The following is a 57,671-nucleotide window of genomic DNA, read 5'->3' as shown; positions in this document are numbered from 1 at the left end:
GCTTTTGACTCTATCTATATACTCCCAGTTCCACCCAACCATCGGTTTCCGATGTCAAAATACGAGCTGATACCCGGCCAACTACTTCATGAGGGATTGATTACAGCAGAGAACTTATTTGGGCCAAAGATAGTGAAGGAGGAAGCTATTCTTGCCACTCACGACCAGGGCTACTGGCACCAGTTACGTGACCTTACCTTATCGCCTAAAGAACAGCGCCGTATAGGCTTCGAGCTGTCCGACCGTTTGATTCAACGGGAGCGTACCATTGCGCAGGGAACTATTGATGGTTGCAGCTATGCTTTCGAATATGGGGTTGCTTTCAATGCTGCAGGTGGCACCCACCATGCCGGCACCAATTGGGGCGAGGGATTTTGTATGTTAAATGATCAGTCAATTGCAGCCAACTATTTATTAAACAATAATTTATCATCATCTGTATTGATAATAGATTTAGATGTACATCAAGGTAATGGTACCGCGCAAATATTCGAACATGAGCCGCGCGTTTTTACTTTTTCTATGCACGGGGCCAATAATTTCCCGTACCGGAAAGAGCGATCTGATCTGGATATAGCATTGCCGGACGGCACTGCTGACGACGAATATCTGGACATTCTAAAAAACACTTTACCCAAACTTATCGCGCAGCAAAAACCACAATTTATCTTTTATTTGTCGGGTGTTGACGTTTTAAAAACAGATAAACTGGGTAAAATACATTTAACCAAAAAGGGATGTAAGGAGAGAGACCGGTTTGTGTTTGAACAATGCATTGAAAACCATATACCGGTGCAGGTTAGCATGGGCGGCGGCTACTCACCGGAGATCAAAGATATCATCGAAGCACATTGTAATACTTATCGACTAGCTGCCGAAATGTATTTTTAATCTTTAGCGATGATGATGGACTGGCGAAACCGCTGGTGTTTGCTGATAATCTTAAAGCGAATGTAGAGTAACACTGCCGATACCATCAATCCTAAAACCAAGCCGTACCAAATACCGCTGGGCCCCCAGTTTAAATGGATTCCCCAGTAGTACCCGATGGGTAATCCCACTACCCAATAAGCCAGGAAGGTAATTACTGTCGGGATATTTACATCGCCCATGCCGCGTAAAATACCTAGCCCTACAACCTGCGCACCATCAAATAGCTGGAAGATAGCTGCGAGTATAAGTAACTGTGCTGCAATGCCTATAACCGCCTTATCTGATGTATATATCCAGGGTAACAGGTTATTCCCGAAGGTAAAGATCAAAGCGGTAAAAGCCATAAAGATCAACACGATATGGTAACTTGCGTTCGCAGAGAGTCGTAACCCGCCATGATCTTTTGCGCCAAAATAGTTCCCGGATTTAATAGCCGCCGCCGCAGATACGCCGCTCGACATCATATAAGTCATCGATGCCAGGTTGATGGCAATTTGATGCGCAGCCTGAGGTAACACGCCAATAGTGCCCATTAAAATTGCAGCTGCGCTAAATGCACTGATTTCAAAAGCATATTGCAAAGCTACGGGTGCGCCGATTTTTAAGATACTTAAACTACGTACCCGGTTAACGTTTCTCACCGAAAAATCTTTCAGATATTTCCTGAAGTTTTTCGATTTGAAAACATATACGCCCATAACGATCGACATCACACAACGGTCTATCAAAGTACTGTAACCTGCGCCCATGATGCCCATAGGATGAATACCGAATAGGCCTTTTACAAATGTTATCCCCAGGCATATATTTAAAATATTCCCCCAAATAGATATGAGCATAGCTTGTTTAGTGAAACCTAAGCCCTCGGCAAACTGCTTAAACGTATTAAAGATTAACATGGGGATAACCGACAATGCAAGCAGCATCAAAAAGGGTTTAGCTTTAATCAGCACTTGTTGCGATTGATGCAGATCGTCCAGTAAATATATCGAACCCAAACAGACCAAACCAAAAAGTATGACACCGGTGATGGCATTAATGAATAAACTATTGGATAACAGTTGCCCGCATTCTGCAAATTCACCGCGACCGTTATGCTGGGCGATAAGAGGGGTAGAGCCGTAGGAAATACCTATACCGATAATTAGGGGGATGGTAAATATACTGGTAGCCAGAGCCACGGCAGCTAAACTGATGGTTCCGGCAAAGTGCCCAACTATAATGGTGTCAGAGGTTTGCACCAGTGTATGACCTAATTGAGATATTACAACAGGTATAGCCAGTTTTAGGTTATCGCGATAATGCGGTTTATATTTCAGATAAAAGACGGACATGATTGCTGAGCTAAGCGGCGGTGTAATATTCCTCTTTCTCGGTGGTATGTACCCGTATAACACCCGACAGGATCATATTCACCAGGATGCGTTGGGCTGCTCTGCGGCCAACCTTAATCAAATCGCAATACTCTTTTACGGTTATGCGTGCAGATTGTTCGAGATATTCTAATAACGATTTTTCTTTGGCCGAATATTCTATTAACACGCCGGCTTCTCCGGTAGTTCTTTTAAGTACATCAACCACTATTTTGCTAGCCAGTACACTTTTGTCTTTAACGCGCACATAAACCCACCACTTGCCATCTTCTGCAAGTGCATAATGTGGTTTTAAGTCACTTTGAGGTATGTCAACAACTAGCACCGATTTATCATCCACATAAATCTCTTCAAATTTTGGCTCCAGGGCCGGGCGTGCATATAAAGTAGCTGCTTTGGTTATCATATAACGCTCTTCGTCTTCGCTTTTTACGCCTTTTATGGAACCATCGTCTGCAACGCCTATCAGCAGCCTGCCGCCTTTATTATTAGCAAAAGAAACCATCGTGCGGGCAATCTTTTCGCAGCTGGTTATCGTTTTTTTAAAGTCAAGTGTTACACCTTCGCCCTCAAATATCTGCTTCTTTAGGTTCATCGTTGTCGTTCTTAAGTACCTGATAAGGTGTATATATTTCCATCCATTTTTCAGGACCGGTTATTGTTGTAAATCCAAATTGCTTGTATAAGCCGTGTGCATCCAAAGTAGCTAATGACCATCGCCTTAAACCTTGCAGTTCGGGGTAGTTTCGAATAGTTTGTATGAGCCATTTCGACAATCCCTGTTTTTCCTAAACTCAGGCAAGATAAACACATCAGCAATATAAGCAAAAACAGCCTGATCTGTTATCGCACGGGCAAACCCAATTTGTTTTTTATCATGATAAACACCAAAGCATATAGAGTGTTCAATAGCTTTTTTTAACTTTTCAACAGGTATTCCTTTTGCCCAGTACGATTCCTTATCGAGATAGCTATAAATAACGTTAAAATCGAGCAAACTTTTGTCTGTCGAGACTAAAAAGCCTTTATCCAGAAAGGCCTGGTCATTCATTATCACTTTCATTGTTCGGTCTCTACAAAATCAAGGTTACGTAAATAAACCTCATTGTTTACTGTGGCACATACATCACCATTGGTATTGTAAATATCTATCGGATGCGATTTGATGTATTTACCGCCGGTATTAAGTACATGTTCGGCTTCGGCTACCTCATCATCACTGATATGGATCTTAAATTGAAGTTTTGTAAACCCGGCCTTTAAAAATTGAATTTCTGAGGATTTAGACCAGGCTATCACATTATAGCCTTTATGAACAAATATTTGATGAAACAATAATGGATAAAAAGGATCTGCGGCTGCGAAAATTGTGCCGCCGAATATCGAATTATTGTAATTTCTGTTAAAAAAGCTTTTGTTAATATTAACAGTAACACCGCGAAATCCCTGGTCAATATTGACAACCCAAATACGCTGAAAAAAAAGAGGAGGGTAGAAGCGCATTCCCCATTTTGATAATCTTTCTGTTACCACCATAGCGCTTAAATATCAGGATTAAAAATCTAAAATCCACTAGTGGCTTGTCAAATTTAAAGCGTCCACCATACCTTGCTGACAATCATTTTCTTAGCAGAACAAATTTTAAACAATGTATTTATAAAGCAGTTATTATTAGGTAAAGTGTTAAACTCTTATTTAAACATACCATCCTATGAAAAAACAAATTTTAGGCTTCGCACTTGTTGCGATAATGATCGGCTCGGTTACCGCCGGTTGCAGTTCTGAAAAAGCCGGCAGTTCGGCAACCGCTGTAGATAGTGCCAAAATGGACAGCGCTAAACAAGCAAAGAAAATGGCCAGAGCAGAAAGACGACAAATGCAAAAAGACACGGCCACGCCGGCTAAAACTATTGAGGATACCGTGAAATACTAAGTAATACAGCTATTAAGATTTATATAACAAAGGCTCGACAAATTGCCGGGCCTTTGTTATATAAATTTCCCATTATTTAATTCACATAATTAACATTATGTTAAGTAATGTATTCTTTTTAAAGCCCACCTACTTTGGTGGGCTTTAAAATTATTTATTGGGTAATGCGTCTATTTTAGCTTGTGTTGCCGATACATTAGCAGAATCTCTTGTGCCTTTGTAATAAATTTTTAATTGACCAAGGGCATCTCTCGATTTTGGATCAAGTTCTACAGCTTTGAGCAGATACGGTTTAGCCAGCTCAAATTGAGCAGCAGCTTTGGCCATCATTGCATTATATTCTTTCTGTTTGCTTGGCGGCAATTGGTTTGCATCGTTAAACAAGTCAATGCCGGGCGACAAATAAGCAGAACCTATGTTTAAGTTTGGTTCAAAGTAATTCGGGTCTATCTCCAATGCCTTTTTGTACATTTCAGCGGCTTTAGCAAGGGCATCATCCCTTTTAGCCTGTAATGCTGCAATTGCGGCAGCATCTTTTGAAGTTTTTCTCAGTTTTTGAAGACTCATATCTACAACACTAGCTGATGAAGTATAGGTAAGACCAGCGTAGTAATACAGCGTTTTGTTTTTAGGATCATTGGCGATGGCAGCTTGTATCTTACTCATAACCTCCTGCGATTTGCCGGTAAGCAAACTAAGCTCAATTTCCCTTCTTCTTAAATCGGTACTTGCCGGGAACTTCTCTACCCCTTCTGTAGCGTATTTTAAAGAGTTAGTCGTGTCTTTTTGAGATAGATATATGGTAGACATATCTAAATAAAGGCTTGCCTTCTTTGAAAAATCTAACGTTAATAATTTTGAATACGCGCCTAATGCATTTGGCATATTATTACCGGCATAAGCAGCAAGACCTGAGTAGTACAACGCTGTTGTGTCTTGTGGGAATAATTGATGATAGTAATCAAAATCCTTATAAGCCGCGTCATATCTTTTAGCGGAATAATCGGCCACACCCTGGTTTAATTGATATTGAGCCAGGTTCAGGCCTGCGTCATCAATCAACTTTTTATTTTCGCCGTTAACATCTGTTTCTTTTGCTTTTCTGTAAGCCGAATCCGCAGTTTTAAAAAATGGCATTGTATTCTTTTTTGAGGTGTCACGCATAGCAAAAGTGGCGTATACTGCAGCTCTTACGGCGTAAGTTGCCGGTAAAGTGGCAGATTTACTATTTGCGGCAGCTTTATCAATTGCCCTGCGCGCTTCCAAAAGGTTTTTGTCGGCCTCGTCATAAGTGGCCTTTACCTTACTTAATACAGTGTATTGTTCATAGGAGTCTTTCGCATGGCTCGTTTCGTATTTTTGAGCAAATGCAGCCGTTGTTGCAACGCCCAATAACCCTGCTAACAAAAATTTAATTCTCATGATTAATTTATTGATTAGTTAACTGTTTTAGTTTATTATTTATTTTGTCTGTTTGGTCTGTGTTTCCGGTTTTGGCATATACCATTTTTAACACTTGCAGGCAATTTACATCATTTGGCGATATTTCATTTGCCTTTTCAACCCACTGCACGGCATAGCCTAAATTTTTATTAGTCTCACCCCCTTTTGTAATTAAACTCTTTTTAAGGTAAAGTATACCCAGGTTAAATATTGGATCGTAAGCCGCGCTATTCAGATCAATCGCATGTAAATATAGGCTTTCTGCCTTATCGTATTGCTTTAAATGATCATAACAGTTGGCCGCAACAAATACAATATCGGGGTTATTTGCATTAAAATCAAGCAATTGGGGTAACAATGGTGCTAACGACTCATAGTCTTTATTGTTGTTGTATATCTGAGCTTCATCTAATAACAACGATTTATCATTGGGGTTTAGTCTGCGGCCCCGCTTCACCATCTCTAATGCTTTAGCGGTGTCTCCTACGGCTTTATATACCCCCGATGCCGCTTCTATATAATCAGATCGCGTACTATCGGTTTTAACGACGCTATCATAGTATTTTTCTGCAGTAGTAACATTGCCCAGTTTATTGTTGGTATAGGCTATATAGGCATTTAATGGCTTAAATTCTGGCGCGTATTTATGCGCCTTGATAAACATAGCGCCGGCATTGGTATAGTCAGATACCCGCATGTAGGCAAATCCTTTGCGGATGTATACATTAGCCAGGCATTCTCGCGAAAAATCCATTTCGGGCTGATATCTGAATATCTTTTTACGGGTATTTAATACATCTACCTGCTGATTGGTTTGACGAAAGAAGTTTTCTGGCTGGCCGGCCTGGTTAGTGGAATCTACGTATAGCAAAGCCGAATTGATAACCGCGCGATAAACCTGGTTTTGAAGGTTATTGGTATCGGGCGATGCCTTTATCAAACTATCGATAGATTTTTTAGCGTTGGTTAAGAACTTGAGTTCTTTTTTTTGCTTAAAAAAAGCCAAATTGTTTACTATGCCCTTTAGCATTTCCGATTGTGAAAATGCTAAAGGTGTGGTAAACAATACCAGTAGTACCGCTAATGCTATTTTACGGCTGTAATTCATAGTTTTATTCAGTTATATCACCTGATGTTGGTTCGGCAGCACCATCTGCGTCAGGAGTTGCGTTATCTTCGCCACCCTCAACCTCAGTTAGTGTAATTTCCTCATCCTCTTCATGCTCTACGTTGGCTACAGATGCAATCTCGTCGTTACCTTTTAAAGTAATCAACCTCACTCCTTGCGTTGCACGGCCCATCACTCTCAACTCGCTGATTGCAATCCGGATAATTACCCCCGATTTGTTAATAATCATCAGGTCTTCACTATCAGTAACACCTTTTATAGCTACAAGGTTTCCGGTTTTTTCAGTTATGTTCAAGGTCTTAACGCCTTTACCACCTCTGTTAGTAACGCGATAGTCATCTATATCAGTACGTTTGCCGTATCCTTTCTCTGACACTACCAATACTGTAGTTTCCGGATCGTCAATACTGATCATACCAACAACTTCGTCATTATCTTTATCTAAAGTAATACCGCGTACACCTGTTGCCGTACGGCCCATCGGCCTAACTGTAGACTCGTTAAAGCGAATAGCACGCCCCGATTGCAGAGCCATTACAATTTCGCTGTTACCGGTAGTTAATGTTGCTTCCAATAAAGAATCACCATCATTAACATTGATAGCATTGATACCATTAGCGCGTGGACGAGAATAAGCCTCTAACGAAGTTTTCTTAATCACACCTTTCTTGGTACACATGATAATGAAGTTGTTCTCCAAATAATCACGATCTTTCAGGTTAACAACCTTAATGTAGGCCTTAATGTTTTCTTCTTTAGGGATATTGATGATGTTCTGGATAGCCCGGCCTTTTGAGGTACGTGAGCCTTCCGGAATCTCGAATACTCTTAACCAGAAACATTGACCAGATTCTGTAAAGAACAACATGTAGTTGTGGTTTGAGGCCACCAACAAGTGTTCTATAAAGTCGGCGTCACGGCTGTTACTGCCAATCGATCCTTTGCCACCTCTACCCTGTCTGCGATATTCTGTAAGTGGGGTACGTTTAATGTAACCTTCGCGTGAGATAGTGATTACAACATCCTCATCCTCAATGAAATCTTCGGTCTGCATTTCGGCAGATGAGTGCACCATTTCTGTCTTACGCTCGTCGCCGTATTTGTCTTTTATTTCGGCTAGCTCGTCTTTGATGATCTGCATTCTCAAGCCCTCGTCAGCCAGAATAGATTTCAAGTATTCGATGGTTTTCATCAAGCCGTCATATTCGTCTTTGATCTTATCGCGTTCCAGTCCGGTTAACCTTCTTAAGGTCATGTCCAGAATGGCACGAGCCTGGATATCGCTCAGTCCAAAGTTACTCATCAAGCCTTCGCGGGCCTCTTCAGGCGTTTGCGAACCACGAATCAACTTAATTACTTCATCCAGGTGGTCAAGCGCAATCAGCAAACCTTCCAGAACGTGTGCACGTTTCTCAGCTTCTGCCAGTTCAAATTTGGTACGGCGGACAACTACCTCATGTCTGTGCTCAACAAAATGAAAAATCAGATCTCTCAGATTCAGCATCATTGGGCGGCCATGTACCAGCGCAATATTATTGACACTAAATGACGTCTGTAAAGACGTGTATTTGAACAGGTTATTTAATACGATAGAAGCATTAGCTTCGCGTTTTATCTCATAAACTATACGGATACCCTCGCGGTTAGATTCATCGCGGATGGCGGAGATGCCGTCCAGTTTTTTATCATTAACCAGGTCGGCAGTACGCTCAATCATCAGGCCTTTATTAACCTGGTAAGGTATTTCTGTAACAATAATACGCTCACGATCGCTGCCATAGGTTTCAATTTCGGCACGGGCACGCAATACTACACGGCCACGGCCTGTTTCCAGCGCTTCGCGCGGACCTTCAAAACCGTAGATGATACCACCTGTTGGGAAGTCAGGGCCTTTAACGTGTTTCATCAATTCGGCAACTTCAATATCGCGGTTATCAATGAAAGCTACGGTAGCATCAATGACCTCCGAAAGATTATGCGGGGCCATATTAGTAGCCATACCTACCGCAATACCAGATGCACCGTTAACCAATAAGTTAGGGAACTTTGCAGGCAATACGGTTGGCTCCTGTAAGGAGTCGTCAAAGTTTAGTTGGTAGTCAATGGTGTCTTTATTGATATCGGCCAGCATTTCTTCGGCAATCTTTTCTAATCTTGCTTCGGTATAACGCATTGCCGCCGGGTTGTCACCATCTATCGAGCCGTAGTTACCCTGGCCTTCAACCAGCGGATAACGTAAGCTCCACTCCTGCGCCATACGCACCATGGTGTCATATACCGATGAGTCGCCATGCGGGTGATACTTACCCATTACCTCACCCACAATACGGGCAGATTTTTTATAAGGCTTATTGTTATTTAAACCCAGATCAAGCATGCCGAACAGCACGCGCCTGTGAACCGGCTTTAAACCGTCGCGCACGTCAGGCAGTGCACGTGATACAATAACCGACATCGAATAATCGATGTAAGCCGATCGCATTTCCTCATCAATATTTATCGAAATTATCTTGTCTTCTTTGTGTGGATCGTTCTCTGTTCCTTCAGCCATTTTTTATTAATTGTAGATAGTTTGATTTATAATCGACCGTATTTTAATAAGTGTTAAATACGACTTGCGAAGTTAAGAATTAAGTTGATTTATCGAACGTTTTTTACCAACAAAATGCCTTATAAAGACAACAAAATACCCCTATTTCGAATGTATTTTTCAACACATTCAAAATACTCCACATTGAGCTTGTGTACACAGGCTATTGTCAAGCTGCAGATGCGTGAGGTGATCCACGTGAGTGCATGGATCAGTTGGATCAGCTAAAAAACACAAACAATTAATAATCAATTCATTAAGCTTAAACTATTTTAATAGTTGGATCACTTTGGATCACTTTTCCTGACTTTTAAGTATTTTTTGGATCACCCGGATTTTAATTTTACGGGCGTTACCTACGGCCCGTGCTGTTCGCTCATACTGCACCGGCCTTATTCACATGGCCGGTATCCGCTGCCATCACTAACGCATTTTTGTATATTTGAATAAACCCAATTATTATGAAAACCTGCATCCGACCTATAGTTACCTTTTTTCTACTGATGAGCTTTTTAATTACCAAAGCCCAAACCCCCATCCCAAAACTTACTGACCGCAGTAAAAAAGGAATTTTAGCCTACTTCAAAACCATTGTTGCAAACAAGCAGGTTATCGTGGGCCAGCAATGCAGCCAAAGCCCGGATGTTGCCTTAGAATATCAAAAGAATTTCCAGCGACTGTATGACTCCACCGGCCACTACCCTGCCTTACTGGGGCTGGATTATGGCTATTTCCCTAACATTAATTTCGCCCAAACCAATGAATACGCCATTAACCACTGGAAAAAAGGTGGCCTGGTAACCTTAAGCTGGCACGCCGACTGCCCCTTTACCGAAGGCTATAACGTGCGACTAAACACCGTGGAGAACAAAAGCATTATCGACCTGAAGAAACTATTAAAAAATGCGCCCGACTCTAAAGAAAAAGCCAGCTACCGTGCCGAGTTAGCCAATGTGGCCAAAGCCTTGAAGCAATTAAAAAATGCAGGACTAACCGTACTTTGGCGACCTTTTCACGAGATGAACGGTACCTGGTTTTGGTGGGGAACCAATGATATTAAAAACCCGACAAATCAAAAAGATTATGCGGCCCTTTGGATGGATATGTACCAAACGTTTACCAAAGACTACGGCCTGGATAACCTGATCTGGATCTATGCGCCTAATATCGCCGGAACTTACTTCCCGGCACCAGATGTTTTTTACCCCGGTGATAAATATGTGGACATTGTAGCCCTCGACAACTATCCGAAGGTGCCTGCATTTGAGGATTATCCTTCTTTGTTAAAAATGGGAAAGATTGTTAGCGACGGCGAGGTTGGCCCCGACGACTCCGCCTTTGGGCATTTTGATGAAACCGCTGTTTTAAACACTTTTAAAGGCAAAGCTCCTTACTTTTTGCAATGGCACAGCTGGCAGGGTGCTAAAGTAGCTATTGTCGATAATTTGAATGCTAAAGCGTTGATGGATGATGCATCGGCGATTACATTGGATAAGATCAGGTAGTAAACAATATTCTCCCCGCTGCGTCATTGCGAGGTACGAAGCAATCTCTACACCAGACAGTCAACAGGATAAATATCTCTGGCGATAGCCAACACAAACTTTACGGACATTGATTAGCGAGTGCAGAGATTGCTTCGTTCCTCGCAATGACGTGGTGTTTATAAAAAAGTTTTCAATTACTTCACCTTTACCCAATAATCTTGGATCAAAGCGCCGTTAGGTAAAGTACCACTTAACACCAGCGTATCTTTTCTGACCTCGTAATGGTAATGCACAGTCACACCAACCATCTTTTGGTCTTGCAAACAATAGGTTTGGGTTTCCAGGCAGGTATCGCCCTGCAGGGTGTAGGTGCCGCTTTCGTATTTCATGTCCTTCTCCCCTTTTTGATATACAAAAGCGTCGAATTTCTGGTCGGTATATTTGCGTTGCTGGGTGTAGCCTTTTGGCGCGGCAGAAAGCTTGTGGTTAAACCAGCCACCGGCGTAGTTCCATTTGCCTTTTAAAGTTGACGGATTATCGGTAGAACCTAAAGTCGCCAGAAAAACTAAAAGTATTGCCACTTTTTGCATATTATGCCCAGTTAATGCCTTTTTTTAGTAAAGATAAGGTCTTTGCTTCTTCGCTGCCAGGCTGAGGTTGGTAATTGTACAACCATTTAGCTGTGGGCGGTAAACTCATCAGGATAGATTCTATACGTCCATTAGTCTCCAAACCAAACTTGGTACCGGCATCGTACACCAGATTAAACTCGGCATAGCGGCTGCGGCGCTGGTATTGCCATTGCTGTTGTGCCTCGGTAAACGTTTCGTTTTTATGGCGATTTACCAACTCGGTGTAAATTGGGATAAACGAGCGCCCCAAAGATTTAGAAAACTCGAAGATCTCATCCCAGGAAATATGCTCGTTAGCCGTCAGTCGGTCATAAAATATGCCACCAATGCCTCGGGTCTCATCACGATGTTTGATGAAAAAATAATCGTCGGCCCATTTTTTGAATTTGCTGTAGAAATCGGCATTATATTGATCGCAGGTAGCTTTCAGGCTGCTGTGAAAGAATTTAGCATCGTCTTCAAACACATAATGCGGCGTCAGGTCAATACCGCCGCCAAACCAGCGCACAGGCTCTTTACCCTCGCCAAAAGTTGACGGCATTTCAAAATACCGGATATTCATGTGGATAATAGGCACCAGCGGGTGATTTGGATGAATAACGATAGACACGCCGGTAGCAAAGAAATCGTCGCTGTCAACTTTCAAGGCTTTTTTCATAACCTCCGGCAGTTCGCCATCGACAGCCGAAAAGTTTACACCGCCTTTTTCAAAAACATTTCCGTTTTGAATCACCCGTGTACGGCCGCCACCGCCACCGTCTCGCTGCCAAAGCTCTTCTTCAAATTTACCTTTACTATCTACTGCCTCTAATGCCCGGCATATTTCATCCTGGATAGCCTGGTAGTCGGCAACGATTTGTTCTTTATTGATCATTGGCGCAAAAATGCGATTTTATTTGATTTAGAGGGTAATGGAGTTGTCAAATGTTCCCAACGCCTTTCCATTACGTCATTGCGAGCGTAGCGTGGCAATCTCTACACGATAGGTAAACATCGGCACAGTATTTCCCGGAGATCGCCACACTCGTACCTCGTTCGCGATGACGTGGTGGAGTTGGATAACCGTTTACAACGTCTCCTCCATATAATTCAAATCCTTACCAAACGTTTCTTTCAACTGACTTAACGAAAACAGCGAGATCACCGTTAGCAGAATCATCATGATATAACCTGCGTCGATCATACCGTAATGCCCTTTAAAAATAGCGAATAAGGCGTTGATCGGGATCAATGCACCGCGCACAAAGTTAGGCACCGTAGTAGTTACCGTAGCACGCAGGTTGGTTCCAAATTGTTCGGAAGCTATGGTTACAAACGTTGCCCAATAGCCCACGCTGCAACCCATCAGGAAGCATATTTTAATAAATTTACTACTATCCATACCAGTCGAGCTAAGGTAATATACCACGCAGCCAATAGACACTAACAAAAACACCATCATAGTTAGCTTACGCGATTTGGTGATCTGCGCCAGGATACCGGCCAGTAAATCGCCTACAGAAATACCGATATAGGTGTATAAGATTCCGTCGCCGGCATTCAAGACTTCTTTGGCTTTTAAAGCCATACCAAACTCCTGCGATTGGGTAACCAATACCCCTACTACATACCAAAGCGGCGCACCAATGAGTATACAATACAGATATTTTAAAAGGCGCTTGCCATTGGTAAACAAACTCAGGAAATTGCCACGCGAAACGTCTGAGTTTTCAGCGTTCTTAAACATGCCAGATTCGAATGTTCCGACCCGAAGCAGCAACAAAACTGCCCCCAATCCGCCACCTACAAAATAAGCATTGCGCCAGCCGAAATGTTTAGCTACAATATTGGCTAATACAGCGCCAAATAAGCCCACTACAGCTACCATCATGGTGCCGTATCCTCTACGTTCCTTACTCAGCGTTTCGCTTACCAGCGTTATGCCAGCGCCTAATTCGCCGGCTAAACCTACGCCTGCAAAGAAGCGTACCAGCGCATATGTATTAACATCGTGCACAAAGCCGTTAACAAAATTAGCTGCCGAGTATAAAATGATGGACCCAAATAACACCTTGATACGACCTAGTTTATCGCCAATTACGCCCCAAAGAATACCGCCCAACAGCAAACCAAACATCTGCACGTTGATAATGAAAGTACCTTGTGCCGTGATATCTGCTTTATTGACAATGCCCAGGTCCGTCAAGCTTTTAACCCGAACTATCGAGAAGATGAGCAAATCATATATATCAACAAAATAACCCAGCGAGGCTACAAGTACTAAAAATATAACGTTACGGTTGGCTTTGGCCTGTGCGGCATCAGTCATAATGATCTATAAATTGGTTGGCCTAAAGTAAGGCAATTAAGTATAATTTTAAATTTTTAAGCAAAAAAAAACCTCTGGGTTTACAGAGGTCTCTTTTTAGTAGGCTTAGTAAAAATTTATATCTTTTTTACATTTACTGCTTGCAATCCTTTTCTACCGTCTTCCACTTCATACTCTACGCTATCGTTATCCTTGATAGCATTTACACCACCTTGTACGTCTTTAAAATGTACAAACAGGTCTTTACCTTCTTCGGTAACAATAAAGCCATAACCTTTTTGAGTGTTAAACCATTTTACTTTTCCAGTTTTCATAATGTTGTATAAATAGTATTAAAAATTGTTTTAGACATATAATCAAACCTGACTGAATACAAAATGGTGTTAATAATCAGTGGAATAGATATACCCTTATTTAATCAAATATATAAAATTATTTAATTATCCAAATAAAATTATTTGTTGGGTTGCGGGGTTAATCGTAAGTATGGTTTAACTTCGGTAAAACCTTTAGGAAATTTGCCGGGGATGTCTTCTGTTTTGATAGAAGGTACCACTACCACGTCTTCGCCATCCTTCCAGTCGGCCGGTGTAGCTACGCTATGGTAGGCGGTTAATTGCAAAGAATCCAGCACACGCAGTATCTCAACGAAGTTTCTGCCGGTTGATGCAGGGTAAGTAATAATCAGCTTAACCGCTTTATCCGGGCCTATGATGAATAAAGAGCGTACAGTAGCATTTACCGAAGCATTTGGATGGATCATATCATATGCTTCAGAAATTTTACGATCCTGATCAGCGATGATCGGGAAGTTAACTTCAACGTTCTGGGTTTCATTGATGTCTTTGATCCAGCCGGTATGCGATTCAACCGAATCCACACTTAAAGCCAATACTTTGGTATTACGTTTAGCAAATTCGTCTTTTAAAGCGGCAGTTCTGCCCAGCTCTGTGGTACAAACCGGTGTATAGTCGCCCGGGTGTGAAAATAGTACTCCCCACCCATCGCCCAGGTAGTCATAAAGATTGATCTCGCCTTGTGAAGTTTGTGCTGTGAAATTTGGGGCTTTATCGCCTAATCTTAAGCTCATAGTTGTATGTTTTAAATTGAAATTATTTTTAAAGTTACAGCGATTGTTTTAAATAACAATAGGCACCAAATAAATAATCTACTATTTACATAGATATTACATACATTATTTTAACCCCATAAAAAAAGCCCGCCCCGATAATCCGGAACGGGCTTGATTCATTTAATCAGGGTAATTATGCTCTGTCAATGTTTGTAACCTGGCCATCAACCGGTGATATGGTCAACAGGATGGTTTCTTTATCATTTTTAAGGCTGATAAAGTAAACAACAGGTTCTTCGCTATCGTTAGCTTCAAATCTGGTTACAGATTTAACATCATAACCAGCATAATCTTTCGCCAATACATTTTTCACTTCTTTAGTTACTGTAGTTGCAGCAATTTCCTGAGCTAAACCCCAGTATTCGCCATTAGCGTCGTAGTAAGCAGTATAGTTTACTTTATTTTTAGTAAAGTTTACTTTTTGGCTTCTTGAAGTTACGGTCCAAACAGTGTTGCTCACGTTTTCAAAGTCGCTTTGAAATTGAGTAAGTACAGCATATGACACGTTTTCCTCGCCAGTTGTAGTAGATGTTTTTTTACCGCCATCGGCAAATGCAGAAACGCTAATCATTGTAGCTATTACTGCGGTGAAAATTAATTTTTTCATAGTAGTTTTTTTTCTTTTTAATATTCTCAACAAAAGTACGGCCACTTTGCGATATATTAAAATTATTGACAATTATTGTGAATTCTTTATAATTTATATCATATTAAATTATAAAATTATAAATTATGCAATGTAGATAGTGTATTTAATACAATAAGTTAAATTTAAATAGTGTATTTAATACAATAAGGTCCATTGGAATAGCCCTAAAATGTGCCTTGATGGTATTGTAACGCCGTTTTTACAATAATTAAGGCAAAAAACAAAGAACGATGCTCGGAGCTTTCAGGCTACTCCAAGACTTTTTGTGGTTTTGTACAGTTATTGGGTCTGTAGTGTCCATTTTGGTACAAAGCCAACAGTATTATTGTAAGCCACCTGGTAGTACATTGCTCCTTTTTTAAGGACATATACTTTGGCATTTGCCGGTATATCTGCAATAATGTCAGCAGCATACTTATCGTCGCGACGTAACCTGACAATGCCGGTTACATTAGCGCGTACATAGGTGGTATATAGAAAACTGTTGTTGTTTTTAACGAAAGAGTTGAGACTATCGGTGAGATGCTTTACCGGCACCGGTTTAACAACCACCAGAGCTACCTTAATTGGATTAGTTTTAACTGCTACTACGCTATCTGTTTTAGCTACAGTATCAATCAAAGGAGCCTGCGCTATTGTTGGAGGCAATATATTTTTAATCCGGTGCCTGTGCTTATGTTTTTTAGGCGGACGGATTTCCGCGACGGTATCAGCTAGTATTATTTGTTTAGTGCCAGTAGTAAAAAGCTTAGCGAAGTAACCTATAGCAATTGCACCCAGCAAAACCAGGACAACCTTAAAACTCGTGCTATATTTTCGTACTTTTTTTACCATAACCTGCTTAATCTCTTTGTGTTAATCAGGGCTTGGATATAGAAGACAGGGCTTAGTTTAATCGTTCATGTTTTTGTTACAAATAAAATTTTTAACCATTACGATAGCGCACGAAGAAACACAGCGAACCTTGTAGCTTGCAATTAAATTCAGAAGAGATAAAAACTGTGGGCTTAAAGTGCCTTGATATAATCCAGGAAAAGATATAATGCCTTGCGCTTGTCGTCGTTCAAAGTAAAATCAAGCTTGTGCATCAGATAATCCTCCAGGTCGAAATCAGGGCGCACAGGAAGCGTTTTAATCAGCTCTGCGCGATGATCTAAACCAAACTTAAGTGATTGGTTAAACGCTGCGATAAAATCAGCAGGGATGGGTTTATTGGCTATCCAGGCGGCAAAGACAAATGGCAGGCCAGTGAAATTTTGCCATTCTTCGGCCAGATCGTATACATATTTAAACTGTTCCTTTTTACCAAAGGTGCGGTCGCCTATTTGAACAAAAGCAGTATCAGTATTTTTATCGACTGAATAGTCGGCTGCATTAGTAATTAATTCTGGGGTTACCTTCCAATAGTTTTTCAGCAGCACCTTAGCCAGGTTGTTTGACGATCTTGATTCAGGATCTAATTGAACACTCTTTACATCCTTGATATCACAGTTACTGAAAACAAACACTGAGTTTACCGCACCAACGGCACCAATGCAATAATCAGATACTATCTCCCAATAGGGCATATTCAAGGCAGCCGCTACGGGGATCAGGCCGATATCAACTTTATCGTCAATTAGCTTTTGCGCGCAATCTGCCGGGATGTCAAGGCTAAGATCTATTTGATTAATGATATCGGTGTTTTGAATACCGTATAAAAAAGGCTTGGTGTTAGTGTAGCTTACAGCTGATATTCTAATATTTTTCACAGAAGGATGTTAGTCGTGTTTTAAATGATCGGCATTATTGAAGCTTACGATCTCATATTTTTCGCCGTCGAAAGTAACTTTGTAAAGCACCAGGTTTTGGTGAGGGAATGAATCCATTTCGGTTAGGGGCTTGCCGGTAAGCAGGCATAATAACAAGCGCATTGCGCGGCCATGCATGCAGATGAGCACAGTGTTCTCCTCCGTATGGCTCATGATAATTTGTAACGCCTCCAGTTGACGCAACCTGACCTCGTTAGGGCTTTCGCCTTTTTCAAACTTGGCGTTAAGGTTGCCGCCTACCCACTCGCGCATCAATTGAAAAAAAGCTGCTTTAGTTTCGGGAGTACTGGGCATGCCTTCATAAATACCCCAGGCCAGCTCGTCAAGGCCAGAAAGTTTTTCAACCGGGATACCCAAATCAATAAAAAATTGAATACTTTGTTGAGTACGCTTAAGCTCTGATATGTAGATCTTATCAAAAGCAACAGATTTATAAGCCTCAAAAAACTGTTGTGCTTGTTTGCGGCCCTCCTCGTTCAGGTCGGTATCGCGGCCCCTGCCCTGCACTATGCCTTGTTTATTTAAATCTGTTTGCCCATGGCGGACAATGTATAGCGTCTTTATCATTCTTTTAGTCATTGGGTCATTGAGTCATTAGGTCATTTGCCGATCAAAACAATGACTCAATGACACGATGACCTAATTAATCACCGGCAGTTTATAGTACTGAGGTTTTGGTTCCTCGGCAAACTGATAATCGTTATAGTCGGTAACTACATTATATAAGGTGTCGCGTTCTATCGGGTAACGACCAACCTGTTTGATCAACTCCACCAATTGTTTGGTGCTCATGCCCGGGTTTTGCTCTTCGGCACCGGCCATCGAGTAGATCTTGGTAGTATCATCCAGCGTACCATCAATATCATCCACACCAAAATTTAACGACAGTTGTGCCGTGGTGCGACTTATCATTGCCCAATAGGCTTTAATGTGATCAAAATTATCCAGGTAGATACGTGAGATAGCATAATTACGCAAATCCTCAACCACGGTCGTCTCCGGCACGTTTGACATCTGATTATCTTTATTACGGAATTTCAGCGGGATAAATGTCTGGAAACCACCGGTTCTATCCTGCAACTCGCGCAGCCGATCCATATGGTCTATTCTGTGTTTATATTCTTCAATATGTCCATATAACATCGTGGCATTCGAGCGGCCACCCAGCTTGTGCCATTCTTCATGGATAGCCAGCCATTGGTCGCCGGTACACTTATCTTTTGCTATTTGCGCACGTATTTCAGGATGGAAAATTTCGGCACCACCACCCGGTATTGATTCCAGGCCGGCATCCATCATCATTTTCATGCCGGTAGCATAATCTATTTTGGCCTTCTTGAAAATGTAGTGATATTCTACCGGAGTTAATGCTTTCACGTGTAATTCGGGGCGATGAGCTTTAATACGACTGAATAGTTCTGCATAAAAAGCTACATCGTATTGTGGCAGTACACCGCCTACTATATGCACCTCTGTAACCGGCTCATTATCGTATTTTTTTACGATGTCGAACATCTCGTCCATCGTATATTCCCAACCTTCTTCTTTTTGCTTCAGCAAACGCGAATACGAGCAAAATTTACAATCGTAAACACAAAGATTAGTAGGTTCAATATGGAAATTGCGGTTAAAATAGGTTTTGTTGCCATGGCGTTTTTCGCGGATGTAATTGGCTAAGACGCCCAGGTACCCCAGTTCGCCTTTTTCAAACAACAACACGCCTTCATCAAAACTAATACGTTGATTATGAAGTACCTTTTCAGCGATATTTTTTAGTCCGGGTAATAGCTCCGGATCATTCAACAAAACCTGTAAGTTGTCTGATACCTCCATTTAGAAAATTATTTAAACAAAGGTAGTAAAATGCCGCAATTTAGCGGGGCAATTATTGGCAGTACCATGTTTAAACACATAGTATGACGCAGCGTTTACAGAGCAGCAAATAATTTAATTGGTGATAGACTTGATATTTACGCCTATAAAGCAATCGCTTACACAGCTATTGGGCGTATAGCCAGCAGCCGATATCATGCCATTATTGTTAGTCTGAAAAGTTATTACGTTTTTACTCTTGTCTGCTTTTAGCCAGATATTTTGGGCCTGGTAATAGATATCGTCCAGCGTTAACAATTGGGCGCCCTCGGTGCCATGCGTACCTAAAGTGTTGGCTGTTTCATGCCACTGGTCTGTTAGCGTTTTAGTGGTAGTATTGCTACCGGTATCGAATTCGTATTCGTAATTTAAAAAATCGCGAGCGGTTATTTCGCCTTGCTTAATAGTAATTGTAGTTTCTGAATAAGTGGCGTCCTTAACATCGTGTACAGCTATGTAAGTATACGTATTACCCGAACTTTTTTTGAAAGCTAGAAATGTGCTATAGCTTTTATCAAAATCAGACGATACGCCGCTTTTATTACAAGACAAGATTGCCGTTGCCGCCACAATGGCTACAACCAGCAGTACTTTAGGAATTTTCATAATCGGGTTTATTTAAGTAAAAATATAAAAACATTGCCTTATTATATCTAATTATTCCGGTAATTTGAATTATCATGAAAACAGAGACTATTGCCATCCACGCCGGTAATCATACCGACGAAACTACAGGAGCCGTTGTTCAACCTATAATTACGTCAACAACGTTCGAACGGTTGTCAGACGAAAGTTTTCGTGGCGATTATATTTACAGTCGTTCATCAAACCCTAATCGTACTGCTTTAGAAAACGTGTTGGCGAAGCTGGAAGGCGGCACAGCGGCAGCGGCTTTTTCATCGGGCAACGCGGCGGGCATGGCTGTATTTCAATCCCTTAAACCCGGCACGCACATTATCGCTCCTGATGATATGTATCATGGTTTACGCAATCAGTTAAAACAATTATTTGCCGGGATATTAGAGTTTGATTTTATAGACATAGACAATACAGAAATTTTAAAATCCCATATCAAATCAAATACCGGGTTGATCTGGATTGAAACGCCATCAAACCCCTTGCTTAAGGTTACCGATATTAGAAAGGTTGTCGCGTTAGCAAAAGAAAACAATACTAAAGTGGCTTGCGATAACACCTTCGCCACCCCTATCTGCCAGCAGCCGTTAAAATTGGGTGCAGATATAGTGATGCACTCCACCACAAAATATTTTGGCGGGCATAGCGATATAATGGGCGGTGCCTTAATTACTGCCGAAGACAATGAGTGGTGGCAAACCATCTGTAAAGTACAGACCATGGGTGGCGCCATTCCCTCGCCTATAGATTGTTATTACATGGTACGCAGTATCAAGACACTACCCTACCGTATGCGCGGCCACGTACACAACGCGCAATTGTTGGCCGAGTTCCTGGCAATACATCCTGCTGTGGAGCTGGTACTCTACCCCGGTTTACCATCGCACCCAAACCATGAAGTGGCTAAAGAACAGATGACCGGGTTTGGCGGCGTGCTTTCGTTCCAGGTTAAAGGCGACCGTGAGGACGCGCATCGGGTGATTAACAAAGTAAAACTGTTTACCAAAGCTACCAGTTTAGGCGGCGTGGAGAGTTTGATCGAGCATCGCGCAACCGTTGAAGGGCCAGATACCAAAACGCCTTTTAATCTATTACGTATTTCTGTTGGATTAGAACATATTGATGATTTGATTGAGGATTTGGAGCAGGCGTTGAGTTAGAGATTAATCATTTGTCATTGCGAGGAGGAACGACGAAGCAATCGCGAACTATGCTTCCTTGCGATTGCCACGCTATGCTCGCAATGACAAATTAAATTGAAGTTGCGGCCATCTCACAAAAAAATTTGGATAAATAAGATTAATCCCCTTTATTTGCAACCATAATTCAGTAGCAATACTGTGTCACGATCAATTCCCTCATACGGTTTTGATTTATAAAGAAGCGGCGAGAGATCAGGCTCAATGACCCGCTGGCAACCCTCTAAGGTTAGAGAAGGTGCCAATTCCTGGCCCGGTAAATATCCCGGGAAATATAAATTAACAACATGGAAAATTTTACAAACACCCATCTTCAAGTTATTACTGTCAAAACCACTGCACTTGCTATCAGCACAATTTGCTGCATGTGCCGCTGTTGATACTATACAGTTAATACGTTTCCTTTTCTGTTTTACTGAAAATACGTGTACTGTAACCGGTCAAGCATCGGTTTACCCAAACCTCAACAGCCAAATCAAACCAAATAGTAAAAATGAGTTACCAAACATATACTTACCAGCATGAATTCGAATTTGAGTGTGGCGTTAAATTGCCACAGCTCGAGTTAGGCTATCATACCTATGGTACCTTAAACAAAGCCAAAGACAACGTAATATGGGTTTGCCACGCTTTTACTGCCAATTCTGATGTATTAGATTGGTGGAAGGGTCTGTTTGGCAGTGGTTATTACTTTAATCCAGAAGAACATTTTATTGTTTGCGCTAACATGCTGGGTTCAACTTACGGTTCAAGCGGGCCTTTAAGTGTGAATCCGCAGACTGGCGAAAATTATTACCTGTCATTCCCACAGGCTACTGTGCGCGACATGATCAAATCGCAGCAATTGCTGGCAGCGCATTTGGGCATTGAAAGTATTCATACGCTAATCGGTGGTTCGCTAGGTGGCCAACAAGCCATGGAATGGGCCATTATTGAGCCTGATTTTATCAAGAATTTGATATTGATTGCGGCTAATGCCAAACATTCTCCATGGGGCATCGCCTTTAATGAGTCGCAACGACTAGCTATAGCCGCCGATCAAACTTTTTATGAAAATAAACCAAATGGCGGCGCCAAAGGCCTAAAAGCCGCAAGAGCGATGGCTCTACTATCCTATCGCGGCTACAAAACCTACGGCATTAAACAGCATGAGGAAAGCAATGAGGTAGTAGACAATTATAAAGCGTCAAGCTATCAAAATTACCAGGGTGACAAATTGGTGTCGCGCTTCAATGCCTACAGCTACTGGTATCTATCAAAAGCTATGGACTCGCACAACGTGGGCCGTAACCGGGTAAGTATTGAGGATGCGTTGAGCAAGATCACAGCACGTACGCTGGTTATTGGCATTAAATCAGACTTATTATTTCCTATTGAGGAACAACAATATTTGTTTCAGCATATCCCGCAATCGGCCTTTGCCGAGTTCGACTCGTACTATGGGCACGACGGTTTCCTGATTGAAACAGAAGCATTAACTAACATTATTACATCATTCTTTAAAACTGACGTAAAAGGAAAAATTATCCAATTACAGCAAACCGCATAATGAGCAAGAAACTAAATATCGGCCTTTTTGGCTTCGGCATTGTCGGCCAGGGACTTTACGATATCATCAGAACTAAAAACCTTAATATCGAAATAAAAAAGATAGCTATTAAAGACGCCAGCAAAGAGCGTTCTTTACCGGCACACTATTTTACGACTGATAAAGACGAATTACTGAATAACCCAGAGATCAATACCATCATTGAGTTGATCAACGATACAGAAGCTGCTTTTGATATTGTATCTACAGCTTTGAAAACGGGGAAAAACGTAGTATCGGCCAGTAAAAAAATGATAGCCTTACACCTGAATGAACTTATTGCTTTACAGGATGAATATGGTACTTCGTTATTATATGAAGGTGCAGTTTGCGGCAGTATCCCTATTATCCGTAATCTGGAAGAGTATTATGATAATGAGTTACTGCACTCTATCAGCGGCATTTTTAACGGTTCGTCAAATTATATTCTGTCAAAAGGATTTTTAGAAAATCTGGATTATGCTTCGGCTTTAAAAGAGGCTCAAGATTTGGGCTTTGCCGAGACTGATCCGATATCAGACGTTGGCGGTTATGACGCTAAATATAAATTGGTAATAGCTGCGGCGCATGCTTATGGCGTAGTGATTGATCCGGACAGGATCTTTAACTTTGGGATCCAAAACCTGGCTGCCGATGATATCCGTTATGCCCGTGAAAAGAATTTGAAGATAAAACTGGTGCCGGTTGCTAAAGAACTGGACGATAAACATGTAACCCTATTTGTACTGCCTAAGTTTGTTAACGAAACTGAGTTTTTATACAACGTAGAGTATGAATATAATGGTGTAACCGTACAAGCTGCATTTGCCGACCAGCAGTTTTTCTTTGGTAAAGGCGCAGGTGGCCACCCTACCGGTTCGGCAGTATTGTCGGACATTGCGGCGCTGCGTTACGATTACCAATACGAGTACAAAAAGACCAAAGAAAGCAAAGGCTTAAACTTCACCAATGATGTTGAGTTGAATATATATCTGCGTTATGAAGACGAAGAACTAGTGAAACTTCTGGAGTTTAAAACCATTAACGAGCGCTACTACTCCGGCACTTATAAATATGTCACCGGAAAAGTAAATCTTCAAAAACTTATCGATAATGAATCCCGTATATATGAGGACAAGGCGTTCATCGCCTTTGCCGATCAGCTAACGGGGGTCAGTTTAGCATCGGTTTAAATTAACATAAGTTTCAGTTTTATGTTGAAGGGTTCTGTAAAAAACGGAGCCCTTTTTTTGTGGCATATTGTCATTGCGAGCGTAGCGTGGCAATCGCGAGCTGTTCTCCTTGCGATTGCCACGCTACGCTCGCAATGACAAGTAACTATAAACAAAAAAGCCGCCCCATATGGGAGCGGCTTTTTAACTATATAGTGGATTTAATTATTTTCCGGCTGTTGTTGCGTCGTTAGCATTCAAAAACACAAAGTTGTTATCAAACATGTCCAGTTTGATCTTGCTGTCTTTATCTACTTTGCCGGCAAGTATCTGTTTCGATAATTCGTTTAGTATGCGCTTCTGAATAACACGTTTCAATGGCCTTGCACCAAACTGCGGGTCGTAACCTAACTGAGCCAACCAATCCAGCGCTTCGTCTGATGCTTCGATCTGTACACTCATTTCGGCCAGGGTTTGTTGTACCTGTGCAAACTGCAATTTAACAATGTCCCCTATCTCATTACGGCTTAACGGCGTAAACATGATAATTTCGTCTATCCGGTTCAAAAACTCGGGACGAATGGTTTGTCTTAACACATCAAACAATTGACTCTTAGTTTTAGCAATCACTTCCTCTTTATCGCTCTCTTCAAAATCCTGGAAATTTTCCTGGATAATGTTTGAACCAATATTAGAGGTCATAATGATAATAGTATTCTTAAAGTTAACTACACGGCCTTTATTATCAGTTAAACGACCATCATCCAATACCTGTAACAAAATGTTAAATACATCCGGGTGTGCTTTTTCAATCTCGTCCAACAAGATCACACTATAAGGTTTTCTGCGGACGGCCTCTGTTAACTGTCCGCCTTCATCATAACCTACATATCCCGGAGGCGCGCCTATTAATCTCGATACAGCATGACGCTCCTGGTACTCGCTCATATCTATACGTACCATCGCGTGTTCATCATTAAACAGGTATTCGGCTAAAGCCTTTGCCAGTTCGGTTTTACCAACCCCCGTAGTACCTAAGAATATGAAAGAGCCTATTGGCTTACGTTTGTCCTGCAAACCTGCACGGCTGCGGCGTATGGCATCGCTAATGGCCTCAATTGCTTCATGCTGACCGGCAACGCGTTTGTGTAACTCATCTTCCAACCCCAGCAATTTCTCGCGTTCGCTCTGGATCATTTTTGATACCGGGATGCCTGTCCAGCGTGAAACTACGCCCGCAATATCATCGGCAGTAACCTCTTCTTTCAGCATCCGGCTTTCCGACTGGTTAGTCAGTAATGCTTCTTTAAGTTTTTCAACTTCTTCCTGTGCTTCGCGGATGCGGCCGTAGCGCAGTTCAGCTACTTTACCGTAATCGCCTGCACGTTCAGCCTGGTCAGCCTCCAGTTTATAGTTTTCTATTTGCTCTACTTTTAAATTGATGCCATCAACCACATCCTTTTCTCCTTGCCATTTAGCACGTAAAGAATCACGGTCGGCAGATAAATTGGCAATCTCTTCTGATAGTTCTTTTACCCGCTTGTCATCTTTCTCGCGTTTAATAGCTTCGCGCTCAATCTCTAATTGCATGATGCGGCGTTCCAATTCATCAACAGCTTCGGGGACAGAATCCATTTCAATACGTAGTTTAGAAGCGGCTTCATCCATTAAGTCAATGGCTTTATCCGGTAAAAAACGATCAGATATATAGCGTTGCGACATTTCGACAGCGGCAATAATAGCCTCGTCTTTAATGCGCACTTTATGGTGTGCCTCGTAGCGTTCTTTCAATCCACGCAGGATGGAGATCGCGTCGGCGGTATCAGGTTCATCAACCAGCACCATCTGGAAACGACGTTCTAAGGCTTTGTCCTTCTCAACGTATTTTTGATACTCATTCAGCGTTGTTGCGCCTATGGCTCTCAATTCGCCGCGTGCCAGGGCTGGTTTTAATATATTAGCCGCATCCATAGCGCCTTCGCCGCCACCGGCGCCAACCAATGTATGGATCTCATCAATAAACAGGATAATCTCTCCATCGGCTTGCGTTACTTCTTTAATAACGGCTTTTAGTCGTTCTTCAAATTCGCCTTTATACTTGGCACCTGCTATCAGCGCACCCATATCCAACGAGTAAACAATCTTAGATTTTAAACTTTCAGGCACATCGCCTTTCAATATCCTAAAAGCAATACCTTCGGCAATAGCGGTTTTGCCCACACCTGGCTCGCCAACCAATACCGGGTTGTTTTTGGTGCGACGCGATAAGATCTGTATGGTACGACGAATCTCGTCGTCACGACCTATCACCGGGTCGAGCTTACCGGTGCCTGCATATTCATTCAGATTACGGGCATATTTACTTAAAGCTTTGTAGGTGGCTTCCGCGTTTTGATCAGTCACCTTATTATCGCCGCGCAATTCTATGATAGCTTTTTTAAGATCCTTTTCATTCACACCAAAATCTTTAAGTGCAGAACTGGTTTTATCGCTCACACTTAAAATACCTAGCAATATATGTTCTACAGATACAAAATCGTCTTTAAACTCTTTCAGGTACCCGGTGGCTTTTTGCAAAACCGAATTTGCGTTTGATGATAGGTAAACATTGCTGCCGCTAACTTTAGGGAACGATGCAATTTGTTCGTCCAAAATATCATTTAAGCGATTGATGTTTACATTCAGTTTTTTTAAAAGATAGGTTATCACATTCTCATCAACCAATAACAAACCTTTTAGCAAATGCGCAGTCTCGATAGACTGCTGCTGATTACCGGTTGTAATCTCGGAAGCTTTTTGTACAGCTTCCTGGGCTTTGATGGTAAAATTGTTAAAGTTCATAAGTCACTTTAGTCAAAACACTTGCCACAGTGCATATTATGAAATTATGGCATTGCTATTTAATTTAGTATGTCTTTTTGTCAAGTACAGGCAGATAGTTACTGCCTTTTTGTAACAAAGCACACTAAAAAAGGTGTTGAAAAACTAATCATGACCAAAATTTGATATTTTTGAGTATCCTTAATTTAAATAACATTGGATACCCATTATTTTAAAAGTATACCGGGGAAATACCGTACCTCATTCCGTAATTATTATACGTTACAGAACCTGCAGTCTATCCGTAACTGCGCCATTATTTTCTTTGTGATCAATGCAGCATTGCGCATTTTGATGTGGTCATTGCCCATTAGCATTACCAAAGCGCAAAATTTCCCGGAGTTTGATTTCACTAACTGGATCTACATTATTGTTACCCCTATATTTTATTTGATAGCGCAATTATTGCTAACGCAGATCAGGAAAACCAAGAAAGCCGATACAGTAATGCTGCTCTTTACGTTTGTATTTGCGCTATATATTATTTTGTGTGGGATGTATTCCAGTTTCATTGCCACATCCGACCCACGCAATGCATTAACTGTTTACCTTATAGCTTTATGTGTGATATCGGTAATGTGCGTGTTTGAGTATGACGAGGTGATTTTGCTGCTGATATTGACTGAAGTTAGTTATACGGCCCTGTTATTATATGCGCATGCCGACCCAACCAGCATGCTATATGACCAATTAATATCCATAGTATTACTGGCAGGTTTTTATTTGATATCCAGGTACTTCTTTTCTTACAAAGCCAGCTATTATCAGCAGATCATCGAGATCCGCAGTAAAAATATTGAGATTGAAAAGGCAGGCGAGTTTAAGAATCAGGTACTGGGTATGGTAGCGCACGACTTACGAAATCCTATTGGTGCGGTAGAATCTATTGCGATGATGATGGAATTGGAGGAACTTAATGCTGATACACAAGACAATGTAAACATGATCAAAGAATCATGCTCAAAGGCCCGCGGTATCCTGGACGATCTGCTGGAAGCCGCCAAAAATGAAAACATCAACGTTATTGAGACGCAAAAGACTGAGCTTAATCAATATCTCAAAAGTATCATAGACGCCTGGAAGGTCCAAAACAGGTTTAATGTGGTGCTCATCAGTTCAGTAAATCCACTAAGTGCGCAGCTAAACAAAGCGAAATTTACCCGCGTAATGGACAACCTGATTAGTAACGCACTGAAATTTTCGAAGGATACAGACAATGTCGAATTGCATTTGAACCAAAAAGATAGCCTGATCATTCTTGAAGTTAAAGATCATGGCCTTGGTATCCCACAGGATATGCTGCCGCATATTTTCGAGCGTTTCAGTATAGCCGGCCGTACGGGCTTAAAGGGCGAAAAATCAACCGGACTAGGATTAAGTATCGTTAAGCAGATCATTGAGAGCCATAAAGGCCAAATAAGTGTGGGGAGTATTGAAGGTAAAGGCACTACGTTTACTATTCAGCTGCCGGTGAGCGTCTAAAATGGCCTATCCACCGGGCCACCATAAAACTTGTCATTAAAATTCACCAAAAACAACTCTTTAGTAGCACGCGTACACGCCGTGTAGAACCATCGCAGAAAATCAGTATTTACCATTTCGTCGGTCAAAAATCCCTGGTCTACAAAAACAGCATCCCATTGACCACCCTGGGCTTTGTGACAGGTTATCGCGTAAGCAAATTTAACCTGTAGCGCGTTATAGTACGGATTAGTTTTAAGCTCCAGATGCTTCAAGCGCTTGTTGGGGATATGATCGTAATCTTTCATCACCTCCAAATAGAAACGTTTCTGATCATCCTGCGTTAAAGCCGGAGATTCGGTATAAAGTGTATCCAGTAAAACCTTACAATCTAATATCGGGTCCTCGGCATAATCTGTAAACTCCAGCTGCACATCGGCAAACCTAAAACCGTACATATCCTCTATCCTACGCACCTTACGTACTTTGGCAATATCGCCATTGGCAATAAACGATGTACTATTTTCCTGCTGATCCTGCAGCCAGAAGTAATTGTTTTTAACCACCATCAGTTGGTCTCCACCAGTTAATTCTTCCTCGCGCCAAAGCAATCGCGCCCGTATCTGTTTATTATAGAGATTAGCATTTTTGTTAGAGCGACAAATCACCAGCGTGTTCTCATTACCATATTTATTATAGGCGTATTCCAATCCTTCCTCCAGGCGTTCGCCGGTCATCCTGAAAACATCCTTATATCCTTTGGTAACAATTTGCGGAATAACTTCTAATTGTTGACGGATGATATCACGAACATTAGTAGCATTAAATAATATACCAGAGTCTTTCTGCTGCCTTAAAACATCAGTTAACTCAAAACTGAATACTTCCAGGCCGTAGTCGCCCTTCATCACCTGCGGATTTAAAGCCGGGCTATCATCCGAGCCAACAGGTGGTAGCTGTGCAGTATCGCCTACCAGCATGAGCTTGCAGTTTTTTTGATTGTAAACAAAGCGCACTAAATCATACAACAAAGTATGGCGGCTATGGCCACTTGGCGTGTCGGATATCATAGATGCCTCATCCACAATAAAAAGTGTGTTGGCAGCTATATTATCGGCTATCATAAATTCGCCCTCCACATCTAAAGCTGTTTTTTTTCGGTAGATACGTTTGTGGATGGTAAATGCTTTGCGGCCAGAGTAACTGGTTATTACCTTTGCGGCCCTGCCGGTTGGCGCCAGTAATACAGATTTGAAATTGTAAGTTCGTAAAGCTTTAACTAATGCGCCTACAATGGTGGTTTTACCGGTACCGGCATAGCCCCTCAAAATAAAACATTCGTCGCCTTCGTCTGTCAATAAAAAATTGTGCAGCAGGCCAAACAGTTGTTGCTGTTGTGCAGTAGGTTCGTGCGGAAAAGCTTTTCTGATTTGATCTGTATCGGACACTTTGCAAAAATGCTTATAACTACTTTAACTAATTCAAAAAATATTACTTTTGTTAACAGCATGAGCGAACAAATTTACACTTTCCGCGATCCGTCGTTTAACCTTAACCAGGCCTACTACTATACGTTGTTGATACAAGTAGACGAAAAGTCGTTCTCCTACGCTATCACCTACAAGAAAGACTTAATTGCCTGGGATACTAATTGTAACCTGGCCGAACTTGCAGAGCCACAGGAGTTAGCCGAAGAATTGACCGCTACTTATAAAAAAGTGGTGATTGGTTTACCATCAAATGGCTTTACACTGGTACCTGCCGCACTGTTTAATAAAGATCAGGTTGCTAACTATGCACGTTTGCTGGATGTTAAAGCCGACGAACGTGTGCTGGCTCAACCTATAGATAGCCAAAACTTTATTATTTATAAGATTAATGAGAAGGTTGCTGCTGCTGTACAACGTTTCGATTTTGACAACGCGGTTTATCAGAATAAAGGTTGGATCATTGCAGCCTCACAGGATAACCCTACCAGCCAGACGGTACACGTTCATGCTGAAAATAGTAAAGCCGAATTTCTATATTTAAAAAACGGCGCTATCCGTTTCTACAATAACTTTAATTACGAAACTGAAGACGACCTGGCTTATTATGTTTCGTTCGTACTAGATGAACTGGGTTTGCAATCTGCCGATATCAATCTAAAATTAAGTGGTAACCTTAAAGCCGGCGATAAGTATACTACCCGCCTGGAGCAGTTTTACCCTAATATTAGCTACTTTAACCCGCAATTGTTAAACCTGCCGACACAAATTGACGCGCAGCAAGTTTTAACTTTAACGGCTTTGTCATTATGCGGATCATCGGAGGCAGTTTAAAAGGGTTACGACTTAATCCGCCTAATAATTTACCGGTACGCCCTACTACAGATCTGGCTAAAGAGGCCCTGTTTAACATCCTGCAAAACCAAATCGAATTTGATAATATTGATGTGCTGGATCTGTTTTGCGGTACGGGTAATATTAGTTATGAGTTTGCATCGCGTGGTGCAAAGCAGGTAATCAGTGTCGACCGAAGTATCCATTGCATCAATTACATTAAAGATACCTCGCGCCAGCACGGATTTGACCAGATAAAAACCTATAAGGCCGATATTTTTAAATATCTGCAACTGGAAACAGAAAAATACGACTTGATCTTTGCTGATCCGCCTTACGATCTGAACCAGATCCCTGAGATCCCAAAGATCATATTTGATAAAGAACTGCTACAGCCCGATGGTTTATTAATTGTAGAGCATCAGTCTATGCAAAATCTAAGTAATCATCCCGCATTTACAGAGCAGCGTAAATATGGGCATTCATCATTTTCATTCTTTAAGAATTAGCTATCACCATACCATGAGAAAGAGCATTTTATACTTATTAGTTGCAGTTTGTTTTACAGTTGGATTGCAGAGCTGCACCAACAGTAAGGGCACCAAAGCCAACGATCAGATTGATAAAGATATTCGCCAACAAATAGCCGAGGTAAATAAAAAATTATTTGAGGGCATAACCACCGGCAATGTACAGGCTGTTAAAGACCTCATGTCGCCCGAGTTACTTAAAAATGCCGGCAGCCAGATAGACACTATAGTAACCCGTTGCAGCAAACGCTACCCCGCAAAAAGTTTCGAATTGCTAGATGAGTATTACACCAAAGGGATGGCGAAAAAATCGGAAGATTCAATCAAATCTGATAAAGGAAGCGTTAATGATTACAATATTGGTTTCCGTGTTAGCAATGATGAAATGTATACTTCGCTAATGGTTACAAAAGGCTTAACCATCAACGGTTTGATATTCGCAGTTTATGGAAAATATGGTAACGATTGGAAGGTAGCTATCCTTCAAATGGGCGATTACAGCATTATGGGCAAAACAGCCGAGGATTATTATAAAGAAGCTCAGGAACTGCATGCTAAAGGCAGCCTCGTTGACGCCACCAACCTGATGATCATAACCTCACAATTGGTAAGCCCGGGCGGTACTTATTTTTCTTACCGGAACGTATCGCAAATGAAGATATTCTTTTCAACCACCATTGATGTAGCCAACGCCACTTACCAATTACCTATTATAGTTAAGCAGGTAAAAACCGAGCCGCAGATATTCTCGATTAGTCCGCAGGTTATTGAAGAAGTCGGTCATGAGGGAATTTATCCTGTTATTAAGTACAGATCGACCATTAAATTAGAAGATACTGCCGCTTTGAAAGCCGAGAATGACGCCATGCAACAAGCTATAGGTACTATATTTAATGGGATTGACCAAAACAACCAGTATATTATGTATGAGGCTTACAACCAAATGCCTGACGGAAAGTCAAGCCCGCGCCATTACGGATTTATCCAAAAATTAAAATAGAGATAACCTGGTTAAACTTATCTTTACTTAAAATATCAGTAGCTCATGAAGATAGCACTTTTCCCGGGATCATTTGATCCGGTAACGAAAGCTCATGTTGACATTGTTAAAAGATCTGTCGGTTTATTTGATAAGCTATACATCGGCATTGGCCATAACAGCACTAAACCCGGATTTTTACCTGTAGATAAGCGCGAGCAGATGCTTAGAGCAGTCTTTGAAACCGAACCCAAGATCCATATTGTTGCCTACGAAGGGTTAACTGTGGATTTCAGTAAAAGCATCGGGGCCGCTTATATGGTGCGTGGTATCCGTACGGTATCTGATTTTGAGTATGAAAAAGCTATCGCACAAATGAATCACTCCCTGGCGCCGGATATTGAAAGTATATTTATAGTAAGCAAACCCGGTTATTCATCCATCAGTTCAACCATTGTACGCGAAATTTTGCGTTATGGCGGCGATGTAACGCAGTTTATTCCGAAAGAAGCGCTGGCTTATCTATAATCAGATCCATCTCGTGCAGCACATCTAAAATAGATGGAAAAGTATTGGCCAATATCGCGTCGATATCATTGGGTTTGAACCAGCGTACGTCGGTTATCCCCTCCTCTTTCTGAGGTTTTAACTTTTGCTGGCCCTTAGCTTTCATTTTATACCAATACGTTTTCTTTAATACAATCTCGTCTTTGTAGATATAAACATGGTAGGTTTTGCAGATTCTATCGCCGCGCTCGCTAATGGTTATATTGCATTCCTCTTCCACCTCACGCACAGCTGCTTCTTTAACCGTCTCTCCTTTTTCAATTTTACCTTTAGGTAAATCCCATTTATCGTTGCGGTAAATAAAAAGCAGGTCTTTGCTTTCATTCTTGACTAACCCGCCTGCAGCCTTGATAACCTTTACACTTTCCTTGATCTGTTTTAAAAAAGCTTTGGCATCCGGGCATAGAACATAAAACAAGTCGTTTTTATGAGCCAGCACCCAGGTATAAATTATTTTCAAATCAAAGCTCTGTTTATCAATGACTTGATACGCCTCAATTTGCTTTGGTGCAGATTCTGTTAATAAGATAACTTTCTGGTTAATATAAATTCTGTATTTTTGAGCCATGTTTAATACTACTGAAACCGAACAACAGGTAGCGGAATTTTTATTGCAAATAAAAGCAATTAAATTACAACCTACTAATCCTTTTACTTGGGCCTCAGGCTGGAAATCGCCTATTTACTGCGATAACCGTATTACGCTGTCACACCCCCCTATACGTACATATATACGTCAACAACTAACAAAGGCTATACAAGAAAAGTTTGGCTCTGTAGGTTGCATTGCAGGCGTTGCAACTGCAGGTATACCCCAAGGTGCATTGGTAGCACAAGAATTGGGGTTGCCTTTTATCTATGTGCGCTCAAAACCAAAAGAACACGGCCGCGGTAATATGATTGAAGGCGATATATTGACCGGCAAGCGTGTCGTAGTTATTGAAGATCTTATATCAACCGGTGGCAGTAGCTTACAAGCCGTAGCCGCACTACGCGAGGCAGGCTATGATGTAGCAGGTTTGGCAGCTATATTTAGCTATGGATTTGATCTGGCTACAGAAAATTTCAAGGCAGCTAATTGTCCGTTTATCACCCTTTCAAATTATTCAGCATTGATTAGCTATGCCGAGGAACATCAATACATCTCTCGTAAAGATGTGGAGCTGTTAAGAGAATGGCGCGAAAGCCCATCAACCTGGGGTGCAGAAGCGACCCAATAACAAATGGCAATTTTTGAAAGTAAAATATCTGTAAATCGGCCGGTAAGCGATGTTTATCAATTTCTGGCCGATTTTAACAATCATGGGCAGCTTATGCCCGATAGTGTGCAGGACTGGGCGGCTACTTATAACGACGCCAGTTTTATGGTACAAAACACCATTAAATTATCTTTGCAAATAGCCGAACGTATTGAGAACAAAGCCGTCAATATCCTGGCGGTTAACAATCCCCCATTCCCTATCCAACTTAACTGGTCGCTTGAAGTAAATGGCGACGCTACAGACGTTATTTTTACCATAGATGCAGAATTGAACATGATGATGAAAATGATGGTGTCTGGCCCGCTCCAAAAGCTGGCAAATCATGAGGCGGAGAGCCTGGCCTCCTTGTTGAGCAGCAATTAGTAATCTTTCTTAACTAATCGCTAATCTTCAACTTCTAATAACCCAAAAAACCGTACCTTTGCAGCAAATTACAGGTGCCGCATGATTAATGTATCAAATCTAACTTTACGCTACGGTAAGCGTACTTTATTCGAAGATGTTAACTTAAAATTTACCCAGGGTAATTGCTATGGCATTATTGGCGCCAATGGTGCGGGTAAATCGACATTTTTAAAAATCCTTTCGGGCGAGGTTGACCAAACCAGCGGAACTGTGAGTTTTACTCCCGGTGAGCGTATGGCCGTATTAAGCCAAAACCACTATGCTTTTGACGAATTTACAGTTCTGGAAACTGTAATGATGGGTCACAAAGAGATGTATGCGGTGATGAAAGAAAAAGACGCTATCTACCTGAAAGAAGATTTTTCGGATGCCGATGGCGAGCGTGCCGGCGAACTGGAAAACTTGTTTGCCGAAATGGATGGATGGAATGCCGAGAGTAATGCCGCTACCCTATTAAGCAACCTGGGCATTAAAGAAGAATTTCATTATCAACTGGTAAAAGACTTAGACAATACGCAAAAAGTACGTGTGTTATTAGCACAGGCACTTTTTGGTAATCCTGATATCTTGATCCTGGATGAGCCTACCAACGATTTGGACATCCACACCGTAAGCTGGTTGGAGGATTTCCTGGCGGGATACGAAGCCATTGTATTGGTAGTATCGCACGACAGGCACTTCCTGGATACCGTTTGCACGCACGTAGTAGATATTGATTTTGGTAAAATGACCATTTATACCGGTAACTATACGTTCTGGTACGAGTCAAGCCAATTAGCCTTGAAACAACGTTCTGATCAGAATAAAAAGACGGAAGACCGGGTTAAAGAGTTGCAGGAATTCATTCGCAGATTTAGCGCCAACGCGTCTAAATCAAAACAGGCAACCAGTCGTAAAAAAGCTTTGGATAAGATCAATCTGGATGAGATTCAGCCATCAAATCGTAAATACCCTGGTATTATCTTTAATAACCTGGGTCGTGAAGCCGGAGATCAAATCCTGCAAATTGAGGGCTTGAGCAAAACGTTAAATGGCGAGGTGTTATTTAAAGACATCAACCTGATGGTCAATAAAGGCGATAAAATTGCCGTTATCTCAAACAACAGTTTGGCCACTACCGCTTTCTATAACATTTTAACCGGCCGTGATAAAGATTTTAAAGGCGATTTCAAATGGGGTGTTACCATTAATTATGCTGATATCCCTAACGATAGCACCGAGTACTTTGCCGGTAAAGAAGATAACCTGATTGATTGGTTACGCGAATATTCACCGGGCGAAAAGGATGATCAGTTTATCCGTGGTTTCCTTGGTCGTATGTTATTCTCTGGCGAGGAAGTGTTGAAGAAAAGCAGTGTGCTTTCAGGCGGTGAAAAAATGCGTTGCATGTTTAGCCGGATGATGTTACAGTCGGCCAATTTATTGATGTTTGACGAGCCTACTAACCACCTTGACCTGGAATCAATCACCGCGTTGAACAACGGTATGAAAGACTTTAGAGGCACTATCTTATTCACCTCACGAGATCACGAATTAGTGCAAACTGTAGCTACCCGCATTATTGAATTAACTCCGGGCGGTATCATCGATAAACTGATGACTTACGATGAGTATATCAATAGTGATGCTATCGAAAAACTAAAAGAAGAACGCTACGCATAATAACACATATCAGGTAGATATAGTATATTGATAATTAATTATTTACTACGTCTACCTGATATAAAAATTCAGGTTCGGCGCTGTCTTTTGTCGCCCTGTCATACTCCAAACCATAACACCCTTTTGCGGTAGTCGAGCTTATGCTGATAGTATAGGTCTTCCCTGCCGTTATTTTAATATCAGGGTGCAAAACCAAATTCTTTGGCGACCAGCTCAGTTTATCTGCATTGACAGTGAATGACTTTAACGGCTGATCATTTCCATCCGCAGAAATAATAACCTGCAATTCGGCATCCGGGTAAGCAGCTTTAAAAGTGGAGATACTTAGATTGGTCAATGTACCGGTCTTTCTAGCCTTGAATGCACTGCTGCGTTTAGTGGTTGCATTGATATCACAACCCGGCGCAAAGTTTAAAGTAGCGGGCTTCGCCGTTTTTGCTGCGGACGGGATAGCAACTGTATTCTCGCATTCGATGGGCTGTATCGAACCATCGACACCAAATTTAAGTGGCGCCCAATAGTAATTAGCCAACGACTCATTCTTGGCGGCGTTATTCCACAAATCGCTACCAAACAGAAATACATCCCCAGTTTTTAATTTGATAGACGATACAAATGAAGGCTGACCGCCACAAGAATTATTGCTAATCTGTTTACCCTCAGACCAAGGCCCCAGCGGCGATTTAGCCGTACGATACGATGCGCCGGTACCACCGCAATAACCACAGTTTGGATCAGAATAGATCAAATAGTAAATGCCCTTTCGTTTAAACAAGGACGGTGCCTCGGTACTTTGTTTGGTTATAGCCCGGATAACTTTACCGGTACCTGTAAGGTAGTCATCGCTCAATTGCTCAATAGCTATAGCGCCTTGCGCATGCCAGTCGGTGTATGCCAGGTAAGCTTTGCCATCATCATCTACAAAAGTATCGTGATCGCCGTTATTTAGGCCCGCTACGGCTGCATCTGCGTTAACGGCTAAATGAGGTTCGGCTTGTTCTGTAAATGGACCTATAGGCGTCTTACTGGTAAATACGCGGTAGCCTGTTCTATTGTCATAAACGTTGATCCAAAGTACGTAACGTTGGGTGTTTTTATTATAAATGACATGCGGGCGGAAACAGCCATAAGTATTACCATTACAGCGGGTTTGCCAAACCGGTGTAGTCGCGTCAAATAATTGGCCCTTGTCTGTCCAGGTCACCATGTCTTTTGATGAATAAACCTCAAATCCGCAGAAAGGCGCATCTTTATGACCCCACTCAAATCCGCAGCCGTAACTGGTGCCATACAAATAATAGGTGCCATTAAAATAGGCTATTTCGCCATCGTGGGCATCCACAGCATCACCCAGTTTACTGAAACGGGTAACCTGTTCGCCTTTGCTATTGAAGTTGGTCAAGGTTTGCGCCTTAACGCCTGGCGGGAAAATAAAGGCTATTGCCAATATGGATTTAAAAAACTGCTTAAGGGTCATCATAGATTTGACTAATTGGTCGGCGACTGTTGCGTTGTAAATATACCGATACAGATCAATTTACCTAATCTGCTTTTATATATTGCATTTCCAATCATCCCCTTTTATGAGAAAATCGCTGTTTGTATTAATTGCTCTGGCCGCATTTAAAATAACCGGTGCGCAAACCCATCCGGCTAGCCAACCTCAATTTAAGCGGACAGTTATAGACAGTACTATTCAATACGCCTCGCACAAACCAAAGGTATTGGGGAAGTTTTCCAAAGATCAATACAACGACATAGGCTCGCCGGATAATCAAGGCTTTAAGCTCTATCGCTACTCGAAGAATTGGAAACCGTACGTGATCTTCTCGCCAGGCGATCCGGGAGGATACGAAGATGCTCAGATAGCAGACATTAATAACGACGGCTGGAACGACATCATCCTGGGCGGCTGGAGCAACCACACCCTCTGGGCCGAAAACCCGGCGGGCAGCGGCAACGATCCCTATACAACCCAGTGGGCAATCCACACCATAGATGGCACCCGTTTCTCGCACGAGGTATGCGCCGCCGACCTGAACGGTGATGGCAAACCCGATGTAATCACCACCAGCGGTGTTTACATACAAGGCGCTACCCCATCCGACTGGACCTTTGTGAATATAGGCCGTAGTGGTCAGGGTACTTGTGTTGTGAATGTTTTGAATCAAAAAGACGGCTTTGCCGACGTGATTGGTTTATATAGGGACGGCGATAAAAACCAAGTAGCCTGGTTCGAAAATCCGGGGCATACGGGTGGAAATCCACTTAAAGATAAGTGGATTCCGCGTATCATTGACGCCAATCCGGGCGGTGACAAATGCAATTTTGAGATGACCACCATGGCCTTTACCTCCGGTGACATTAACGCCGACGGCCGCGTAGACCTTGTTTGCGCCAGCCAGGGCGAAGGCACGGGTGAAGCAGATGATAACCGGCAGATTGGCGATGGCCTGGTTTGGTACGAAGCTCCTGTCGACCCACGTACCGGTACCTGGATCAAACACACTATTGACCCAAAAGTGGGTTGGATCCATGCCTCATCGATCAAACTTGCCGACTTTAACGGCGATGGCCACCTGGACGTCAACTACGCGCAGCAAGACCAAAGCAAGCTCCGTAAAGACGGCAGCGACATCAAACAGCAACTGGGTATCTATTATAACATAAACGGCAAGGGTTTGCACTGGCGCGGCCAGGTAATCAGCAGATATGGAGACTATGGCGCGGGTGGGTTTAACTCTAAGGTGGGTATCATTGGTAAAGATAAACTGCCAAGCATCATCACCTCGTTACATGGCTTTTTAAAAGATGCTAACCCGTTGGTTCTGTGGCGAAACAAGTAAACTTAGCGTCACACCTTCAAAAACAAATTGCGGGTTTGGTATATTACCGTATATTTGACACCCTTTACAACACCTGACTTGGTAGCTCAGCCGGTAGAGCAACTGACTCTTAATCAGTGGGTCGAGAGTTCGATCCTCTCCCAGGTCACCCGTTTTAATCTAAAGCCTCAGGTCGTAAGTCTTGAGGCTTTTTGGTTGGTGGTGTTTGTTTCACGCGCGTGTATAACAGATGAAACAAGTGAAACAATACTTACAATTAAATTATTGATAATAAACACTTTATTAAAAGTGAGTGAAACAAAATGAAACACTAAAAATGACTTTTAAGTATTTTTTTGTTTCACGGGTCGTCAATTTTCGCAACAAAAAGATATCCGGTCAGGCAGCTTTATTGATTCTTATTTAAGCTATAAAACAATTAAACGCATTTAAAAATCACTTAAAACATTTATTTAAAGCTTCCCAAATAGCTTAGAGATTCTTCCACCTGCTCAACGGCGTTTTCTGCTTCGTCCTCGATGTAGTAATACTGCACACCGGTTTGCGCTGCCGCGTGCAAAACATCTTTAAAATCAATTACCCCTTTGTTTAAGGCAACGCTGGCCGCATCATTCGTAGTGCCGGTGTATATGCCGGTTGGCTCGCCTGCACGCATTTGTTTGAGATGGATAGCTATAAATCTGCCTTTGTATTTATGCAGCAGCAAGGCAGGATCGGTGCCGCCATGGTAGGCCCAATAGGCGTCTAGCTCAAAGTCGGCTACGCCTTTTTTCATGCCGCCGGCCATATAGGCAAATAAGGTACTGTCAGCCAAAGGCTTAAACTCATAGCCGTGGGGATGATAAAAGAAGTGCAATCCGTTATTTTTAAGTGTCAAACCAGCTTTGTTAAACATCGCTATAGCTTTATCGGCATCCGCTTTTGAAAAATCACCATCATGAGGTATCCATCCGCAGCCCACTATTTTGGCTCCAAATAATTTGGTTTGCTTAATTACCGTTCCAATACTATCTCTGAACAACTCATAAGGAAATACCATGCTGGTAGCAACTAAATGATTAGCATTTAAATAAGCTTTAAACTTTGCGGGAGACAAGCCATAATATCCGGACACTTCCACCTCTTTGAACCCCATCGATTTTACCTGGGTAAAGGTTTGTTGCTTATTCTTTTCAAATTCGCGCCTGAAGCTATAAAGCTCCAACCCTATTTTATTGGGGATAAGGGTATTTAAATTAGCGACTGGTTTACCGGTGCCATTTTGCAGCCACACATCAACCCGGGGCGTGTTCAAGTTATAGGGCTTGTATAAAATATCCATATCCCCATCGCCGTCTAAATCTGCTACCCGGGTTTCGTGGAAATCATACCCGGTTTGAAAAACCGTTTTCCTAAAATTGCCCTTACCATCGCCATATAAAATAAAGGCTTCGGCATTGGGGTTATCTGCTTTGGGCGAGCTTTCTGTCCATTTACCCATTTCCGCCACAAAAACATCCAGATTGCCGTCGCCGTCTATATCCTCAACCTGCAGGCTATGGCCATGGATCAGTTTTCTGCCAATCAAATCGCGCCCTTTCCAGTCGGCGGGATTTTCAGGATCACCATCGCACTCATAAAGTTTAGCTAAACCTTCCCCATCGCCCGGCGAAACAATAATCTGCAGCGTTTTACCAGGCCTGAATTTCCCCACGGCAACCCGACCTGCAGCATCAGCATAATGGACAGCTTTAAAACCACCTGTCTTCTCATCATACTTTAACCAATTATTACCCGCTATAATATCCTCATAGCCATCGCCATCAACATCGCCTTTGGTTAACCCTTCTACATACCATGCGTGTTTTTCGTCATCTGCACCTGCTTTGTAAATAGCTTTATATTGCCATGGCGACTGCTTAGGATTAGCTGGAATATCAGCTAAATAAAGTGTTTTATCATTTTGATTCCAGAATACTACCTGGGCATTGTCATTGTGTTTAAATTGGCCTATCACCTGGTCGTGATGCTGGGTGGCGCCGCTGTTTTTAATGATATGCCTTTTCCATTGGCCATTGATATTTGGATAAGGGTTCTCCCACCACCAAACCTCGTTACTTTGCCAATCGCCGCCAAAAACCAGGTCCAAATCACCATCGTGGTCTATATCATACAGCGCCCCGCCGGCTTCAACTGTGATCATGGTGCTGTCAATTACATGTCTTACCCAGCCTTTATTGACACGTTGGTACCATACTGCTGCGGGCGCTTGCTTACGACAAGTGAGCACAAAATCATTCACACCATCATTGTTTAAATCGCCAACTACACTGCCGGTTTGTTCAACACTATTCCAGGGCAAGGATATATCTTTAGTAGCACTTGACAGGTGAACCCAGTTTGTATTTTGGGCATACAGCAGACAATTGAACAAGCATAGAAATGCCAGCAGGCCAAGTTTTCTCATAAAAAGGGTTTGGTTAATCGGTATATATCAAATATACTTTCATATCTGTCATTTAAACAAATATTAACCTGGGATATTAAATCCCGGCATGTAACAATCCTATAGGTAGATCCGGATTGATTTTGATTACGGTGCTTTTTTAACTGGCACGCTTTCTTATTTCAAGCTTTTTAAATTTTGGATATATAACATCATAGCGGCGTCATCCAACAAAATTTCTTTACTCATTAAATATTGGGTGACAGTATATACATTCCCAAAAGCCCCATTTGCATCGGCAATTGTGCTAACCAGCTTCCAGCCGTCCAGGTTCATCCTTAACAATAAAGTGTTGATGTTTTTAAGTTGATATTTTTTTTTGTAATCGATCATCACTATGGACTTTATACTGTCAGGATAAAGTTTGTCATAATCAGTGTAATCTACCGTACAATTTGAGCTATTAGCGCGACTGTAGATAGTCAATTTATGTTTTTGTGCAGATGCCGCAATGGTGGTAAAGCCAAGTATCAGCATAAATAAATACTTTTTCATGGTTCGGGATTTACTTTATTTTTTCGACTAAGCAAAGAAGAGAAAGTTTAGAACTCATTAAATTATTAAAATTAAAGAGTCGGCAGCTTCAGTTTACCGCTCATTTCTCTAACAAAATATAAAATGCATCCGGTGGCAATTGGAGGGTTACAGTGCTCCCATTTGTTTGTAGATCAAGCATTTTAACAGCAAAACCGGCTGCATTGAGTTGTATTGCTTTTTTTATCAATTTATTTTTTAGGCTGATGCTGCCATTAGCCGGCATACCTAACCAAGGCATTTTACCGGTATTAATGATTTTAAAGCCCTGCATCAATTTATGATTATCATTAAACGTAGCGGGCTCCTCGTTCCAGCCTGTTGGCCTAAAAATAGTGCCTACTTGTAGCAATACTTTTTTTGACTGACTAAGATCCTTTCCGTCCATACTCACCAGTTCGATAGTAGCATATTCATTATTGGATGTAATGCTTATCTCATTTAAATTGAATGTCTTTTTAACGTTTAAAAAGCCCGACACTGCTTTTGCCTTAGGCGTGTTCAGGATAAATATGCCCGTTTTGTAATCCAGTTGCTCCTCTCCCGTTACGGATGTGACTTTCGAGGCTTTCAGATCGATCAATTTGTTCAGATTTGCTGATACCTGAACCGTATCCATTTTGCTGTCATAAACAACCGATATACCACCTGTCAAAAAAGTAAGCGGCGAAAACTTCCCCTGGTCGTTATTATCGCCTACCACAAAATCCCGGTTTGGGTCAAAGGATTGTTCCTCAAAAATGGACGGCACTTCCCGGTTCAGCATACTTTTCATGGTTCGCCGCTCCTGGAGGATTTTAGCTTCTTTGACATAGCCCAATCGTTGTATCAGTGCATTTGCCGGGAACATGCCTATTTCGCCCGGTGTCGAGGTACTCCAGCGGTTTAAGGGGTGCTGCCCTTGTATGTTCAGAAAAGTGAAATAAGGTTGTTGCATGTAATTAGTTGCCGTAGGTGTAAACCAGAAAAAGGCATCCAGCCCTGTTAAGCCACCGTAGGCGGCAACCAGTAAGGCGCCTTCGGTTTGGTACCTGTTTGGTAAATTCCACCCACTTTCAGTAACCATCATGGGGTGGCCGGCAACGTGTTTAACATTGGTCGGCAAATCAGCCGGATTTTTCAATGCCGATGGCGACCCATAAAAATCGCCGGGATCTACCCTCCAGCCCGCGTTTGGCCCTTTATGTTGCGGATCAAAATATTTATTCACCGCGATAACGTCGGCACCACTGTTGGTCCAGCGTTCCAGATCCAGCAAACGACTTTGCGACGCGGTACGCCAGTTACTCGCGTTAACCAGTTGTTTACAGCCCAGCACCTCCCGATAGTAATGCACCATATCATCATAAAAAGCGCGCTGATTATCGGCATAAAACTCCACCTGATCATGTAGTTTGCTGTTTTCGTTTTTACCTTGCGGTAAGGTCATGTTATAGATGGGCAGCAAGTCGGTAGTGTCTTTGATATTTGCCAGCTGGCCGTATTTATTTCTTAACCATTTAGAGAACTGCGCACCAACCATTTTGGCCAGCGCCGGTTTAATGCCGCTCATGGTCCAGAAAAATGGTGAGTCTTCATTTATCACCTGTATCACCGCTACTGCGGGTTCGTCTTTCAGCGCAACTTTGGTATATGGATTTGGAGTGGTATAAAGATATTTCACCCAGGCCTTATAGCCCGCTTTCATTCGCTCATTAAAATACAGCACCTCCCACATATCGTCCTTGCCGCTATAACCATCAATGCCCCATTCTTTTGGTATCCAGCCGCCCATATGGCCATTGGCTGGCCAAAATGGCGATATAATGGTATAAATACCCTGTTTCTTCATAGCAGCCACACAGCGCCAAATATTGCGCGCCTCGGCGGTGTCAACATCCATCAACCGGGTGTTTTTACCGTGTGGATTAATGGCGCCGTGATAGCGTATTACATTCACGCCCATTTTTGCCAGGAAACAGGCCAGGCTATCCAGCTTTTTGTCATCAAATTCAGCAGCCAGGCTGCCGCCATTGCAGGCCCAGAAACGTACCTCCTTACCATTACCATTAATAAAGCCATTACCGTCTGCGCTTAAATGAATAAATCCATGCTCGCCGGCGAAATGTTCATTCAGGCTGCGCAGGTTCAATAAACCACCGTCAAGTGACTGACTTTGCGAGTACGAAAAGGTCCACCAGCTGCCATCAGGTACCTGGGCTTCTACTGTTACGAACAGAAAAAATAAGATGAATAAACAGGCTGCCTTTTTCATAATGGTTTATGAGGCTTGAAATTAGGTTATTCTGATGAAGGAAGCAATGGTTGGATTTTTATTAGGAGTTGGAGTTCGTGCCTGGTTTTGCGGTATACATACTTTGTCGCCCGTATAGCACTCAATTGCCGCTAAGGCTGTCACTTAAGAGACAAAAGACACAGCCCCCTGGCGGCAATTGAGCGTTAAACAAGCGATAAGCTAATCGAGCAATTCACCTATATTTTCAGTCCGCTTCAAGCGGGTCTAAATCATCCGTTTCTACCGAAGTCACCGTTGTAGCAACCCGCCCGCTCAGCGCTAAATAACAAAAAGTTACGGCGACAAAAAAAGTCACAAATAAAAAATCGTAAATATAAGTAAGCGGCATATCAATAAGCGCTATTGCCGGTTTGGTAAGTGTAAGCGCCGTGGTTTTATGAATAATTGCCAGCGGGATAGCCAAAGCAAGTGCTGTTATTAAAACCGCGCCAAAAGTTAACCACCAGCTATCTATAATCATGGCGAAGCTCTTTTTGACTGCACCTAATAAAGGCAAATCCTCCAATCCCATTATCGCCATAAACAAACAAGATACCGGCATTAAATAAATGCCGGGGAGATAATAAAACTTAAAACCTAACTGCACCACTATGTTAAACAAAGCAAAGGCTATCAAACAGCCTACATATTTGGCCTTAAAGCCGGCCCAAACCTGTGCAACAGACGGCTGCTCTTTAATCTCAAAATATACACGGATGTAAACTAACGTCATTACCGCTATAGCCGCACTGCCAATACCTCCCAGCACACGCCTGATAATTTCTGTGGAAGACAAATCAAAAGAGAAATCGGGCGTCTCATAAAATGCATGCTTTACATGCGGCAAAACAGGGAAAGGATTAAAGTAATTGAAGACAATAACCGGCAACACAAATAACGTACAGATCTTTAAATAGCAGATGAGGAGTTGTTTCCAGTTTTGAGCTATGAAATTTATTGCGGCGGCTAATATTGAGCCTATGGTTGGTTTTTGGTGATATAACATGAGATTGGTTAGGAATACCTAAAGGTAGGAGATTAATCTGAGTTTAGCACAAGCAAGACATCATAAGTTTATGGCGTTGCCCCGATTAAAATCGGGGCCGCGCTATCCACTCATACGCCTTCAAGGCATTAGGCACGTGGCCGGTATCCGTTTCTATCGCTAACGTAGGGAGATACGATTTCTTGTATCATACAGAGATTTACTTTTAATTAAATAATTATAATATCGTATATCATTGACAATGAGAATATTAAAATGCAATTTTAATAAACCAAAACTCATTATCATGTCAACTTCAATTATTTCTGCCATATTAAAAATCGGTATAGGCGTTTTCGCTTTGTTTATGATCTATTTCGGCATTAATCACCTAACCTGGACAAATGGAGTCAAGGTCAATTTGTTAGGGGTAGTAGACTCAACTATTACGACAAATACACAAACCACCAAATCTGCTCAAAATGCCGTCGGCAATGTTGATTCAAAACAAAAAGTATTAACATACAATAATTCAAAACCAGTTTATGATAAACCCTTTAGTGACGATTTAATTAAGTCTGAAAATGACACGGCTTTTAAATTCATCTATATCGGTTTATTCCTTATTCTACTACTTGCTTTATTACCCACTTTAAAAGATTTCAATTTTTTAGGCTTATTCTCTGTTGATTTTCAAGACAGAATAAACACCTTGCAACAGTTGCACAATGACGCTGAACAAGCGGCAGCTACTGCCTCAGCGCCTGCTACAACAAACAACCAACTTAGTTTAACAGCCGTTAAAACTGCACCACCAGTCGCTAATTACGTTATTAAAGACGATAGAAAATTGACGGTATATATCTCCAATGATCCTTTATTTACTGGATATTATATTATTGATAATGAGATTATTAGTACGGATGAAGTAAAGCCACTAAAAGGAAGCGTTGTATTTCATCTTCCAGATACTTTTGCTGTCCGCAAACCAAAAATATTTGTAACGAGCGGGATAGCCCGATTTAGATTACGAACGAAAGAACCTTTTAAATTAATCGTAAAAACAGATAACGACAGCCTGGAGCTGGCTTACGAATTGAAGACCTTAATTAAATAAATCCATTAACTTAAACCTTTACATCATGAACAATGTAACATTTATTGGCCAACTCAGTAATGCGACGGGTTGTGCCGTAACGCTTATTCTTTATCAAGGCTCTACTGTAGTCTGGATCCATCATTATTATAACAGTTTTAATTTTAGTTCGCAACTACCAGATAACAGTTATAATGTAACAATTAACGGTTATACACAAGGCACTTTAACGTTTGACATCCAGGGGGCAAGCGGCGTTAATCCCCCGGTTCCAGCTGTCTATCCACAATCAATAAACGGTTCTTTTAACTTTCAAACCCCATGAAAAGATACGTTTTAACAATTATAATCAGCGCTTATGCATTTATAGGCCTGGCTCAAGACAGTGGAAAACCTAAAACGCAGGGCGAAATCAGCAGCGATGCATTTTTAAATTCTTTGGTTGAAAAAAAATTCAAAGACGCATCAGGTAATGATCGGCAAAACTGGACCGGTATGGGTGGAGCTTTTCTTAATTTATTGGGTACAAACGGGTCAACAGATCTCACTTTAAGCCCTACTCTTTTTACTTTATTGCACTTTAAAAAAGTAGCTAACAACGATACCAATTTTATAGACTACGAATATCGCAAGCAATGGTTTGCCAGAAATTTACAGCTAAACATCGGAGCTACCCCTAATTCAAAAAACCAAATACACCTGGACGCGGGCAATGCAGGTTTCAAATTTGCTGTTATAAACAACAAAAATGCTTCTGTTAAAGATTATCAATCACTAAGCAACGTACTCGATTTATCCGATTCGGTGAATATCATAATGCAGCATTATAAATTTGTCGAAAATGGCAGATATAAAGCAGCTATCGAGACTTTTGAAAATAATCCAAGCAAAGATTTAATAAAGTCGCTCCCTGATGCTTTAATAGCGCAGCTCAAATTGAATTTCAAAAATGTGAAGCCTGAAACATTGTTAATGCCGGCCAATGCATTACAAAGTGCTTTAGCAGACAAATTAGCAAAAAAGCCAACTTTAACCTTCTCTGCAAATGATAGTTATGATTTTGTCAAATCGCAACAAAACTCGCTAACTGTTTCTTCTGAATTTACCTTTTACCTCGGCAAAGTGCCTTTTGATCTAAGTGCGAATTATGTTTGGAGTGCAGATACATCTAAAACACAGAGTACGCTCGTTCGTAAAGTGTTCACGACTGCTTTCGGGAAGAACTTTAAAATTTCTAAAAGTTTTGAGGTTAAACCGGCATTTGATTACGTACATACACAAGGCCCGTTATACGAAAAAGAGCATCCCGATACATTTGATGCAAGCGTTGCGCCAAGAATTAAAATCAACGACCAATTTTGGCTTCCGATAACTATTAAATATGACGTAAAACACCCGCAATTACTTGGTTTTCTTTCTGTTCAATATTCTTTAAAATAAATTCGCACCTTCGTCGGCACGAGACTGCAGCCCAAGTCCAAGTTGCATGCTCGTGCTAACTTAATTTCTCCTCATCCAAATAAAACTTAACTAACAAGCAATCTGCTTTTTTTTAAACCGTAATGATTGTAGATTAGCGTAGATAATTATCATGACGAGAAAAATCTACCTTATACTGCTATTAAACCTATTTTTGGTTAGACCGGGCAAGGCAACGGATCTGGTGGGCACAGACAGCTTGTTAACTATTCTGCAACAAAAGAACGGGCCGCACAAAGAAAGGCAGCTGATCTTGTCAATCCGTTATTATTTTAGTGGGCGCCTGCCTGCCGGTTTGCCCGCTGCCAAAAAGAGCCTTGATAGTGTGCTGGCGGCTTTCCCGGTGCCAAATGCCGGGTCGCTTGGCCTTTTCGTCGAAACTATGTATCGCATGCAGTTAAGGCAATATGTTGAGGCAGAAAAAGTGCTGGTGCGTGCCATCTCACTGGCAGACCGGGCAGATGATCATTATTTACTTTACGGCTGTTTCACCCAACTGGCGTTTCTGCAAGCCTTAAAGGGCAATACTACAGAAGCCGTAACCAGCTTTCGCCAGGCGCGAAACGAAGCTACCACACTAAATGATGCTTACCTGCAGATCCTGGTGGATATCAATATCTCGGATATTTATCATCGCAATAAGCTATACGGGCAGTCTTTGCATTACCTTGACCAGGCCAGGGCATTAATGCACCGCCGGGAATTGAATGAGCCCGATCTCAACATGATGATACTGGTTAACAAAGTCGAAAATTATTTCAGTACAGAATCGGTAGATTCGCTGGCTAAATACAGCCGGCTGTTACTCGATCTCAAAATATCCAGTTCGCGCTTATACAGCTTCCAGCAACGAAGCATTTATATGCTCTATCTCTTACAGGCGCGTTACAACGATGCAGTTAAACTACTGGCTAAATTAAAGAAAGACCCCAGCTATGCGTATGATCTGACCGACGATCAGAACCTGACCAATGCGCTTTATCACAGCGGGCAGGTAGACTCAGCACGTGTAGTGGCACGGCAACTAATTGCCGACCAGGCTTTACAAAACCACCCGGAGGTAACCCTCCCCTTGTATGAAATGCTCGGCCGTATAGCCTTAGCCAAATCAGAAAAAGATCTCGCTATCCGAAGATTTGACGAGGCGCTTCAACAAGCCAAAATGCAAATTATACGTTTAGTAGAAGTAGATACTATAGCCGCACGGCTAAGGCTGGACGATATGCAAAGCAGCTACATTAGCCGTGAAGGCGGCTTTAAACGCGAGCGTTTGTGGTTGATCTTTGGTGTAGTTACTGTGAGCCTGGTATTGGTTGTTGGCGCTATGTTATACCGCAATAATCAGCAGAAAAGAAAATTTGAACGACTGCTTTTTGAAAGCAAGCGTAGTGAATTGTCGTTTATCAACTCGCATGAGATCAGGAGGCACCTGTCCAACATACTCGGCATCATAGACACCATTAGCCAAGCCGATGACAGGCACCAGGAATACCTTGAATCTGAAGCACACCTGCTTAGCGCCGCCAATGATCTGGATAAAAGTATCCGCGAAATTGCCGATAAGTTGAGTGACGATATAGCTTGATGATCTTTAATTTTGGATTAATGGGCTAACTCAAAACAACGCATCATAACATTTGTAGATAATTAAATGGAAATTACGAGAACAGGTACAAAGCCATCAGCAAAAGGCCCTGCCGATTGGTTTACGGGGTTAGTTAGAATAGATTCTTTATTTGATGCCAATCAGTCGCGGCGTGGTGTTGCTGCTACTGTAACATTCGAACCAGGGGCACGGACAGCATGGCATACTCATCCCCTGGGTCAGACATTGATCATCGTTTCAGGATTGGGTTGGGTACAGCGCGAAGGCGGGCCAGTTGAGCAAGTACATCCGGGTGACGTTGTTTGGTTTGAAGCAAATGAAAAGCACTGGCACGGCGCGTCGGCTACCAATGGCATGAGCCATATTGCTATACAAGAAAACTTAAACGGTAAAGTGGTAGATTGGATGGAACACGTGTCTGACGATCAGTATAAATTTTAACAAATGTCATCTCAAACGTAGTGAGAACTATTCTCTTGGCGTAGCGAAAAAATCTATACACATGCTTGGTATTGCGTGTGTATAGATTTCTCCCGTTGGTCGAAATGACATATTTATTTTTAATGACTATCCGGTTGTTGTAACAAAAGGGGAACAGGTAATATGTCTAAATAAATAGTAAGAATTCTAATATAACTAAAATCTTTGTCGATATGCTGACCAAGATCGGGCGTATTCATTTCTTCGTTAAAGTTCTGTTCGATAAACTTTTTCATTTTTTAAAGATTATTGACTTACGATACCTCCCCTGAAAGTACTACTAATACTTTCAGGGATCTTTACAAAGAAAATCGCTTAATCAAACACTTTGGCATTTGATAAGTCTAAAATCTATTACAGGGTGAAGAGGCAAAATGTGTAATAATTATTACACATTTTAGTAGGTTTTATAAATTTAAATTTATAATTTTGTTGGTATAGTTAGTCTATTAACTATAAAGACGCCCAGAGGTCTGAAGCTCTGAACGCCTTTTAATACACGGTTGACGGCCACTAGGAGACTCGAGCCCCCGATAGATTTGGATTTTTGCGCTTTTACTTCGCGCGCTTTACATTTAAGCTTTCCTGTCTGTTAGGGGTTTTCCTTTGTATCGTACCTCAAAGATACTTTACCATTTATAAAAAACTTCTTTTATTTTAGTATTGTTGAAAAATAGCAACTATTAACACTAAAGCAAGGGTATCGTAGTATTCACAATTTGCCAGAATAATTTTTCGTTACGCACACGGGCACGGTTTAACAACCACAGTTTCTTGGTCTCCTCAACTATCTCAAAATAAATTGTTTTTCTCGCATTTTACCGAATTATCTTCGTGTAACTGGTTGTCTATCAGAAGACTTCTTGTTATATTTAAGTATAAAATCGTTAATAATCGTATGAATTTGCTTGACTTTAATACCCGTTTTCCTGATGAGAATTCTTGCCGCCAGTATCTAAAAACTAAACGTGAACAAGAAGGTGTAACATGTAACTGTGGTGGTATAACACACTACTGGATTAGCACTCGTGAACTTTGGAAATGTAAAACATGTGGGTCTTGTCAAAACCTAAGAGCAGGAACTATCATGGAAAAATCACATATTCCTGTCCGCTACTGGTTTATGACCATACATCTGATGACCAGTACCAAGAAAGCATTTTCAGCACTCGAAATACAAAGGCAACTCGGGATGGATAACTACGAACCGGTTTGGTATATGATGCAAAAAATACGCAAATCAATGGGTAAGCGAGATATGAGGTATCAACTACAAGGCGAGATTGAAGTGGATGAGGGGTTTTATGAAGTAGTAACTTTGCCCGAAAAAGATCATTTAGGTAATTTGATACGTGAAGAAGTAGCTCAAAAAAGAGGTAGGGGTTCAACTAAACAAATGAAAGTACTGGTCATGGTAGAGTCTTTTCCTAACCCTCAACCATCTACTGATAAATACCGTAAAAAACGAGTAATGGGTTTCGTAAAAATGGTTACAATAGATGACTTATCATCAACTGGTATCAATTATGAACTGAAAAAATCACTAGATCCTACATCAACAATAGTAACAGATGGGTGGAGAGGATATTCAAGGTCAACTGATGTAATTGCAAAGCATATTAAAAACATTGTACCGCCTAAAGAAGCACATAAAACCCTGCCTTGGGTACATACAGTCATTGCAAATTCAAAACGTCAATTCTTAGGCGTACATCATTCAATCGGTAAAGACTATTTACAGAATTACCTCAATGAATTTTGTTATAAACTCAACCGCCGTAATTTTCAGACTGATCTATTCGACAGAATGATAGTTGCAGGAGCAAAAGATACATGGTATTAATTGCATTTACTATATAAAATGCTTTCAAAACCAGTTATAGAGATTGATAACTTATAAAACCGCTTTTTTCTTTCCAGACTTTCATCCTTTACCCAAATGTTAGTTGTATTCACTCCGCTGTCAACATAACTTATTAAATCACTTACTTTAAAGTCAACCATTCTATTTGAATAATCCGCTACTATTATTATTTCATTTTTCATAAGTTAAAGATACTAACTATCTGATTTTTAAATCTTTTTCTTTTTCAACATTACTAATATTTAAATTTAAGTATGGAAAATTCAAACAATTCAAAAATAGAAGTAAACAATCAGATTATTGAATGTCATAATCTTGACCAAATTAAAATACAATTTCCAGAAGGTAATTTTAAGTTTTCATTAAAACTCCTTCTGGAATTACTGGTAGATAAATTTTCAGGTGCAAAAAGTGCAACCTATCATGAAGATTTAATACCCGATTGATAGACCGTAGTTATTGGTAATAACTGCAATTTGAGATTCTAAAATCTTGTTGTCGGGATAAACAAAATTCTTCGCTATAAACTTAAATTGAGGTTCGTTATTTTCTAACTTTAAATCAATAAGACTACTAATATCAAAGTCTTTATAGTAAGAACTTAATACTCCGTTTACTTTATCATCCTGTAACTGATTTAAATCATCAACTATTAAATTATAGGTATCTATAAATTTTTTAGGATTAGATAGTTTCTCAACTAATTGTAATTGAGTTTCGGTGTTAAAATGTTTCATGTTATGTTTATTTAGAATAGTTTATCTAAGGTCATTTCACCAGAACCATTATTATAGTCAACCTGTTGTAGTTTTCCATTTATTTCTTCAAAATGTAGTCCTTCCCGTTCTTTTACGGTTAAAGTTGGGTATAAAAATTCCAGTTTTTGCAAAGTATTTTCTGAATAAAGCAAACTCTTAGTCTTTTGATTATAAGGGATACATTTAAATAGTTGCTGTGCATCTTCTGAAAGTGTAAGGGTTGAGTCTTTACTATTGATTTTTATATAATAATCCACTGATGTGTTTAGGGTAGGATTTTCAAATACTAATTTATTACTATCAATTTTATACTTGCGGCTTAAAGATATATCACCTCCAATACTCGTTATTTCGACATTGCAATAAATACTATCAATAAAATTGATAGAAATTGTACTTTTAGTTTCTACACAATCGCCCGCTATTTGTCTATCAATAGGCTGTAAAAACCAATGTCCTGTTAACCCTTGTAAGATTGGTGGAGTAGTTGGATTTGAACTTATATCATTTTGACAAGAATATAAAAGTGCGGTGATTGATAAGATTGAGATTAATTTTTTCATTGTTGGAATTTGGTGAAAAAGGTCAAAAAAATAGGCGTAACTAATATCACGCCATCACCAGGCTTCCAACGGCCCACCAAAGCAAAATGATACAGTTACGCCATAGCAGCGTACTATAATCATTCTTGTTGCTTCAGTTGCTAATTGTTGGAATTTGGCGATAGCGAAGAATGTTATGTACATAACCTTAACTCTTAAGGTGAAGTATGTTGTGAGTCGTTATTTATCCATATAAAATAGTTTGGTTAAATATAAATGAAAGAATTTTATTGCAAACCAATAATTGAAAACTTATTCTTTTTATTGATGTAGTTCTTATTAAATTTAGACTATTAGAAATCAGTATATAACAAAACCGCCTGAGCGTTAACTCAGACGGCTGAAGCAATTACTTAAAATAATACAACACCAATTGGTGAGCTATTTTAAGTAGAATAATAAGTATCGTTAAATACTTATTGGAATTATTACCTTTCATATAACAGGTTTTAATTGTCTACGATGCGGACGCATGAGGCTCCATTCATGACTAACTCCGCCCGAAGGTAAAAACTGTTATATGCTGATTTCTAATTTAATTTAAAACAAATGGATGTAACAGAATTCAATAAATTTTTAGGTTCGATACAATCAGGTATAAAACCAAATACAAGCGGAGTTAAGTTGACGAAAGAACAATATATAATTGTTTCAAAATATTTAAAAAGCGCTTTTCACCTAAACTGGACTGATTGGGAGATTAGATTTTTGTCGAAATGTTTGGAAGATTCCTTTGTTACAACAACCGGATAGCCATTTTATTTTTTATCCGATTTTACAGCACCAAAAAAAGCCATATACGCATTTAACGCGCTCTTGCCGGTTTCATGTACGGTAATGCCAATTACATTGCCGCTACGGTCGGTGTCGAAAGCTACGCCCGCTAAAGAGTCGTCAAAAATAGTTCGGTCGGTATTCTTTAGTTTAAACATGCCGATATTTTTCAGCGTATATTGCTTTGAGACGTCAGTAATCAGCACACCGGTATTCAGATGGTTATTGGTCTTAAAAGTTGGCGAGGTAACGCGAACAGCTTTCACGCGGGCAGTATCATCAACTCCCATATTGGTGGAGAAGTACATGTGCATGGCATACCCCTTTTTATTATGATCTGGATACCAAACATTCACGCTCTTCCCCATTGCCGCGTCAGATATGTCGGGTTTACCCAAATTTTCAATCACCTTACTTCCCGCATCGTTAAGTTTGGTCAACCCAACGCTTTTGCCTGGAAAGATCAATTGTTCCGGATCGACGGTTACCTTATTGCCGGCATAGCTAGTATCAGTTTTTTGTTTGCAGGCAAATAATATTAACGACGTTAAGGAAATAAAGAAGTAACGGCAAATGTTCATGGTAGCTATTTTGGGGCGCAATTTAGGAAAGACACAGCAAATCTGTAACCAAATTAGTTGCGGGCAATGTATCGGCAGGAATTACACTTCCAGCAACTTCACCAGGTCATGCTTCTTGGCATAATGGCGTAGGTAGGTAAGCGCTTTATCTTTTATCTGGCGAACACGTTCGCGGGTAAGCCCATGTTTAACGCCGATGTCCTCTAACGTTAAAGCCTCCGGCCGGCCAATGCCGTAAAATAACGTCAGCACAGAACGTTCACGTTCTGACAGGTGCATCAAAGCATCTTTCAGGGTATGCGATAACGATTCCATCATCAGTCCATGGTCGGCTGACTGGTCAGACGACGCAATTACATCAAGCAGCGAGTTTTCACCCTCATCGCCAAAAGGCGCATCTAAGGATACCTGTCGGCCGGATTTACTCATTACATCGGCAACGTTTTCAATAGTTCTTTCCATCGCATCAGCCAGCTCCTCTACAGAGGGTTCGCGCTCAAACTCCTGCTCAAGACGTGAGAATGTTTTATGTAATGCGGATAGTGACCCAATCTGGTTGATGGGTAACCTCACCATCCGCGATTGCTCGGCAATGGCCTGTAAAATCCCCTGACGAATCCACCATACTGCGTACGAAATAAACTTAAAACCCTTGGTCTCATCAAAACGATGCGCGGCTTTGATCAGCCCCATATTACCCTCGCTAATCAAATCATTAAGTGTAAGCCCCTGGTTCTGGAATTTTTTAGAAACCGACACCACAAAGCGCAGATTAGCCTGGGTAAGTTTATGTAATGCAGCCTGATCGCCCTCACGGATCTTGCGGGTAAGCGTCACCTCCTCGTCGGGGGTAACCATACTTATCTTGCTGATATCGCTCAGGTATTGGTCTAACGACTTGCTATCACGGTTAGTGATAGTAGGCGTAATTTTAAGTTGTCTCATGTACGGGTACCGGTACTACTGCTGCTATAACTACAGGCTTTATGTTGATGTATTTATCCAAGAAAGATCGTTTATCATCCCTGTAGCTGCTCACGGCACCTATTCTGTGCATAAACCTGATGTATTGCCAGGCCATGTCAAACTGATATTTTTTAAAACCACTGCGTGCGCTTTTTGGGTAAAGGTGGTGGTTGTTATGCCACTCGCCTGCCACCAAACCAGGCCACACCTGGTTAATAGATTTATCTTTAGTGTTGTAGTCAACGCCTTCGCGTTGTTTGTCTTTACCGTGGCCGTGGCCGTCATAATTGAAGGTACGCACACCTACCGCCCAAATACCGGCAGCGGCAAAAAGCGAACAGGCTAAAGCGTGCCCACCTAAAAGGTAAAATATCCCGTACCAAAAGGCCCAGTTCAATAACCAAACCGTAGTGGCATGTACCGGGTTTACATACGAGCCCCAATATTGATACTGCTTATATGTATTGCCTTTAACACCCGTATGCGCCATTAATTTTTGAACGCGGCCATAATCTGCTTCGCTCAAGTCTTTGGCTATAGGTTGATGATTGACATCGGCCAGGAAACAATACCAGAAACCTGCCTGCGCGTTGTAGGGGTCGCCGGGCTGATCTGAGCATGCGTGGTGCACGTGATGCGAGATCACATAAATTTCCTCGGGAATGATGTTAAGTGTAAGCTGCTGCGTTATAAAGCGCCAAAAACGATTTTTGAATTTATAAGCACCATGTGTACAATAACGGTGATGCCATACCGTGCCATGGGTACCCATAACTATCATACCATATACAAAAACGGCAAGCAGTGTATACACAGAAAAGAATTTCACTAAAAACAGGATAACAAAAGGCACCAGACACAGTATTTTGAACCAACTAAAAAAAGGCAGCCAATTTTTCCTGTCGCGAAATATGTTTAGTCTTGAAAAAAACTCCGTCAGGATTTGCTGTTTGCTGGGACGCACAAGGTCACCGCTTTCGTCTGTCCAACCGTATGATGGCGGTTGTAAAACTTCATTTAAAAAAGCCATTAAAATAAATTAAGCTATGAGTAATTGATGATTACTTGCGGGAGATGCGTGAAGGATAAGCAGCAATATTTATTTTCCCATCGCGTACCAGATCTATTTCTGTAAAAGCGTCTTCTGTTTTATTAAGCGCTTGCTGCAGTTTTTCTTTCACCTGCTGATATACCTTTAATAAAGTATCAGGTTTAGGCCGAAGTAATATTACCGGATGATGGGATCTTTTTAAACCTGTTATTTCGGCATCAGAAACCATTTCCAGGTTCCAGGACTCGCCGGTTTTAAAGCCGTGTTCTACAGCTTCGTTCTTTAAATCAAAAATAAACATATTAACCTGGCTGGTTAAACGTTGTTGCGCTTCTGCACCTGCCCCAAGGGCTTTTTCGTTGCTCATAATACTAACCTGATTCGGATTTATAATTTAAAGAGCTTAAAAATCACCTGAATCAGTTGAGGGGTAAAGTCTAAGTGGTGATGAAGCCAGTGTTGAGGCAATGTACGTATTAAACGCCAGTATTGTCAAAGTATTTTACTATTTGTTATTCCTATTGAATTTATTTTCAATAATTTGACTAAAAGTAAAAATATACCAATATTTAAGCCTATCTTGCACACTTAATTAAAAACAATAACAATGCAAAAAGAAGGAACAGTGAAATTTTTCAATAACCAGAAAGGTTTCGGATTTATTTCACAAAATGACACAAAGACAGAAGTTTTTGTTCATTCAACAGGCCTTATTGACCAAATCCAAGAAAACGACAGAGTTAGCTTTGACGTGGAAAACGGTAAAAAGGGCTTAAACGCAGTAAACGTAAAAGTAATTTAATCATCGCTATAAGATTTTACTCGGAAACACCTGCCCTTCTGGGGCGGGTGTTTTGTTTTTAACCGTATTTCAATTAATATATTTCAATTAAACTATATAATACAGCATGGGGAAATCCAACGAAACATTCAATAAAAAAGAAAAAGAAAAAAAACGCCTGAAAAAACATCAGGAGAAAAAAGAAAAAGCCGAGCAGCGCAAGGAAAATTCTGACAAGGGCAAAGGCCTTGAAGAAATGATGGCTTATGTAGACGAAAATGGTAATATAACCAACACGCCACCCGTGTACAGAAAACCAACTTTGATACAGGCGGAAACCATACAGATTGCTACACCTAAACAGGTAGCCGAACCAGAAGATGCGGTTAAAAGCGGTATCATCAGCTTTTTCAACACCAGTAAGGGCTACGGTTTTATCCGCGATTTGAAAACACAGGAAAATGTGTTCTTTCACATTAATAACCTGGCGTATCCTGCTAAAGAAAATGATAAAGTGAACTTCGCCGTTGAGAAGGGACCTAAAGGCATCAGCGCGGTTAATGTTACCAAAACAC

General features: G+C 41.3%; 58 protein-coding genes, 1 tRNA gene and 1 riboswitch (2 of these 60 cut by a window edge). Of the genes, 26 read left to right on the top strand and 33 right to left on the bottom strand.

All coding sequences use genetic code 11. The annotated features are described in order from the left end of the window. Window positions 1-891, top strand: the 3' portion of a protein-coding gene (locus HB679_RS03915) for a histone deacetylase (protein WP_214070625.1). It extends 12 nt beyond the left edge of the window; 891 of the gene's 903 nt are visible here — the last part of the coding sequence; the start codon falls outside the window, past its left edge; the stop codon is at window positions 889-891. Here HB679_RS03915 and HB679_RS03910 read toward each other — a convergent pair. The 4 genes from HB679_RS03910 to HB679_RS03895 form a co-directional block, all read right to left on the bottom strand. After that, window positions 888-2,267, bottom strand: a complete 1,380-nt coding sequence (locus HB679_RS03910) for an MATE family efflux transporter (RefSeq protein WP_214070624.1) — start codon at window positions 2,265-2,267, stop codon at window positions 888-890. The two genes, HB679_RS03915 and HB679_RS03910, sit on opposite strands and share 4 nt — an antisense overlap. A gap of 10 nt (window positions 2,268-2,277) precedes the next feature. Next, window positions 2,278-2,901 (bottom strand): ATP-binding protein, encoded by a 624-nt coding sequence (locus HB679_RS03905; protein ID WP_214070623.1) that lies wholly within the window; start codon window positions 2,899-2,901, stop codon window positions 2,278-2,280. 126 nt (window positions 2,902-3,027) lie between these two features. Continuing rightward, window positions 3,028-3,369, bottom strand: coding sequence for a GNAT family N-acetyltransferase (locus HB679_RS03900; protein WP_255547532.1), 342 nt, complete (start codon window positions 3,367-3,369; stop codon window positions 3,028-3,030). After that, window positions 3,366-3,842 (bottom strand): DUF4442 domain-containing protein, encoded by a 477-nt coding sequence (locus HB679_RS03895; protein WP_214070622.1) that lies wholly within the window; start codon window positions 3,840-3,842, stop codon window positions 3,366-3,368. Before HB679_RS03895 ends, HB679_RS03900 begins: the two co-directional genes overlap by 4 nt. Window positions 3,843-4,017: 175 nt before the next feature. Between HB679_RS03895 and HB679_RS03890 the strand changes: the two genes are divergently transcribed. Then, complete coding sequence (locus HB679_RS03890) at window positions 4,018-4,239, top strand: hypothetical protein (RefSeq protein WP_214070621.1); 222 nt, start codon at window positions 4,018-4,020, stop codon at window positions 4,237-4,239. A 150-nt stretch (window positions 4,240-4,389) separates the two neighbouring features. On the opposite strand, the gene HB679_RS03885 is transcribed toward HB679_RS03890, so the two are convergent. The 3 genes from HB679_RS03885 to gyrA are packed head-to-tail and all read right to left on the bottom strand — an operon-like array spanning window position 4,390 to window position 9,362. After that, a complete protein-coding gene (locus HB679_RS03885) occupies window positions 4,390-5,661 on the bottom strand; it encodes a hypothetical protein (RefSeq protein WP_214070620.1) in 1,272 nt (423 codons plus the stop codon). A gap of 7 nt (window positions 5,662-5,668) precedes the next feature. Then, window positions 5,669-6,790, bottom strand: coding sequence for a hypothetical protein (locus tag HB679_RS03880; RefSeq protein WP_214070619.1), 1,122 nt, complete (start codon window positions 6,788-6,790; stop codon window positions 5,669-5,671). A gap of 4 nt (window positions 6,791-6,794) precedes the next feature. Then, on the bottom strand, window positions 6,795-9,362 hold the full coding sequence (gene gyrA, locus HB679_RS03875) for a DNA gyrase subunit A (RefSeq protein ID WP_214070618.1): 2,568 nt from the start codon (window positions 9,360-9,362) through the stop codon (window positions 6,795-6,797). A 500-nt stretch (window positions 9,363-9,862) separates the two neighbouring features. Here gyrA and HB679_RS03870 point away from each other — a divergent pair, with 500 nt between their 5' ends. Further along, on the top strand, window positions 9,863-10,906 hold the full coding sequence (locus tag HB679_RS03870) for a glycosyl hydrolase (protein ID WP_214070617.1): 1,044 nt from the start codon (window positions 9,863-9,865) through the stop codon (window positions 10,904-10,906). 176 nt (window positions 10,907-11,082) lie between these two features. Here HB679_RS03870 and HB679_RS03865 read toward each other — a convergent pair whose 3' ends face one another. From HB679_RS03865 to HB679_RS03815, 11 genes are all read right to left on the bottom strand, one after another. Beyond that, window positions 11,083-11,478 carry a hypothetical protein gene (locus HB679_RS03865; protein WP_214070616.1) on the bottom strand — a complete coding sequence of 132 codons (396 nt, stop codon included), beginning with the start codon at window positions 11,476-11,478 and terminating at the stop codon, window positions 11,083-11,085. A 1-nt stretch (window position 11,479) separates the two neighbouring features. Next, window positions 11,480-12,394 carry an oxygen-dependent coproporphyrinogen oxidase gene (hemF, locus tag HB679_RS03860; RefSeq protein WP_214070615.1) on the bottom strand — a complete coding sequence of 305 codons (915 nt, stop codon included), beginning with the start codon at window positions 12,392-12,394 and terminating at the stop codon, window positions 11,480-11,482. A gap of 192 nt (window positions 12,395-12,586) precedes the next feature. After that, window positions 12,587-13,828: an MFS transporter gene (locus tag HB679_RS03855; RefSeq protein WP_214070614.1), complete on the bottom strand. Its 1,242-nt coding sequence runs from the start codon at window positions 13,826-13,828 to the stop codon at window positions 12,587-12,589. 116 nt (window positions 13,829-13,944) lie between these two features. Continuing rightward, on the bottom strand, window positions 13,945-14,142 hold the full coding sequence (locus tag HB679_RS03850; RefSeq protein WP_214070613.1) for a cold-shock protein: 198 nt from the start codon (window positions 14,140-14,142) through the stop codon (window positions 13,945-13,947). A gap of 140 nt (window positions 14,143-14,282) precedes the next feature. Next, window positions 14,283-14,918, bottom strand: coding sequence for a peroxiredoxin (locus HB679_RS03845; protein ID WP_214070612.1), 636 nt, complete (start codon window positions 14,916-14,918; stop codon window positions 14,283-14,285). A 175-nt stretch (window positions 14,919-15,093) separates the two neighbouring features. Continuing rightward, complete coding sequence (locus tag HB679_RS03840; protein WP_214070611.1) at window positions 15,094-15,567, bottom strand: hypothetical protein; 474 nt, start codon at window positions 15,565-15,567, stop codon at window positions 15,094-15,096. Window positions 15,568-15,888: 321 nt separating this feature from the next. Then, window positions 15,889-16,443, bottom strand: a complete 555-nt coding sequence (locus HB679_RS03835; RefSeq protein ID WP_214070610.1) for a hypothetical protein — start codon at window positions 16,441-16,443, stop codon at window positions 15,889-15,891. Window positions 16,444-16,616: 173 nt separating this feature from the next. Further along, window positions 16,617-17,360: a menaquinone biosynthesis protein gene (locus HB679_RS03830; RefSeq protein WP_214070609.1), complete on the bottom strand. Its 744-nt coding sequence runs from the start codon at window positions 17,358-17,360 to the stop codon at window positions 16,617-16,619. Window positions 17,361-17,369: 9 nt separating this feature from the next. Beyond that, the gene (locus HB679_RS03825) at window positions 17,370-17,987 is read right to left on the bottom strand and encodes a histidine phosphatase family protein (protein ID WP_214070608.1); all 618 of its coding nucleotides are present in this window, start codon (window positions 17,985-17,987) and stop codon (window positions 17,370-17,372) included. A gap of 72 nt (window positions 17,988-18,059) precedes the next feature. Further along, a complete protein-coding gene (mqnE, locus tag HB679_RS03820) occupies window positions 18,060-19,253 on the bottom strand; it encodes an aminofutalosine synthase MqnE (RefSeq protein WP_214070607.1) in 1,194 nt (397 codons plus the stop codon). A 114-nt stretch (window positions 19,254-19,367) separates the two neighbouring features. Further along, window positions 19,368-19,898, bottom strand: a complete 531-nt coding sequence (locus HB679_RS03815) for a hypothetical protein (RefSeq protein ID WP_214070606.1) — start codon at window positions 19,896-19,898, stop codon at window positions 19,368-19,370. A gap of 74 nt (window positions 19,899-19,972) precedes the next feature. Between HB679_RS03815 and HB679_RS03810 the strand changes: the two genes are divergently transcribed. From HB679_RS03810 to HB679_RS03800, 3 genes are all read left to right on the top strand, one after another. Beyond that, window positions 19,973-21,088, top strand: a complete 1,116-nt coding sequence (locus HB679_RS03810; RefSeq protein ID WP_214070605.1) for an aminotransferase class I/II-fold pyridoxal phosphate-dependent enzyme — start codon at window positions 19,973-19,975, stop codon at window positions 21,086-21,088. A gap of 210 nt (window positions 21,089-21,298) precedes the next feature. Continuing rightward, window positions 21,299-21,408: riboswitch (SAM riboswitch) on the top strand. A gap of 212 nt (window positions 21,409-21,620) precedes the next feature. Beyond that, on the top strand, window positions 21,621-22,676 hold the full coding sequence (metX, locus tag HB679_RS03805; protein WP_214070604.1) for a homoserine O-acetyltransferase: 1,056 nt from the start codon (window positions 21,621-21,623) through the stop codon (window positions 22,674-22,676). Continuing rightward, window positions 22,676-23,887, top strand: coding sequence for a homoserine dehydrogenase (locus HB679_RS03800; RefSeq protein WP_214070603.1), 1,212 nt, complete (start codon window positions 22,676-22,678; stop codon window positions 23,885-23,887). The genes metX and HB679_RS03800 overlap by 1 nt, the downstream gene beginning before the upstream one ends. Before the next feature lie 204 nt (window positions 23,888-24,091). Here the strand turns inward: HB679_RS03800 and clpB are convergent, their stop codons facing one another. Further along, complete coding sequence (gene clpB, locus HB679_RS03795; RefSeq protein ID WP_214070602.1) at window positions 24,092-26,707, bottom strand: ATP-dependent chaperone ClpB; 2,616 nt, start codon at window positions 26,705-26,707, stop codon at window positions 24,092-24,094. A gap of 195 nt (window positions 26,708-26,902) precedes the next feature. Between clpB and HB679_RS03790 the strand changes: the two genes are divergently transcribed. Beyond that, window positions 26,903-28,228: a HAMP domain-containing sensor histidine kinase gene (locus HB679_RS03790; RefSeq protein WP_214070601.1), complete on the top strand. Its 1,326-nt coding sequence runs from the start codon at window positions 26,903-26,905 to the stop codon at window positions 28,226-28,228. Here the strand turns inward: HB679_RS03790 and HB679_RS03785 are convergent. Beyond that, entirely contained in the window at window positions 28,225-29,655 is a 1,431-nt protein-coding gene (locus HB679_RS03785; protein ID WP_214070600.1) for an AAA family ATPase, read from the bottom strand. The genes HB679_RS03790 and HB679_RS03785 overlap by 4 nt on opposite strands. Window positions 29,656-29,715: 60 nt before the next feature. On the opposite strand from HB679_RS03785, the gene HB679_RS03780 reads away from it, so the two are divergent. The 4 genes from HB679_RS03780 to coaD are packed head-to-tail and all read left to right on the top strand — an operon-like array spanning window position 29,716 to window position 32,565. Beyond that, window positions 29,716-30,528, top strand: coding sequence for a DUF3822 family protein (locus HB679_RS03780; protein ID WP_214070599.1), 813 nt, complete (start codon window positions 29,716-29,718; stop codon window positions 30,526-30,528). Next, window positions 30,504-31,037, top strand: coding sequence for a 16S rRNA (guanine(966)-N(2))-methyltransferase RsmD (gene rsmD, locus HB679_RS03775; RefSeq protein WP_214070598.1), 534 nt, complete (start codon window positions 30,504-30,506; stop codon window positions 31,035-31,037). The genes HB679_RS03780 and rsmD overlap by 25 nt, the downstream gene beginning before the upstream one ends. Window positions 31,038-31,050: 13 nt before the next feature. Then, window positions 31,051-32,058, top strand: a complete 1,008-nt coding sequence (locus tag HB679_RS03770) for a hypothetical protein (RefSeq protein ID WP_214070597.1) — start codon at window positions 31,051-31,053, stop codon at window positions 32,056-32,058. A 45-nt stretch (window positions 32,059-32,103) separates the two neighbouring features. Further along, window positions 32,104-32,565, top strand: a complete 462-nt coding sequence (coaD, locus tag HB679_RS03765) for a pantetheine-phosphate adenylyltransferase (protein ID WP_214070596.1) — start codon at window positions 32,104-32,106, stop codon at window positions 32,563-32,565. On the opposite strand, the gene HB679_RS03760 is transcribed toward coaD, so the two are convergent. After that, window positions 32,534-33,172: an NUDIX domain-containing protein gene (locus HB679_RS03760; RefSeq protein WP_214070595.1), complete on the bottom strand. Its 639-nt coding sequence runs from the start codon at window positions 33,170-33,172 to the stop codon at window positions 32,534-32,536. The two genes, coaD and HB679_RS03760, sit on opposite strands and share 32 nt — an antisense overlap. Between HB679_RS03760 and pyrE the strand changes: the two genes are divergently transcribed. The 3 genes from pyrE to HB679_RS03745 all read left to right on the top strand — a co-directional run bounded on the left by pyrE (window position 33,171) and on the right by HB679_RS03745 (window position 35,933). After that, window positions 33,171-33,824, top strand: coding sequence for an orotate phosphoribosyltransferase (pyrE, locus tag HB679_RS03755; protein ID WP_214070594.1), 654 nt, complete (start codon window positions 33,171-33,173; stop codon window positions 33,822-33,824). The two genes, HB679_RS03760 and pyrE, sit on opposite strands and share 2 nt — an antisense overlap. A gap of 3 nt (window positions 33,825-33,827) precedes the next feature. Then, window positions 33,828-34,229, top strand: a complete 402-nt coding sequence (locus tag HB679_RS03750) for an SRPBCC family protein (RefSeq protein ID WP_214070593.1) — start codon at window positions 33,828-33,830, stop codon at window positions 34,227-34,229. An 81-nt stretch (window positions 34,230-34,310) separates the two neighbouring features. Continuing rightward, window positions 34,311-35,933, top strand: a complete 1,623-nt coding sequence (locus HB679_RS03745) for an ATP-binding cassette domain-containing protein (RefSeq protein WP_214070592.1) — start codon at window positions 34,311-34,313, stop codon at window positions 35,931-35,933. Between the two features lie 34 nt (window positions 35,934-35,967). Here HB679_RS03745 and HB679_RS03740 read toward each other — a convergent pair whose 3' ends face one another. Further along, window positions 35,968-37,413, bottom strand: coding sequence for a family 43 glycosylhydrolase (locus HB679_RS03740; RefSeq protein WP_214070591.1), 1,446 nt, complete (start codon window positions 37,411-37,413; stop codon window positions 35,968-35,970). A gap of 103 nt (window positions 37,414-37,516) precedes the next feature. On the opposite strand from HB679_RS03740, the gene HB679_RS03735 reads away from it, so the two are divergent. After that, entirely contained in the window at window positions 37,517-38,779 is a 1,263-nt protein-coding gene (locus tag HB679_RS03735; protein ID WP_214070590.1) for an FG-GAP-like repeat-containing protein, read from the top strand. A 75-nt stretch (window positions 38,780-38,854) separates the two neighbouring features. Then, window positions 38,855-38,927: transfer RNA gene (locus HB679_RS03730), tRNA-Lys, on the top strand. A gap of 300 nt (window positions 38,928-39,227) precedes the next feature. Here the strand turns inward: HB679_RS03730 and HB679_RS03725 are convergent. The 4 genes from HB679_RS03725 to HB679_RS03710 all read right to left on the bottom strand — a co-directional run bounded on the left by HB679_RS03725 (window position 39,228) and on the right by HB679_RS03710 (window position 45,079). Continuing rightward, complete coding sequence (locus HB679_RS03725) at window positions 39,228-41,225, bottom strand: FG-GAP-like repeat-containing protein (RefSeq protein ID WP_214070589.1); 1,998 nt, start codon at window positions 41,223-41,225, stop codon at window positions 39,228-39,230. A gap of 156 nt (window positions 41,226-41,381) precedes the next feature. Continuing rightward, the gene (locus tag HB679_RS03720; protein WP_214070588.1) at window positions 41,382-41,759 is read right to left on the bottom strand and encodes a hypothetical protein; all 378 of its coding nucleotides are present in this window, start codon (window positions 41,757-41,759) and stop codon (window positions 41,382-41,384) included. A gap of 100 nt (window positions 41,760-41,859) precedes the next feature. Continuing rightward, a complete protein-coding gene (locus tag HB679_RS03715) occupies window positions 41,860-44,052 on the bottom strand; it encodes a hypothetical protein (protein WP_214070587.1) in 2,193 nt (730 codons plus the stop codon). Between the two features lie 226 nt (window positions 44,053-44,278). After that, window positions 44,279-45,079, bottom strand: coding sequence for a hypothetical protein (locus tag HB679_RS03710; protein ID WP_214070586.1), 801 nt, complete (start codon window positions 45,077-45,079; stop codon window positions 44,279-44,281). A gap of 286 nt (window positions 45,080-45,365) precedes the next feature. Here HB679_RS03710 and HB679_RS03705 point away from each other — a divergent pair, with 286 nt between their 5' ends. From HB679_RS03705 to HB679_RS03680, 6 genes are all read left to right on the top strand, one after another. Then, entirely contained in the window at window positions 45,366-46,175 is an 810-nt protein-coding gene (locus HB679_RS03705) for a hypothetical protein (RefSeq protein ID WP_214070585.1), read from the top strand. Between the two features lie 25 nt (window positions 46,176-46,200). Next, complete coding sequence (locus HB679_RS03700; protein WP_214070584.1) at window positions 46,201-46,479, top strand: hypothetical protein; 279 nt, start codon at window positions 46,201-46,203, stop codon at window positions 46,477-46,479. After that, entirely contained in the window at window positions 46,476-47,594 is a 1,119-nt protein-coding gene (locus HB679_RS03695; RefSeq protein ID WP_214070583.1) for a hypothetical protein, read from the top strand. The genes HB679_RS03700 and HB679_RS03695 overlap by 4 nt, the downstream gene beginning before the upstream one ends. A 151-nt stretch (window positions 47,595-47,745) precedes the next feature. Further along, window positions 47,746-49,218, top strand: coding sequence for a hypothetical protein (locus HB679_RS03690; protein WP_214070582.1), 1,473 nt, complete (start codon window positions 47,746-47,748; stop codon window positions 49,216-49,218). A gap of 66 nt (window positions 49,219-49,284) precedes the next feature. Continuing rightward, on the top strand, window positions 49,285-49,680 hold the full coding sequence (locus tag HB679_RS03685; RefSeq protein WP_214070581.1) for a cupin domain-containing protein: 396 nt from the start codon (window positions 49,285-49,287) through the stop codon (window positions 49,678-49,680). Between the two features lie 937 nt (window positions 49,681-50,617). Continuing rightward, window positions 50,618-51,562 carry an IS1595 family transposase gene (locus tag HB679_RS03680; protein ID WP_214070580.1) on the top strand — a complete coding sequence of 315 codons (945 nt, stop codon included), beginning with the start codon at window positions 50,618-50,620 and terminating at the stop codon, window positions 51,560-51,562. Here the strand turns inward: HB679_RS03680 and HB679_RS03675 are convergent. Further along, window positions 51,559-51,765 carry a hypothetical protein gene (locus tag HB679_RS03675; RefSeq protein WP_214070579.1) on the bottom strand — a complete coding sequence of 69 codons (207 nt, stop codon included), beginning with the start codon at window positions 51,763-51,765 and terminating at the stop codon, window positions 51,559-51,561. The genes HB679_RS03680 and HB679_RS03675 overlap by 4 nt on opposite strands. Window positions 51,766-51,837: 72 nt before the next feature. On the opposite strand from HB679_RS03675, the gene HB679_RS03670 reads away from it, so the two are divergent. Then, complete coding sequence (locus tag HB679_RS03670) at window positions 51,838-52,029, top strand: hypothetical protein (protein WP_214070578.1); 192 nt, start codon at window positions 51,838-51,840, stop codon at window positions 52,027-52,029. Here HB679_RS03670 and HB679_RS03665 read toward each other — a convergent pair. After that, a complete protein-coding gene (locus tag HB679_RS03665) occupies window positions 52,015-52,320 on the bottom strand; it encodes a hypothetical protein (RefSeq protein ID WP_214070577.1) in 306 nt (101 codons plus the stop codon). The two genes, HB679_RS03670 and HB679_RS03665, sit on opposite strands and share 15 nt — an antisense overlap. A gap of 11 nt (window positions 52,321-52,331) precedes the next feature. Beyond that, complete coding sequence (locus HB679_RS03660) at window positions 52,332-52,904, bottom strand: hypothetical protein (protein WP_214070576.1); 573 nt, start codon at window positions 52,902-52,904, stop codon at window positions 52,332-52,334. 588 nt (window positions 52,905-53,492) lie between these two features. Here HB679_RS03660 and HB679_RS03655 point away from each other — a divergent pair. Next, complete coding sequence (locus tag HB679_RS03655; protein ID WP_214070575.1) at window positions 53,493-53,696, top strand: hypothetical protein; 204 nt, start codon at window positions 53,493-53,495, stop codon at window positions 53,694-53,696. A gap of 5 nt (window positions 53,697-53,701) precedes the next feature. Here HB679_RS03655 and HB679_RS03650 read toward each other — a convergent pair whose 3' ends face one another. The 4 genes from HB679_RS03650 to HB679_RS03635 form a co-directional block, all read right to left on the bottom strand. Next, entirely contained in the window at window positions 53,702-54,298 is a 597-nt protein-coding gene (locus HB679_RS03650) for a hypothetical protein (protein WP_214070574.1), read from the bottom strand. An 81-nt stretch (window positions 54,299-54,379) separates the two neighbouring features. Then, a complete protein-coding gene (locus HB679_RS03645) occupies window positions 54,380-55,243 on the bottom strand; it encodes an RNA polymerase sigma factor RpoD/SigA (protein ID WP_214070573.1) in 864 nt (287 codons plus the stop codon). Continuing rightward, on the bottom strand, window positions 55,230-56,294 hold the full coding sequence (locus tag HB679_RS03640) for a fatty acid desaturase (RefSeq protein ID WP_214070572.1): 1,065 nt from the start codon (window positions 56,292-56,294) through the stop codon (window positions 55,230-55,232). Before HB679_RS03640 ends, HB679_RS03645 begins: the two co-directional genes overlap by 14 nt. A gap of 31 nt (window positions 56,295-56,325) precedes the next feature. After that, window positions 56,326-56,682, bottom strand: a complete 357-nt coding sequence (locus HB679_RS03635; RefSeq protein ID WP_214070571.1) for a hypothetical protein — start codon at window positions 56,680-56,682, stop codon at window positions 56,326-56,328. A gap of 240 nt (window positions 56,683-56,922) precedes the next feature. Here HB679_RS03635 and HB679_RS03630 point away from each other — a divergent pair, with 240 nt between their 5' ends. After that, complete coding sequence (locus tag HB679_RS03630) at window positions 56,923-57,117, top strand: cold shock domain-containing protein (protein ID WP_214070570.1); 195 nt, start codon at window positions 56,923-56,925, stop codon at window positions 57,115-57,117. A 106-nt stretch (window positions 57,118-57,223) separates the two neighbouring features. Further along, window positions 57,224-57,671 carry the 5' portion of a cold shock domain-containing protein gene (locus tag HB679_RS03625; RefSeq protein ID WP_214070569.1) on the top strand. The gene runs 5 nt beyond the window's last position, so only the first 448 of its 453 coding nucleotides appear in the window; its start codon is at window positions 57,224-57,226; its stop codon lies beyond the right edge, outside the window.

This window comes from Mucilaginibacter sp. dw_454 (genome assembly GCF_018449775.1).
Lineage (GTDB): Bacteria > Bacteroidota > Bacteroidia > Sphingobacteriales > Sphingobacteriaceae > Mucilaginibacter.
Note: the sequence above shows the minus strand (reverse complement) of the source record. Positions and strands in the feature narration are given on the sequence as shown.

Coding starts and splice junctions, on each gene's coding strand:
- HB679_RS03910 (WP_214070624.1), bottom strand. CDS start 2,267: ATGTCCGTCTTTTATCTGAAATATAAACCGCATTATCGCGATAACCTA.
- HB679_RS03905 (WP_214070623.1), bottom strand. CDS start 2,901: ATGAACCTAAAGAAGCAGATATTTGAGGGCGAAGGTGTAACACTTGAC.
- HB679_RS03900 (WP_255547532.1), bottom strand. CDS start 3,369: ATGAAAGTGATAATGAATGACCAGGCCTTTCTGGATAAAGGCTTTTTA.
- HB679_RS03895 (WP_214070622.1), bottom strand. CDS start 3,842: ATGGTGGTAACAGAAAGATTATCAAAATGGGGAATGCGCTTCTACCCT.
- HB679_RS03890 (WP_214070621.1), top strand. CDS start 4,018: ATGAAAAAACAAATTTTAGGCTTCGCACTTGTTGCGATAATGATCGGC.
- HB679_RS03885 (WP_214070620.1), bottom strand. CDS start 5,661: ATGAGAATTAAATTTTTGTTAGCAGGGTTATTGGGCGTTGCAACAACG.
- HB679_RS03880 (WP_214070619.1), bottom strand. CDS start 6,790: ATGAATTACAGCCGTAAAATAGCATTAGCGGTACTACTGGTATTGTTT.
- gyrA (WP_214070618.1), bottom strand. CDS start 9,362: ATGGCTGAAGGAACAGAGAACGATCCACACAAAGAAGACAAGATAATT.
- HB679_RS03870 (WP_214070617.1), top strand. CDS start 9,863: ATGAAAACCTGCATCCGACCTATAGTTACCTTTTTTCTACTGATGAGC.
- HB679_RS03865 (WP_214070616.1), bottom strand. CDS start 11,478: ATGCAAAAAGTGGCAATACTTTTAGTTTTTCTGGCGACTTTAGGTTCT.
- hemF (WP_214070615.1), bottom strand. CDS start 12,394: ATGATCAATAAAGAACAAATCGTTGCCGACTACCAGGCTATCCAGGAT.
- HB679_RS03855 (WP_214070614.1), bottom strand. CDS start 13,828: ATGACTGATGCCGCACAGGCCAAAGCCAACCGTAACGTTATATTTTTA.
- HB679_RS03850 (WP_214070613.1), bottom strand. CDS start 14,142: ATGAAAACTGGAAAAGTAAAATGGTTTAACACTCAAAAAGGTTATGGC.
- HB679_RS03845 (WP_214070612.1), bottom strand. CDS start 14,918: ATGAGCTTAAGATTAGGCGATAAAGCCCCAAATTTCACAGCACAAACT.
- HB679_RS03840 (WP_214070611.1), bottom strand. CDS start 15,567: ATGAAAAAATTAATTTTCACCGCAGTAATAGCTACAATGATTAGCGTT.
- HB679_RS03835 (WP_214070610.1), bottom strand. CDS start 16,443: ATGGTAAAAAAAGTACGAAAATATAGCACGAGTTTTAAGGTTGTCCTG.
- HB679_RS03825 (WP_214070608.1), bottom strand. CDS start 17,987: ATGATAAAGACGCTATACATTGTCCGCCATGGGCAAACAGATTTAAAT.
- mqnE (WP_214070607.1), bottom strand. CDS start 19,253: ATGGAGGTATCAGACAACTTACAGGTTTTGTTGAATGATCCGGAGCTA.
- HB679_RS03815 (WP_214070606.1), bottom strand. CDS start 19,898: ATGAAAATTCCTAAAGTACTGCTGGTTGTAGCCATTGTGGCGGCAACG.
- HB679_RS03810 (WP_214070605.1), top strand. CDS start 19,973: ATGAAAACAGAGACTATTGCCATCCACGCCGGTAATCATACCGACGAA.
- metX (WP_214070604.1), top strand. CDS start 21,621: ATGAGTTACCAAACATATACTTACCAGCATGAATTCGAATTTGAGTGT.
- HB679_RS03800 (WP_214070603.1), top strand. CDS start 22,676: ATGAGCAAGAAACTAAATATCGGCCTTTTTGGCTTCGGCATTGTCGGC.
- clpB (WP_214070602.1), bottom strand. CDS start 26,707: ATGAACTTTAACAATTTTACCATCAAAGCCCAGGAAGCTGTACAAAAA.
- HB679_RS03780 (WP_214070599.1), top strand. CDS start 29,716: ATGAGCGAACAAATTTACACTTTCCGCGATCCGTCGTTTAACCTTAAC.
- rsmD (WP_214070598.1), top strand. CDS start 30,504: ATGCGGATCATCGGAGGCAGTTTAAAAGGGTTACGACTTAATCCGCCT.
- HB679_RS03770 (WP_214070597.1), top strand. CDS start 31,051: ATGAGAAAGAGCATTTTATACTTATTAGTTGCAGTTTGTTTTACAGTT.
- coaD (WP_214070596.1), top strand. CDS start 32,104: ATGAAGATAGCACTTTTCCCGGGATCATTTGATCCGGTAACGAAAGCT.
- pyrE (WP_214070594.1), top strand. CDS start 33,171: ATGTTTAATACTACTGAAACCGAACAACAGGTAGCGGAATTTTTATTG.
- HB679_RS03760 (WP_214070595.1), bottom strand. CDS start 33,172: ATGGCTCAAAAATACAGAATTTATATTAACCAGAAAGTTATCTTATTA.
- HB679_RS03750 (WP_214070593.1), top strand. CDS start 33,828: ATGGCAATTTTTGAAAGTAAAATATCTGTAAATCGGCCGGTAAGCGAT.
- HB679_RS03745 (WP_214070592.1), top strand. CDS start 34,311: ATGATTAATGTATCAAATCTAACTTTACGCTACGGTAAGCGTACTTTA.
- HB679_RS03740 (WP_214070591.1), bottom strand. CDS start 37,413: ATGATGACCCTTAAGCAGTTTTTTAAATCCATATTGGCAATAGCCTTT.
- HB679_RS03735 (WP_214070590.1), top strand. CDS start 37,517: ATGAGAAAATCGCTGTTTGTATTAATTGCTCTGGCCGCATTTAAAATA.
- HB679_RS03725 (WP_214070589.1), bottom strand. CDS start 41,225: ATGAGAAAACTTGGCCTGCTGGCATTTCTATGCTTGTTCAATTGTCTG.
- HB679_RS03720 (WP_214070588.1), bottom strand. CDS start 41,759: ATGAAAAAGTATTTATTTATGCTGATACTTGGCTTTACCACCATTGCG.
- HB679_RS03715 (WP_214070587.1), bottom strand. CDS start 44,052: ATGAAAAAGGCAGCCTGTTTATTCATCTTATTTTTTCTGTTCGTAACA.
- HB679_RS03710 (WP_214070586.1), bottom strand. CDS start 45,079: ATGTTATATCACCAAAAACCAACCATAGGCTCAATATTAGCCGCCGCA.
- HB679_RS03705 (WP_214070585.1), top strand. CDS start 45,366: ATGTCAACTTCAATTATTTCTGCCATATTAAAAATCGGTATAGGCGTT.
- HB679_RS03700 (WP_214070584.1), top strand. CDS start 46,201: ATGAACAATGTAACATTTATTGGCCAACTCAGTAATGCGACGGGTTGT.
- HB679_RS03695 (WP_214070583.1), top strand. CDS start 46,476: ATGAAAAGATACGTTTTAACAATTATAATCAGCGCTTATGCATTTATA.
- HB679_RS03690 (WP_214070582.1), top strand. CDS start 47,746: ATGACGAGAAAAATCTACCTTATACTGCTATTAAACCTATTTTTGGTT.
- HB679_RS03685 (WP_214070581.1), top strand. CDS start 49,285: ATGGAAATTACGAGAACAGGTACAAAGCCATCAGCAAAAGGCCCTGCC.
- HB679_RS03680 (WP_214070580.1), top strand. CDS start 50,618: ATGAATTTGCTTGACTTTAATACCCGTTTTCCTGATGAGAATTCTTGC.
- HB679_RS03675 (WP_214070579.1), bottom strand. CDS start 51,765: ATGAAAAATGAAATAATAATAGTAGCGGATTATTCAAATAGAATGGTT.
- HB679_RS03670 (WP_214070578.1), top strand. CDS start 51,838: ATGGAAAATTCAAACAATTCAAAAATAGAAGTAAACAATCAGATTATT.
- HB679_RS03665 (WP_214070577.1), bottom strand. CDS start 52,320: ATGAAACATTTTAACACCGAAACTCAATTACAATTAGTTGAGAAACTA.
- HB679_RS03660 (WP_214070576.1), bottom strand. CDS start 52,904: ATGAAAAAATTAATCTCAATCTTATCAATCACCGCACTTTTATATTCT.
- HB679_RS03655 (WP_214070575.1), top strand. CDS start 53,493: ATGGATGTAACAGAATTCAATAAATTTTTAGGTTCGATACAATCAGGT.
- HB679_RS03650 (WP_214070574.1), bottom strand. CDS start 54,298: ATGAACATTTGCCGTTACTTCTTTATTTCCTTAACGTCGTTAATATTA.
- HB679_RS03645 (WP_214070573.1), bottom strand. CDS start 55,243: ATGAGACAACTTAAAATTACGCCTACTATCACTAACCGTGATAGCAAG.
- HB679_RS03640 (WP_214070572.1), bottom strand. CDS start 56,294: ATGGCTTTTTTAAATGAAGTTTTACAACCGCCATCATACGGTTGGACA.
- HB679_RS03635 (WP_214070571.1), bottom strand. CDS start 56,682: ATGAGCAACGAAAAAGCCCTTGGGGCAGGTGCAGAAGCGCAACAACGT.
- HB679_RS03630 (WP_214070570.1), top strand. CDS start 56,923: ATGCAAAAAGAAGGAACAGTGAAATTTTTCAATAACCAGAAAGGTTTC.